At 59.5% G+C, this 57,671-nt stretch carries 45 protein-coding genes (2 of these 45 running past the window's edge); 25 read left to right on the forward strand and 20 right to left on the reverse strand.

The genetic code is table 11. The annotated features are described in order from the left end of the window. Positions 1–1,060: the 3' portion of a replicative DNA helicase gene (gene dnaB, locus AC5SEM_RS28835; protein ID WP_008078305.1), read on the forward strand. Its footprint begins 338 nt before the window's first position; only the last 1,060 of its 1,398 coding nucleotides appear in the window; its start codon lies beyond the left edge, outside the window; it ends in the stop codon at positions 1,058–1,060. A gap of 42 nt (positions 1,061–1,102) precedes the next feature. On the opposite strand, the gene AC5SEM_RS28840 is transcribed toward dnaB, so the two are convergent. The 3 genes from AC5SEM_RS28840 to AC5SEM_RS28850 all read right to left on the reverse strand — a co-directional run bounded on the left by AC5SEM_RS28840 (position 1,103) and on the right by AC5SEM_RS28850 (position 11,099). Further along, positions 1,103–5,497, reverse strand: coding sequence for an NEL-type E3 ubiquitin ligase domain-containing protein (locus AC5SEM_RS28840; RefSeq protein ID WP_495471805.1), 4,395 nt, complete (start codon positions 5,495–5,497; stop codon positions 1,103–1,105). A gap of 374 nt (positions 5,498–5,871) precedes the next feature. Then, positions 5,872–8,469 carry a hypothetical protein gene (locus AC5SEM_RS28845; protein ID WP_495471806.1) on the reverse strand — a complete coding sequence of 866 codons (2,598 nt, stop codon included), beginning with the start codon at positions 8,467–8,469 and terminating at the stop codon, positions 5,872–5,874. 53 nt (positions 8,470–8,522) lie between these two features. Further along, complete coding sequence (locus tag AC5SEM_RS28850) at positions 8,523–11,099, reverse strand: hypothetical protein (RefSeq protein WP_495471807.1); 2,577 nt, start codon at positions 11,097–11,099, stop codon at positions 8,523–8,525. Between the two features lie 208 nt (positions 11,100–11,307). On the opposite strand from AC5SEM_RS28850, the gene AC5SEM_RS28855 reads away from it, so the two are divergent. The 4 genes from AC5SEM_RS28855 to AC5SEM_RS28870 all read left to right on the forward strand — a co-directional run bounded on the left by AC5SEM_RS28855 (position 11,308) and on the right by AC5SEM_RS28870 (position 20,895). Beyond that, entirely contained in the window at positions 11,308–13,620 is a 2,313-nt protein-coding gene (locus AC5SEM_RS28855; protein WP_495471808.1) for a YgiQ family radical SAM protein, read from the forward strand. Positions 13,621–14,154: 534 nt separating this feature from the next. Continuing rightward, a complete protein-coding gene (locus AC5SEM_RS28860; RefSeq protein ID WP_495471809.1) occupies positions 14,155–17,430 on the forward strand; it encodes a transglutaminase family protein in 3,276 nt (1,091 codons plus the stop codon). 88 nt (positions 17,431–17,518) lie between these two features. Then, on the forward strand, positions 17,519–20,005 hold the full coding sequence (locus AC5SEM_RS28865; protein WP_495471810.1) for a circularly permuted type 2 ATP-grasp protein: 2,487 nt from the start codon (positions 17,519–17,521) through the stop codon (positions 20,003–20,005). Then, positions 20,005–20,895 (forward strand): transglutaminase family protein, encoded by an 891-nt coding sequence (locus AC5SEM_RS28870; protein WP_077570656.1) that lies wholly within the window; start codon positions 20,005–20,007, stop codon positions 20,893–20,895. The genes AC5SEM_RS28865 and AC5SEM_RS28870 overlap by 1 nt, the downstream gene beginning before the upstream one ends. Before the next feature lie 205 nt (positions 20,896–21,100). Here the strand turns inward: AC5SEM_RS28870 and AC5SEM_RS28875 are convergent, their stop codons facing one another. Together AC5SEM_RS28875 and AC5SEM_RS28880 are read right to left on the reverse strand one after the other, a co-directional pair. Continuing rightward, on the reverse strand, positions 21,101–21,289 hold the full coding sequence (locus AC5SEM_RS28875) for a hypothetical protein (protein WP_095121840.1): 189 nt from the start codon (positions 21,287–21,289) through the stop codon (positions 21,101–21,103). A gap of 67 nt (positions 21,290–21,356) precedes the next feature. After that, positions 21,357–21,944 carry a cytokinin riboside 5'-monophosphate phosphoribohydrolase gene (locus tag AC5SEM_RS28880; protein WP_495471811.1) on the reverse strand — a complete coding sequence of 196 codons (588 nt, stop codon included), beginning with the start codon at positions 21,942–21,944 and terminating at the stop codon, positions 21,357–21,359. Between the two features lie 340 nt (positions 21,945–22,284). Between AC5SEM_RS28880 and azu the strand changes: the two genes are divergently transcribed. Together azu and AC5SEM_RS28890 are read left to right on the forward strand one after the other, a co-directional pair. After that, positions 22,285–22,731, forward strand: coding sequence for an azurin (gene azu, locus AC5SEM_RS28885; protein WP_077570662.1), 447 nt, complete (start codon positions 22,285–22,287; stop codon positions 22,729–22,731). 185 nt (positions 22,732–22,916) lie between these two features. After that, positions 22,917–24,368 (forward strand): hypothetical protein, encoded by a 1,452-nt coding sequence (locus AC5SEM_RS28890; protein WP_495471812.1) that lies wholly within the window; start codon positions 22,917–22,919, stop codon positions 24,366–24,368. 109 nt (positions 24,369–24,477) lie between these two features. On the opposite strand, the gene nadE is transcribed toward AC5SEM_RS28890, so the two are convergent. The 3 genes from nadE to AC5SEM_RS28905 all read right to left on the reverse strand — a co-directional run bounded on the left by nadE (position 24,478) and on the right by AC5SEM_RS28905 (position 27,646). Beyond that, positions 24,478–25,305, reverse strand: a complete 828-nt coding sequence (gene nadE / locus AC5SEM_RS28895) for an NAD(+) synthase (protein ID WP_212620505.1) — start codon at positions 25,303–25,305, stop codon at positions 24,478–24,480. A 4-nt stretch (positions 25,306–25,309) separates the two neighbouring features. Next, the gene (gene pncB / locus AC5SEM_RS28900; RefSeq protein WP_077570668.1) at positions 25,310–26,530 is read right to left on the reverse strand and encodes a nicotinate phosphoribosyltransferase; all 1,221 of its coding nucleotides are present in this window, start codon (positions 26,528–26,530) and stop codon (positions 25,310–25,312) included. A gap of 213 nt (positions 26,531–26,743) precedes the next feature. After that, positions 26,744–27,646, reverse strand: a complete 903-nt coding sequence (locus tag AC5SEM_RS28905; RefSeq protein ID WP_495471813.1) for a LysR family transcriptional regulator — start codon at positions 27,644–27,646, stop codon at positions 26,744–26,746. A 163-nt stretch (positions 27,647–27,809) separates the two neighbouring features. Here AC5SEM_RS28905 and amaB point away from each other — a divergent pair, with 163 nt between their 5' ends. The 9 genes from amaB to AC5SEM_RS28950 all read left to right on the forward strand — a co-directional run bounded on the left by amaB (position 27,810) and on the right by AC5SEM_RS28950 (position 38,959). After that, complete coding sequence (gene amaB, locus AC5SEM_RS28910) at positions 27,810–29,300, forward strand: L-piperidine-6-carboxylate dehydrogenase (protein WP_495471814.1); 1,491 nt, start codon at positions 27,810–27,812, stop codon at positions 29,298–29,300. Positions 29,301–29,447: 147 nt separating this feature from the next. Further along, positions 29,448–30,731: an L-pipecolate oxidase gene (gene amaA, locus AC5SEM_RS28915; protein WP_495471815.1), complete on the forward strand. Its 1,284-nt coding sequence runs from the start codon at positions 29,448–29,450 to the stop codon at positions 30,729–30,731. A 368-nt stretch (positions 30,732–31,099) separates the two neighbouring features. After that, the gene (locus AC5SEM_RS28920; protein ID WP_064117213.1) at positions 31,100–32,233 is read left to right on the forward strand and encodes an ABC transporter substrate-binding protein; all 1,134 of its coding nucleotides are present in this window, start codon (positions 31,100–31,102) and stop codon (positions 32,231–32,233) included. 240 nt (positions 32,234–32,473) lie between these two features. Then, positions 32,474–33,388, forward strand: a complete 915-nt coding sequence (locus AC5SEM_RS28925) for an ABC transporter permease subunit (RefSeq protein ID WP_008078282.1) — start codon at positions 32,474–32,476, stop codon at positions 33,386–33,388. 3 nt (positions 33,389–33,391) lie between these two features. Continuing rightward, entirely contained in the window at positions 33,392–34,693 is a 1,302-nt protein-coding gene (gene livM, locus AC5SEM_RS28930; protein WP_495471816.1) for a high-affinity branched-chain amino acid ABC transporter permease LivM, read from the forward strand. Then, the gene (locus tag AC5SEM_RS28935; protein ID WP_034151617.1) at positions 34,690–35,562 is read left to right on the forward strand and encodes an ABC transporter ATP-binding protein; all 873 of its coding nucleotides are present in this window, start codon (positions 34,690–34,692) and stop codon (positions 35,560–35,562) included. Before livM ends, AC5SEM_RS28935 begins: the two co-directional genes overlap by 4 nt. Next, positions 35,559–36,275, forward strand: coding sequence for an ABC transporter ATP-binding protein (locus tag AC5SEM_RS28940; RefSeq protein WP_007950655.1), 717 nt, complete (start codon positions 35,559–35,561; stop codon positions 36,273–36,275). The genes AC5SEM_RS28935 and AC5SEM_RS28940 overlap by 4 nt, the downstream gene beginning before the upstream one ends. A gap of 839 nt (positions 36,276–37,114) precedes the next feature. Next, positions 37,115–37,879 carry an SDR family oxidoreductase gene (locus AC5SEM_RS28945; protein WP_007915905.1) on the forward strand — a complete coding sequence of 255 codons (765 nt, stop codon included), beginning with the start codon at positions 37,115–37,117 and terminating at the stop codon, positions 37,877–37,879. Positions 37,880–38,053: 174 nt separating this feature from the next. After that, the gene (locus AC5SEM_RS28950) at positions 38,054–38,959 is read left to right on the forward strand and encodes a cation diffusion facilitator family transporter (RefSeq protein WP_495471817.1); all 906 of its coding nucleotides are present in this window, start codon (positions 38,054–38,056) and stop codon (positions 38,957–38,959) included. 123 nt (positions 38,960–39,082) lie between these two features. Here AC5SEM_RS28950 and AC5SEM_RS28955 read toward each other — a convergent pair whose 3' ends face one another. From AC5SEM_RS28955 to AC5SEM_RS28985, 7 genes are all read right to left on the reverse strand, one after another. Next, complete coding sequence (locus AC5SEM_RS28955; protein ID WP_495471818.1) at positions 39,083–40,216, reverse strand: AGE family epimerase/isomerase; 1,134 nt, start codon at positions 40,214–40,216, stop codon at positions 39,083–39,085. 182 nt (positions 40,217–40,398) lie between these two features. Further along, on the reverse strand, positions 40,399–40,971 hold the full coding sequence (locus AC5SEM_RS28960) for a HupE/UreJ family protein (RefSeq protein WP_077570689.1): 573 nt from the start codon (positions 40,969–40,971) through the stop codon (positions 40,399–40,401). Positions 40,972–40,998: 27 nt separating this feature from the next. Continuing rightward, positions 40,999–41,613: an urease accessory protein UreG gene (gene ureG, locus AC5SEM_RS28965; protein WP_007915910.1), complete on the reverse strand. Its 615-nt coding sequence runs from the start codon at positions 41,611–41,613 to the stop codon at positions 40,999–41,001. 11 nt (positions 41,614–41,624) lie between these two features. Further along, complete coding sequence (locus AC5SEM_RS28970; RefSeq protein WP_495471819.1) at positions 41,625–42,299, reverse strand: urease accessory protein UreF; 675 nt, start codon at positions 42,297–42,299, stop codon at positions 41,625–41,627. Beyond that, positions 42,296–42,796: an urease accessory protein UreE gene (gene ureE / locus AC5SEM_RS28975; protein ID WP_008087160.1), complete on the reverse strand. Its 501-nt coding sequence runs from the start codon at positions 42,794–42,796 to the stop codon at positions 42,296–42,298. Before ureE ends, AC5SEM_RS28970 begins: the two co-directional genes overlap by 4 nt. A 301-nt stretch (positions 42,797–43,097) precedes the next feature. Continuing rightward, positions 43,098–43,730 carry a TetR family transcriptional regulator gene (locus AC5SEM_RS28980; RefSeq protein WP_077570695.1) on the reverse strand — a complete coding sequence of 211 codons (633 nt, stop codon included), beginning with the start codon at positions 43,728–43,730 and terminating at the stop codon, positions 43,098–43,100. A 156-nt stretch (positions 43,731–43,886) separates the two neighbouring features. Continuing rightward, positions 43,887–44,396, reverse strand: a complete 510-nt coding sequence (locus AC5SEM_RS28985) for a hypothetical protein (RefSeq protein WP_495471820.1) — start codon at positions 44,394–44,396, stop codon at positions 43,887–43,889. A 385-nt stretch (positions 44,397–44,781) separates the two neighbouring features. Between AC5SEM_RS28985 and AC5SEM_RS28990 the strand changes: the two genes are divergently transcribed. After that, complete coding sequence (locus AC5SEM_RS28990) at positions 44,782–46,857, forward strand: AsmA family protein (protein WP_495471821.1); 2,076 nt, start codon at positions 44,782–44,784, stop codon at positions 46,855–46,857. Positions 46,858–46,950: 93 nt separating this feature from the next. On the opposite strand, the gene AC5SEM_RS28995 is transcribed toward AC5SEM_RS28990, so the two are convergent. Both AC5SEM_RS28995 and AC5SEM_RS29000 read right to left on the reverse strand, forming a co-directional pair. Continuing rightward, a complete protein-coding gene (locus AC5SEM_RS28995; protein WP_495471822.1) occupies positions 46,951–47,484 on the reverse strand; it encodes a ferritin-like domain-containing protein in 534 nt (177 codons plus the stop codon). Between the two features lie 90 nt (positions 47,485–47,574). Then, the gene (locus AC5SEM_RS29000; RefSeq protein ID WP_495471823.1) at positions 47,575–48,504 is read right to left on the reverse strand and encodes a LysR substrate-binding domain-containing protein; all 930 of its coding nucleotides are present in this window, start codon (positions 48,502–48,504) and stop codon (positions 47,575–47,577) included. 108 nt (positions 48,505–48,612) lie between these two features. On the opposite strand from AC5SEM_RS29000, the gene AC5SEM_RS29005 reads away from it, so the two are divergent. The 3 genes from AC5SEM_RS29005 (at position 48,613) to AC5SEM_RS29015 (ending at position 50,527) form a co-directional block, all read left to right on the forward strand. Beyond that, a complete protein-coding gene (locus AC5SEM_RS29005) occupies positions 48,613–49,251 on the forward strand; it encodes an FMN-dependent NADH-azoreductase (RefSeq protein ID WP_495471824.1) in 639 nt (212 codons plus the stop codon). Beyond that, complete coding sequence (locus AC5SEM_RS29010) at positions 49,252–49,557, forward strand: DMT family transporter (RefSeq protein ID WP_123593072.1); 306 nt, start codon at positions 49,252–49,254, stop codon at positions 49,555–49,557. A 91-nt stretch (positions 49,558–49,648) separates the two neighbouring features. Next, complete coding sequence (locus AC5SEM_RS29015) at positions 49,649–50,527, forward strand: alpha/beta fold hydrolase (protein WP_495471825.1); 879 nt, start codon at positions 49,649–49,651, stop codon at positions 50,525–50,527. A gap of 114 nt (positions 50,528–50,641) precedes the next feature. Here the strand turns inward: AC5SEM_RS29015 and AC5SEM_RS29020 are convergent, their stop codons facing one another. Then, positions 50,642–51,529 (reverse strand): DMT family transporter, encoded by an 888-nt coding sequence (locus tag AC5SEM_RS29020; protein WP_495471826.1) that lies wholly within the window; start codon positions 51,527–51,529, stop codon positions 50,642–50,644. A gap of 96 nt (positions 51,530–51,625) precedes the next feature. Here AC5SEM_RS29020 and AC5SEM_RS29025 point away from each other — a divergent pair, with 96 nt between their 5' ends. From AC5SEM_RS29025 to AC5SEM_RS29035, 3 genes are all read left to right on the forward strand, one after another. After that, positions 51,626–52,420, forward strand: coding sequence for an AraC family transcriptional regulator (locus AC5SEM_RS29025; RefSeq protein WP_495471827.1), 795 nt, complete (start codon positions 51,626–51,628; stop codon positions 52,418–52,420). 63 nt (positions 52,421–52,483) lie between these two features. Then, complete coding sequence (locus AC5SEM_RS29030) at positions 52,484–52,789, forward strand: PsiF family protein (protein ID WP_077570711.1); 306 nt, start codon at positions 52,484–52,486, stop codon at positions 52,787–52,789. Positions 52,790–53,225: 436 nt separating this feature from the next. After that, positions 53,226–54,239: an AI-2E family transporter gene (locus tag AC5SEM_RS29035; RefSeq protein WP_077570713.1), complete on the forward strand. Its 1,014-nt coding sequence runs from the start codon at positions 53,226–53,228 to the stop codon at positions 54,237–54,239. A 135-nt stretch (positions 54,240–54,374) separates the two neighbouring features. Here AC5SEM_RS29035 and AC5SEM_RS29040 read toward each other — a convergent pair whose 3' ends face one another. Beyond that, positions 54,375–55,649, reverse strand: coding sequence for an Hsp70 family protein (locus AC5SEM_RS29040; RefSeq protein WP_495471828.1), 1,275 nt, complete (start codon positions 55,647–55,649; stop codon positions 54,375–54,377). 290 nt (positions 55,650–55,939) lie between these two features. Here AC5SEM_RS29040 and AC5SEM_RS29045 point away from each other — a divergent pair, with 290 nt between their 5' ends. After that, on the forward strand, positions 55,940–56,890 hold the full coding sequence (locus tag AC5SEM_RS29045) for a DnaJ C-terminal domain-containing protein (protein ID WP_116031808.1): 951 nt from the start codon (positions 55,940–55,942) through the stop codon (positions 56,888–56,890). A 23-nt stretch (positions 56,891–56,913) separates the two neighbouring features. Further along, positions 56,914–57,219, forward strand: a complete 306-nt coding sequence (locus tag AC5SEM_RS29050) for a chaperone modulator CbpM (protein ID WP_116031804.1) — start codon at positions 56,914–56,916, stop codon at positions 57,217–57,219. A 169-nt stretch (positions 57,220–57,388) separates the two neighbouring features. Here AC5SEM_RS29050 and ureC read toward each other — a convergent pair whose 3' ends face one another. Then, positions 57,389–57,671 carry the 3' portion of an urease subunit alpha gene (ureC, locus tag AC5SEM_RS29055; protein ID WP_212620495.1) on the reverse strand. It continues 1,418 nt past the right edge of the window, so only the last 283 of its 1,701 coding nucleotides appear in the window; the start codon falls outside the window, past its right edge — the gene reads right to left on this strand; its stop codon occupies positions 57,389–57,391.

Here is a 57,671-nt window from a genome sequence, read left to right on the forward strand (position 1 = left end):
GGCCTATGCGCAGATCGTCCGCCAGCGCGCGACGTTGCGCCAACTGATCGGCATCAGCACCGAGATCGCCGACAGCGCCTTCAACCCGGAAGGCCGCACCGCCGAGGAAATTCTCGACGAAGCCGAGCGGCAGATCTTCGCGATTGCCGAGGCCCGCCCGAAAACCGGTGGCCCGGTGGGCGTGAATGACTTGCTGACCAAGGCCATCGACCGCATCGACACCTTGTTCAACACCGACAACGCCATCACCGGCCTGTCTACCGGTTACACCGACCTCGACGAGAAAACCAGCGGCCTGCAACCGGCCGACCTGATCATCGTCGCCGGTCGTCCGTCGATGGGTAAAACCACCTTCGCGATGAACCTGGTGGAAAACGCCGTACTGCGCAGCGACAAGGCCGTTCTGGTGTATTCCCTCGAGATGCCAGGTGAATCGCTGGTCATGCGTATGCTTTCCTCGCTCGGCCGCATCGACCAGACCAAGGTGCGTTCCGGCCAACTGGAAGACGATGACTGGCCGCGCCTGACCTCGGCGGTCAACCTGCTCAATGACCGCAAGCTGTTCATCGACGACACCGCCGGTATCAGCCCTTCGGAAATGCGTGCGCGTACCCGGCGTCTGGCGCGTGAACACGGTGAGATCGGCCTGATCATGATCGACTACCTGCAACTGATGCAGATTCCGGGTTCCGGCGGCGACAACCGAACCAACGAGATTTCTGAAATCTCGCGTTCCTTGAAAGCTCTGGCCAAGGAATTCAACTGCCCGGTGGTGGCGCTGTCTCAGCTCAACCGTTCCCTCGAGCAACGGCCGAACAAACGTCCAATCAACTCCGACCTCCGGGAATCCGGAGCGATCGAGCAGGACGCCGACGTGATCATGTTCGTGTACCGCGACGAGGTGTATCACCCGGAAACCGAACACAAGGGCATCGCCGAAATCATCATCGGCAAGCAGCGTAACGGCCCGATCGGTTTTATCCGTCTGGCGTTTATCGGCAAGTACACCCGCTTCGAAAACCTTGCGCCGGGCAGTTACAACTTCGACGACGACGAGTGACAGCAGGCCGAAATCATTCGGCCTGCTGTCACGCTGTATCGATTACACCGTTGCGCCGCTCGGTCGCGGAGTTTCATCTGCAGGCGTGACGTTGGCAGAAGACGCCTCGATGGTTGTTCGAGGCTGCAGTTCCTGACGCGTCAGCGTCTGAATCAAAGTCGCTTCGACAATCGCCAGTTGCGCGGTCACATCATCGGTTTGTGAGTTGTATTGAGCCTCGCTCAGCAGGCGTTGCGCCGACTGACCGTCCAGAACCGCTTGACGGTCTTGAAACGGCTGACGACCCGCATCGAATTGCGCCTGGTACTTGTGAATGATGAAGTCTTGCCAGAAATCCATCGATACCAGCGCCTGAAACTCTTCGGGTGAACCATTCAATGCGATGACTTTTCGATAGGCCACATCCAGCATGGCTGGAGTCACGCCGGCCATACCGATAAACGAGAGTGTCTGCGGCTGAAACGGCAGTTGCAGCCGATCCTTGAGGCCAAAGCGGTAGGCCATGGTCATTTCATGGGGATCGCGTATGCGCAGGCCAAGGCTGTTTCGCAGCTCCCGAGATGTCGCCGGATCGTCGATGATTGCCCTGCTCAAGGCGATCTCTGCCGCCGCAAAATCGTCAACGTGCTTCAGACGAAACAAGCCTTTGGACAATTCCACCAATGGCGCGCCATTCATATCCTGACCGGCCTGCACGCGAGCCTTGTGAGTCATGGCCAGTACTTGCAGGTCGGTGAAAGTCGCTGCGGCGAGATCAGTGCAGCCGGCTTCGCACGCACGATCGAACAGCTCCCTGCGCAAGGTGCGCGTCTGTGCAGTGTCCCCGGTGATGACATCGATTACGTCCCAGGCCTGGCGCCGGAAATCGGCATGGTGAACGCGGCTCGCCAGAATGTTGAAGAAACCGTCCGAACCTTCCTGCTCGCGCAACGCGCGCCATTGAGCTTTTCTGGCGGTTACCTGATCGACGGTTAATCCCGCCGTCCATCGCGGATCCGGCTCCATGGCGTCTCTTGCAATGGGGAGTCGTGCAACGGTGGCAGACGTCGAGATCAGGTTGGGTGTTCGGTTCAGTGGCGTGCCGACTAACCTCAGTCGCTCGCCATAGGTTCGCAACTGCAGGCGGCTGGCGTCCGACAACGGATTGTTGCTCACCAGCGTGCCACTGTTGACCTGAACCGAATGCGCCAGGCGCTCCAGGGTCAGTGGAATGACAAAGTCAGGAATCGTGGTGATCTGATTGTGACTCAGATCGATTCCGGTCAGTAATGGCTGATCAAACAGACCGGTCGGCCATTGGCTGATACCCGTTCTCGCCAGATTGACTTCGCGCATATCGGTGATCTGGCTGAAATCCGGTATCACGCCGAGTTGCGGGTTGTTGTCTATCCAGAGTGCCCTGAGCGTTGTACGCCCGGCCAGTATCCGCGCTGTTTCTGCATTGAGCTCCAGTTGATTGTGTTGCAAAAACAGGCGCGTCATCCCATGCATTTCGCCCACGGCCGGGGGCAAGTCCCTGAGCCGGTTGTTCGACATGTCCAGCCAGCGCACATGGCGAAAACGGGTGAGAAAACCTTCCGGAGATGCGGTCAGGTTCATGCCGCTCAACCGCAGTGAGCCAACATGGCTGAAGTCGATGCTCAGATCCGGCAGGGTCGGCAGCGTCAGGCCGCTCAGGTCCAGTTCCAGACCGATGGGGGAGCCATCGAAGGCGTGCTTTTGCTCCGTTTCACGCCGCCAGCAACTGATGATTCGCTCGCGTGCTGTGGTGCGGTCATTACGGGTCGTGGCATTGATCTGCAGTTGATTGGCACGAACGTAACGCAGCCGGTTGCCACCCCCGGAAAAGACCCAATCGTCGAGCTGGGTTTTCAGCAGTTCGAACTCTTGTTCCAGCGCGAGCAAGCGCGGTGCAATGGTGCCTTTGTCATGGTTCCAGATGAACTCCCGGCACTCTTTGATGCTCTTGGTCGGGTACAGCTTTTGATAACGCTGCGCCCTGGAGTTATCGCTATCGAAAGCGCCGGGATTGGCCGGCTCCATCAGCTCAGGGTGAGACTCTTTCAGGCGTCGCCAGTAGAGGTCGAATTTTCTCCAGTAAGCGGAGGGAAAGTCGTTCCCCTCAAGTCGCGTGACGTTGTTGATCCGCGCGACGACTGAAAGTGTCTCGGGTGCCGGGTTGAGGTTCGCCTGGGGGACTTCCTTCAAGCGATTGTCGCGCAGGTCCAGGCTGGTCAGGCCGGCTTTGTCCTGCAGCCCGACAGGCCACTGACTGATCCCCGTGTTTTTCAGGTTCAAGACTTGTAACCCGGACATGGCGCTGAAGTCGGGCACTGTGCGCAGTTGGTTGTTGGACAGATCGATCTGTTTCAAATGGCGTAATCCGCTCAGCGCCATAGCGCTTTGCTCATCCAGTTTTATCAGGTTCGAACTCAGGTTCAGATGGGTGAGTTTGTCCATCTCGGCGATTTTGTTCGGCAACTTCTCAATGCCGGAATGGACAATGGTCAGGCTTTCCAGGTTTGGGCAGTTGGACAGAAGCGTATTGGCGGTGTCGGACCAGCCAACCGAATCGAGAGTGAGCGATTTGACGTGACTGAAATCCACGGTCAGCAAGGGCAGTGGTCCGTACAACGGTGGCAGTTTCAGTATGCCCTCCGACTCGCCGAGCCAGCAGCCTCTGATGATTCTTGCCAGACGGGTTGCGTTGATTCTGTCCGGTCCCGTGACGTCGGCTGGGCCGGATTGACTGTCAGCTATGTAGGCTTGCAGTTGCGTTTCGAGTAGATCAAAACCGGCAATGCGTCGGGCTATCTGATTCTCGACATCATCACCCAGGCCAATCAGATACTCCCTGGCAGCTTGCAGATCTTTGTCCGGGTACATGCGCCGCACCATCGCAACTTCAGGAATGTCTCCATCCAGTCTGAATGCGTCGGCCCGAGAGCCGGTGCGCATTGCCGGATAATCGGCCACCACACGCCGCCAATACACTTCGAGCGATCGCCAATAACCGTTAGGGAAGGGGTTGCCTTCAATCAGCGTGACCGCGTTGATACGGGCGATGGCCAAAAGCTGATCGCTTGACGGGTTGAGGATCGTCTGCGGAATTTCGCGCAGTTGGTTGTTACGCAAGTCGACCAGCTCCAGCGCCAACTGCTCGTGTAAGCCGCTGGGCCACTGATCCAGTCGGGTGTTGTTCAGGTTCAATGAGCGCAGTTGCGACATGCCGCTGAAGTCCGGCGTTCTTCCAAGCGGATTACCCGCCAGATCGAGGTGTTCGAGCTGGTTGAGCGTGCCCGTTTTTAACGCCGTTTGCTCATCCAGCTCAATGCGATTCGAGTTCAGATCCAGAGTCTTGAGAGCGGACATCTGTGCGATACCCGGCGGCAGCTTGTCCAGGGTGGAGTGGGTCACCGCCAGTTTTTCCAGGTTGGGAAAGCTGCCAAGGAAGGTGTCGGCGGTGTCCGACCAGGCGACCGCGGTCAGCTCCAGCGTGCGTACATGACTGAAATCAGCCGTCAGGGGCGCAAGGATCGCATCCCCCAGATCCAGTTTCAGCGTCGTCCCGGTCTGCCGTTTCCAGCAGCGTTTTATTTCTTCGACGGCACGCTCCACTGAGGGATGTGCAGGTTCGGTGGGCGACTCTGAGGAAGTCTTCTTGATCCAGGCAGCAAGGTCAGCCTTGAGCGACTTGTACTTGGCTTCTCGTTGGTCCAGATAGTTGCGGACGTCATCCCCCTGTGAGCGCAGAAGCTGAGTGATGTCCTCTTTCTTGAGGTCCGGAAACAGTCTTCCCGCGCGGGATTCAGGTGTGCGCAATTGATTGACTGCGGTGGCAAGCCGTTGCAGCAGGCTCGGGTGAGCGGGGCTGCCTGACTCGCTACGGAACATCCCGCCGGCGCCACCGACCGCAGTTCCCAGCCAGCCTTCGAGGGTATCGAAGATAATCGGTTCCGATCTTCCCGGACGCGTTGCGATGTAGGTATTGGAGCTATCGCCGGCAACCGGATCCTGCGCGCGGACAATGCGCATCACCGGAGTCGATGGGGTCGAAGCATCGATGTCGTGCAGCACCTGATAGCTGTGGTTGTCGATTACCGCATAGAGCTTGCCGTTGAAGCGGTGGAGTCCATCGTTGCCGCTTTGCACACCGCTGAAATCCAGCGGCGTGCGGAACGCTTCCAGGCGGGAGGCTGACAACGGCACGCCGATCGGCTCGAACTGCTCCAGTTCATGCCAGACCCCTGAGCTGGAGTCGCGCAGCAGCACCGGCCCCGTGGGCCTGGACTCGCTGGGCAGTCTGGCTCGATACAGTCCCGTTTCCGCATCCTTGGCGACCAGCACGATGCCTCCGGGCACGTCGGCGTATTGGCGGCCCTTGTGCGTTCTCAAACCGTCAGCGTTGCGATCCGACAAGCCGGTTGCCGCAGGCACCCAGTATTGCTCCAGCGATTGATTCAGCGACCGCGAACTTTCAATCGACACCGTGGGTTGATGAACCGTGATGGTCGGTGCCGGCCCGATCGGCTCGAGGTCAGCTTGTGTCCCCGATCTGCCGGGTCGTGGCGAATGGCCTCCCGGCGTCGGGATCTCGACATCTGTGCGCAGTGGCAGGTCGAGGCGCGGAGCGTCGATGTCTGGCAAAGGGGTTTGTCGAACGGAGGTATTTGCGGAACTACTGCCTTTGGGAGGCGATTTAACGGGCATGTCTTTCTATCCTTGTAGAGTTTGCACATCGGCTCGCATAGACAGGAACTGATGGCAGGGGCGGCGTCATTGCCTGGTTGATCGTGTAAGCCCAATACCCTTCACTCGGGTTTGGGGGGCACGGCAGCGGGGCTGGCCAGTGCAAATATTTTTGTCGCGGTCTTGCCGTCGAAGGTCTGACGCCAGATGGCCACATGCGGTAGGCCGGCCTGTTCATCGCGGCGCTGAGACTCGATGCCGCGTCTGCTCTGTGCGAGCGTTTTGAGATGCCCACCCCTTGTCTTGAAACTCAGGGGCACGGTGTCGTGCTGGTCATAGTGAAAATGGGCTTCCCACAAGGGGGTGTCGTCGGCACGGTCACGGAGCGAGTAAACGTCGAGAAACGACTTGCTTTCGCCTTTGCCCAACTGCTTGCGGTCAACGGTCTTGATCACATTGAGCTCGTCGGCATCGATCAAATAGTTCACGCGCATGATGTCGAGCTCGTGCTTGTTTTTGTACATGCGCACCAAAACGCTTTGGCCTTGAGTGGTCAGTAAATCAGCCGCGGTTCGCAGGCGTGCAGTCAGGTCGAGGATTTCGCCATCATCGGGGGCGCCGTCGAGGTTTTGCAGGCGTCTTGCCTGCTCGGCCAGGCCTTCCGACGCTTTATCCAGGTCGTCCAGTATCTCGCTCGGATTGGTGTGTTTTGCCTCATCCATCCTGGCCTTGGCAACGTGTTGTTCGACTTCTGCCAGCAACTGTCTGGCCTCGGCGATAAGTTGTGGCCGGGGTGTGCGAGTAATGGGCGAGCGCACACGCAACCATTCGCCTTGTCTTTTTTCGTAGCGCGCAGAGGGCGAATCGGGGCGCAGTGGATCGGGTACCTTGACGATGACGTTGCCGTCCTGAGTCGTTTCCATGTCCCCGACCAGTACCCGGTAAGTGCCATGCTGACGGACACGGAAAACTTTCCTCGGCGGTACCGGGCGAGCATTTTCGGAAGGGTCGGGCTGCGGTGGAACAAAATCGAAATCGATGTCGTGGTTGACGCTTGGCAGCGCGGTGTTGCGATCAAACGAGTCAAGAATTTCGCTTAGCCTGTTTTCGATGCGCTTCTCGAATGGACCGATCAGGTTGAGAATTTCCCTGATGTAGTCGGTCCTGGAAGCATCGGTGGCCGCCAGTTGCATTTCAAAGCGGGACTTGTCTGTCCTTATCTGATCAAGGGTTAACAACAACGCCATCGGGTGATCGCGCTGCGGAACGTTTTTCAAATCGCCGGTGATCAAATCAATGGACGCAAGCGAGGGCATGGTTGTATTGGGCGCATGGTCGGGCGTACCCGCAAACAAGTGAACGAAGAGCGTCAACTTGTTGAAGTTGATGCGCTCGGCCGATGGCACTTGCTGCCTGATTTCTTCGAGTGTCGGGACCGCTCCGGGATCGGCTTTTCTGATTTCAGCCATGACCACTTCCCGCTCCTCGATAAACCGGAGTTTCTTGTTCAAGTGGGGGATGATCTTCTTGCAACTGTCGGCGTCGAGTCTTGAAATCGTAGGTTTGACCCTCAAGTCCATGGCCGCCATGAGCCGGTTCAGAAATTCCGCACGTTCTATCCGGAAGGTGTGCAGTTCCTGCTTGAACAGCCCGCTTGCTTTCGCGTGGATCAGCCAGTTCTTGTTGAGAAGAAGCGACTCCACGAAGTCCGCTTGCTTGTGAATGTGCTTGAGCAGATTCACTTCGACGTTGAGCAGCTTTGCGTTTCTCTGCGCACTGCCCTCAGGCAATTCTCTGGCCCCAGCCCACAGGTAGTTATGACGGTCAGACGAACTTTTCAACTCCGCATGGGCCTTCTGAAACGGCTCATACATCTGCAACAGGACCTCTTTGCTTAACCGGGCAATCTCCGCGTCCTGGATGTCACCCTTCAGGGGGGGCAAATGATAGACCCAACGGTTTGTCTCATCGCGGCGGACAGTTCGCGTTTCGCCGATGCGGCTGGCCCGGTAGATGTTCGCGCTGTCGATTGCCACGGGGTCTTTCGGGTTGACGATACGCCACACTTTTTGTGTCGAGGTGGAGGCGCTCACGTCGTGCATGACCTGATAAACATGATTGTCGATGGTCAGGTACAACCGGCCTTCGTGGCGAAATACGCCTTCGCCGTCGGCCCTGGTGCCTGTGAAGTCCGGATTTGTGCGAAGCGTCTGCAGGTGAGTATCGAACCCGGCAACGGCGTCACCGTCATTGAGCGAATGCCAGAGACCGCTGTCGGCGTCGCGCAGCAATAGCGGCCCTGACGCAATCCGTTCGACGGCGAGTCGGGCGCGGTAGAGACCCGTCTGCGGGTCTACGCCGACCATAGCGATGCCGTCGTAGGCCACGTCGACATATGCGCGTCCCTTGAGCATCCTCAAGCCTTCAGGATTGGCCGGCGGCATACGGTCAGGTACCGCGAGCCAGTAATGCTCCAGCGGTTGAGGCCCTGGTGTACCGGTTTTGTCTGGTGTCGAGTGCGCGATGACGACGGTTGACGGTCTGATCGCGTCGAGGTTGGCAATGCTGTGGGGGGGGACCGGTCGCGTCTGGGAACCAAGAGCAAACGACGATTCCAGTGTCGTATGCGGTGCTTGCCCCGTGTGACCTTGCAGCGGTGCATCCGGGCGAGAATGACCGTGGGCCTTGGTGGTGACCCTGACGGTTTTTTTGGGAGCCATGTTTTTCATCCTTGAAAAAAGTCCCTCAGCCCCTGGTTCGGGGAGAGGCTGCTTTATGAGGCCAACTGGAATATTTGCTGCGCTGTCGACAGGTCGATGTCTTCACGCCAGATCCGCACGTGTGCTCGACCGGCCTGTTCATCCCGGCGCTGGGATGACGTGCCGAGCCTGCTTTGCTGCAGGGTCTTGAGGTGGCCACCCTTGGCAGTGAAGTTCAGCGCCGGGCTGTCTTTGTCTGCGTAGTGAAAATGGGCGTGCCACAACGGCGTATTGCTTTGCCTGTCGTTCAGGGTGTAAACATCGAGAAAGTCTTTTTTGTTGCCTTTCCCCAACTGCACTCGGACGTGGGTTCTGGTAGCGCTGAGATGCCCGTGGTTGATCAGGTACGCCACTCGATCAATGCTCAGATAGGCCGGGTCTTTGTACAGCCGCAGGCGAATCTCTTCGCTTTCATTGAGCAGGCGCTGGCTGTCGTATTCCAGACGCTGGAGCAACGTGGCCGTATCAACGGCACCGGGATTCGGGGCTTGTTCTATTTGCCGGGTGACTTCAGTGAGATCGTCGGCCCGGTCACTGAGGAATTCAACGATGCTGGTGGCGTTGCGTTTCGCGCGCTCATCGCGCCAGGCCGCGTTCAAGTGAGAATCGGTTTTTTCCAGAAGTTGTTCGGCCTGGGTAGTCAATGTCGCCAGATTTCTTTCTTGCCGGGCAATCTGGCGGCGCCATTCGCCTTCCCTGCGTTCGTAGGTCTGCAAGACTTCTGCCGGATCATGGGGGTTGATGACATCTATCAACTCTTCGCCGGCAGCCGTACGGCGTGGCCGACCGACACGAATCCTGTAGACGCCGTGGTGTTTGCTGCGAAACATCTTGCGCGGTGCGGCGCTCGGCTGGTTCCGGTTTTGCGCAGGGATAAAGTCGAAATCAATCGGTTGCTCGTGGGGCGGCAGCGCTGACGTCGTGTCCTGCTCTTGGTGGAAACGGTTCAGGTGCTCTTCCAGCGTGCCCTCGAAGGTGCGGATGGCCGCGACGATTTCTTCTCGTGAACGGCTATGGTGCGCGCCGCTCGGCAGTTGCAGTTCCTCGTAAGAAACTCTGATTGCCGACGTCTGATCCAGCAGATCGCTGAGCAATGCAATGCGCGCTTGCTCAGGGATGCTGCCGAACGCACGGAAGGCAAACGTGACTTCGCCAAAACAGAAGCCGAGGTATCGGGCGTGGGCGTTGTTGACGTCGACTGTAGCCTCCGTATCGACGAACATCCGGCTTTTGGCGTAAACCCAGAAGGCCACGGTATCGTGCAGATCCATCGGCTCGAACGCTGCATCATTCAACTCGCTTTGCGACAAGCGCCACTTGTTCAGCAGTTCATCGGCAATGGCCTGACGTTGTTTGAGAATCAGCACTTTGCTCGACAAGTGGGCTGCGACCTTGGGGTAGTCTGAAACCGGACCGCCGAAGATCGGTCCGTCGAGGAGTTGGCGCGAATCATTGGCGATCATCAGTTGGTTGAGCGTCAATAATCGGCCTTTTTGCAGCATGATGACTTTGTCGCGGTAGGCCGTGCCGCCTCTGGCCGCGACGATCCGCTCCCTTTGTTCAGTGTGCACGCCGAGGGTTTTTTCGAGTATCGACAGTTCCCGTTGATGGTGTTCTTCGAGTTGCTCCAGTACGTTGCGCTCGCCATCGGTACCTTTCAGGGCCTGCCAACGGTTTTGTAACTGCTCGCCCTTGGCCATCGCCTGGTCGAACTCCAGATCCAGTGCCTGCAGTTCGAATATCAGGTCGGCCACGCGCGCGGCTTCCGTTGGCCTTGCACTGCGACGCATGCCCCCCGCACTGCCCACCAGTGTTCCCAGCCAACCATCGCGAACATCAAAGGCAATCGGCTCCGATCTTCCCGGACGGGTAGCGACGTAAACATTTCCGGGATCGGCAGCCACGGGATCGGCAGGGCGGACGATCCGCATTACGGTCAATGCCGGCGAAGACGCATCGAGATCGTGCAGGACTTGATAGGCGCGGTTTTCGATGACGACATAGAGCTTGTTGGCGTATCGATGCACGTGGTCCTGGCCGGCTCGCGCAGTGCTGAAATCCAGCTCGGTGGCGAACGCTTGCAGGCGCGTCGCGGACAAGGCGAAGGTGACAGGCTTGGACACCTCCAGTGGATGCCAGAGCAAGTCCTGGGGATCACGCAGAAGCGTCGGCCCGGAAGGCATTCGCTCACTGGGGAGTCTGGCCCTGTACAAACCGGTTTGCGGATCTGCCACGACAGGCACGACGCCGCCGGGCACATCAACGTAGCGGCGGCCCTTGAATATCCGCAAGCCCTCTGCGTCGGGAGCGGGCAGTTGGGCTTGTTCATCGATCCGGTAGTGCTCCAGCGGCAGGCTCCGCGCAGATGCCTGGCTGACTGCCTGTGGCGCATGGCTGATCATGACCGAGGGTGCCGGGGTAATTGTGTCCAGGTCCGCTCCCGCCAGGGTTCTTTGGTGCGAGTGCACGGCGCGGGTGGGCGTTGCGTTGGGTGGCACAAACCGGTGCGGCAAAGGCACGCCTGGCGGTTCGCTGGGACGTGGATGAACATCGACGGTGATGATGCCCCTGATGGGCGATTTCGGTGACATTTCTTCATCCTTGAAGGGTTGTCACATCAGCCAGCTTCAGCACTGGCCGATGAATATGTGATTTGAATGGTGAATTTTCGTGTCCGGTTGTCGGGTAAGTCACGTACCGCGAAGGCTGTGAGAGAAACCGACCATTGCCGTCGGAATTGGTCAAAATTTGTGCTATATTCCGCGCCCGCGATTTTTCACTTCAACACCGGTCGTCGACATGCAAGCAGCCAAGCCGTTATTTGACTATCCAAAATATTGGGCCGAATGTTTCGGGCCAGCGCCATTCCTGCCGATGAGCAGGGAGGAGATGGATCAGCTTGGCTGGGATTCCTGCGACATCATCATTGTTACCGGTGATGCCTACGTCGATCACCCGTCGTTCGGCATGGCGATCATTGGCCGGCTGCTGGAGTCTCAGGGCTTCCGCGTCGGGATCATTGCGCAGCCGAACTGGCAGTCCAAAGACGACTTCATGAAGCTCGGCGAGCCGAACCTGTTCTTCGGGGTTGCGGCGGGCAACATGGACTCGATGATCAACCGCTACACCGCGGACAAGAAAATCCGTTCCGATGACGCTTACACGCCAGGCGGTATGGCCGGCAAGCGTCCGGACCGCGCGAGCCTGGTTTACAGCCAGCGCTGCAAGGAAGCCTACAAGCACGTGCCGATCGTCCTTGGCGGCATCGAAGCCTCGCTGCGCCGCATCGCCCACTACGATTACTGGCAGGATCGCGTGCGTAACTCGATCCTGATCGACGCCAGCGCCGACATTCTGCTGTACGGCAACGCCGAGCGTGCGATTGTCGAAGTTGCTCAGCGTCTGTCCTACGGGCACAAGATCGAAGACATCACCGACGTGCGCGGCACCGCGTTCATTCGTCGTGATACGCCGAAAGACTGGTACGAAGTCGACTCGACGCGTATCGACCGTCCGGGCAAGGTCGACAAGATCATCAACCCGTACGTGAACACTCAGGACACCCAGGCCTGCGCCATCGAGCAGGAAAAGGGTCCGGTCGAAGATCCGCAGGAAGCCAAGGTCGTACAGATTCTGGCCAGCCCGCGCATGACCCGTGACAAGACCGTGATTCGCCTGCCGTCGGTTGAAAAGGTCCGTGGCGATGCGGTTCTGTATGCCCACGCCAACCGCGTGCTGCACCTCGAGACCAACCCGGGCAACGCCCGTGCGCTGGTGCAGAAGCATGGCGAAGTCGACGTCTGGTTCAACCCGCCGCCGATTCCGATGACCACCGAAGAAATGGACTACGTGTTCGGCATGCCTTACGCGCGTGTTCCGCACCCGGCGTACGGCAAGGAGAAGATCCCGGCCTATGACATGATCCGTTTCTCGGTGAACATCATGCGTGGCTGCTTCGGCGGCTGCACCTTCTGCTCGATCACCGAGCACGAAGGCCGGATCATCCAGAACCGTTCCGAAGAGTCGATCATTCGCGAAATCGAAGAGATCCGCGACAAGGTTCCTGGCTTCACCGGTGTCATTTCCGACCTCGGCGGCCCGACCGCGAACATGTACCGCATCGCCTGCAAAACCCCGGAAATCGAATCCGCGTGCCGCAAGCCGTCCTGCGTGTTCCCGGGCATCTGCCCGAACCTGAATACCGACCATTCGTCGCTGATTCAGCTGTACCGCAGCGCCCGTGCGTTGCCGGGTGTGAAGAAGATTCTGATCGCTTCCGGCCTGCGCTACGACCTCGCGGTCGAGTCGCCGGAGTACGTCAAAGAGCTGGTGACCCACCACGTCGGTGGTTACTTGAAGATCGCCCCGGAACACACCGAGGAAGGTCCGCTCAACCAGATGATGAAACCGGGCATTGGCAGCTATGACAAGTTCAAGCGCATGTTCGAGAAGTACACCAAGGAAGCGGGCAAAGAGCAGTACCTGATTCCGTACTTCATCGCCGCCCACCCGGGCACCACCGACGAAGACATGATGAACCTCGCGCTGTGGCTCAAGGGCAACGGCTTCCGCGCCGACCAGGTGCAGGCGTTCTACCCGTCGCCGATGGCCACCGCCACCGCGATGTACCACTCGGGCAAGAACCCGCTGCGCAAGGTCACTTACAAGAGCGACGGCGTGACCATCGTCAAGAGCGAGGAGCAGCGTCGTCTGCACAAGGCGTTCTTGCGTTATCACGACCCGAAAGGTTGGCCGATGCTGCGTGAAGCGCTGATCCGCATGGGCCGCGGCGACTTGATCGGTTCGGGCAAGGATCAGTTGATCCCGACCCATCAACCGGCGACCGACAGCTATCAGAGCGCCCGTCGCAAGAACTCGACGCCAGCCGGCAGCCATAAAGTGGCGAAGGAAGGCAAAGAGAAGACCACCAAGACTCTCACTCAGCACACCGGTCTGCCGCCGCGTGCCAGTGATGGTGGTAATCCTTGGGACAAGCGTGAACAGGCCAAGGCAGCGGCGTTTGCCCGCAACCAGCAGGCGGCCAAGGAGCGCAAGGACGCCGCGAAAGGCAAAGGGCCGAAGCCGACACGCAAGCCGGTCGTGCCGCGCTAAACATCGCTTGAGCTGAACAGAACGCCAACCTTCGGGTTGGCGTTTTGCTGATCGTTCCCACGCTCCTGCGTGGGAATGCCTCCAGGGACGCTCCGCGTTCCAGCCTTCCCCCGGAGTCATGTCGAGCATGGGTGTGACGCAGAGCGTCACGGGCTGCGTTCCCACGCAGAGCGTGGGAACGATCAAAATTTATGCAGGCCGCAAGATCCATCCCCCTCACCCCAGCCCTCTCCCCCATGGGGGGCGAGGGGAAAGGGAGCAGATCTCCATGCTTTTCAAACCTGAGTTCGACTCAATACTTTTAAGTCGGCGTATCTCTAACATCCACCTCGATCAGTCCCCTCTCCCCCCCGGGTGAGGGCTAGGGTGAGGGGGGGCTTCGCAACATTTACGTGCAATCAGCCCAAACCATTTCCCCGCATCGCCCGATTTTGGTGCTGTACTGCCCTAAGCATTCCGGGAAAGCGCCCAAGCCTCTGCATGGCATAAGTCTTGCGCGCTTTCGAATACGCTTAGGCTCGCAGGAGGCACGCCGTGTCGATTCATGTCGCATTGCATCACGTCACGCATTACCGCTACGACCGCGCTGTCGAACTCGGCCCGCAGATCGTTCGCCTGCGCCCGGCTGCCCACAGCCGCACGCGGATTCTGTCGTATGCGCTGAAAGTCTCGCCCGAGCAGCATTTCATCAACTGGCAGCAAGACCCGCAGGGCAACTACCTCGCCCGATTGGTGTTCCCCGAGAAAACCAAAGAATTGCGCATCGAAGTCGATCTGCTCGCCGAGATGGCGGTGTTCAATCCGTTCGACTTCTTCCTCGAACCCTATGCCGAGAAAATCCCTTTCTCCTACGCCGCCGATGAGCGCAAGGAGCTGGCGCCGTACCTCGAAACCCTGCCACTGACGCCGAAATTCAAAGCCTATCTGGACGGAATTGACCGCACGCCGCTGCCGGCGGTGGACTTCCTCGTGGCGCTCAACCAGCGCTTGAGCGAAGACATCGGTTACCTGATCCGCATGGAGCCGGGCGTGCAGACGCCGGAACACACCCTTGAGCATGCCTCGGGTTCCTGCCGCGACTCGGCGTGGCTACTGGTGCAGTTGCTGCGTAACCTCGGCTTGGCTGCACGATTTGTCTCCGGCTACCTGATTCAACTCACGGCAGACGTGAAGAGCCTCGACGGCCCGTCCGGCACTGAAGTCGATTTCACCGACCTGCACGCCTGGTGCGAGGTGTATCTGCCGGGCGCGGGCTGGATCGGCCTCGATGCGACTTCCGGGCTGTTTGCCGGTGAAGGGCATATCCCGTTGGCCTGTAGTCCCGATCCGTCCTCGGCGGCGCCGATCAGTGGCTTGGTCGAGCCCTGCGAATGTGAGTTCAGCCACGAAATGTCGGTGGAACGGATCTGGGAGGCGCCGCGCGTCACCAAGCCCTACACCGATGAGCAGTGGCTGGCGATTCAGGCGCTCGGCCGGCAGATCGATGCCGACCTGCTGGCGGATGACGTACGCCTGACCATGGGCGGCGAGCCGACCTTCGTCTCCATCGATGATCCGGACGGTGCCGAGTGGAACACCGCCGCGTTGGGCGCGGATAAACGTAGGCTTTCCGCCGAACTGTTCCAGCGCATGCGCAAGCATTACGCGCCGAAAGGTCTGGTGCATTTCGGTCAGGGCAAGTGGTATCCCGGCGAGCAATTGCCGCGCTGGTCGCTCAATTGCTACTGGCGCCGCGACGGCGTGCCGATCTGGCACAACGACGCTTTGATCGCCGACGAGCAACAGGATTACGGCGCCAATGGCGAATTGGCCGGGCGCTTCCTCGCCAGTGTCGCCGAGCGTCTGAAGTTGCCTACACGTTTTGTGTTCCCGGCCTACGAGGACAATTTCTATTACCTCTGGCGCGAGGGCACATTGCCGAGCAACGTCAGCGCCGAAGATTCGCGTCTTGAAGAGCCGCTTGAGCGCGCACGCCTGCGCAAAGTCTTCAGCCAGGGCCTGAATAAAGTCATTGGTCAGGTGCTGCCGCTGGCGCGCACGGCCAAGGGCGATCAGTGGCAGAGCGGGCGCTGGTATCTGCGTGATGAGCACTGCCGGCTGGTGCCTGGGGATTCGCCGCTGGGCTATCGCTTGCCGCTGGGTGCGCAGCCTTGGGTGAAAGCCGCCGAATATCCGTTTATTCATCCACAGGATCCGAATCAGGATTTTCCCGAGTTGCCGCAAACTGCGCAGCTCAACAGTCCAGGCGAAGCTGCGACGGCCGACGAGCGTGTGCCGAAAATCGACGAATCTGCCGACTGGCTGACCCGCACCGCATTCTGCGCCGAGGCGCGGGAGGGGCGTTTGTACCTGTTCATGCCGCCGTTGGAGCGGGTCGAGGATTATCTGGAGCTGGTGGCCGCCATCGAGGCCACCGCCGAAGAACTGCATTGTCCGGTGTTGCTGGAAGGCTACGAGCCACCGAGCGATCCGCGTCTGAGCAATTTCCGTATCACCCCGGATCCGGGCGTGATCGAAGTCAACGTGCAGCCGTCGGCAACATGGGACGAGTTGGTCGAGCGCACCGAATTTCTATATGAACAGGCGCGCCAGACGCGGCTGACCACCGAGAAATTCATGATCGATGGTCGCCACACGGGTACCGGTGGCGGTAACCACTTTGTTCTCGGCGGTGCGACGCCGGCCGACTCACCGTTTCTGCGTCGCCCCGATCTGCTGCGCAGCCTGATCAGTTACTGGCATAACCACCCGTCACTGTCGTATCTGTTCTCTGGATTGTTCATCGGTCCGACATCGCAGGCGCCGCGTGTCGACGAGGCGCGCAATGACGCTCTGTACGAACTGGAAATCGCTTTCGCGCAGATGCCCGAGTCGGGCGAGGAATGCGCACCGTGGCTGGTCGATCGACTGCTGCGCAATTTGCTGATCGACGTCACCGGCAATACGCACCGTGCCGAGTTCTGCATCGACAAACTGTACTCGCCGGACGGCGCCACCGGACGTCTTGGCTTGCTGGAATTGCGCGCGTTTGAAATGCCGCCCCATGCGCGGATGAGTCTGGCCCAGCAGTTATTGCTGCGGGCGCTGGTCGCACGTTTCTGGCGTGAGCCTTATGCACCGCCGAAACTGGCGCGCTGGGGCACCGAGCTGCACGACCGTTTCTTGCTGCCACACTTTATCGAACAGGACTTTGCCGACGTCATCGTCGAACTCAACAGCGCTGGCTATCCACTGCGCGCGGAATGGTTTGCCGCGCATCAGGAATTTCGTTTTCCCAAGGTCGGCGATTACGCCGTTAACGGCATCGAACTGGAACTGCGGCAGGCGCTGGAGCCGTGGCACGTGTTGGGCGAGGAGGGCGCGGCAGGTGGCACGGTGCGTTACGTCGACTCATCGCTGGAGCGCCTGCAGGTCAAGCTCAAAGGCTTGCCGCCGCAGCGTTATCTGCTGACCTGTAATGGAATCGCCGTGCCATTGCATCCGACCGGACGCGTGGGAGAGTTCGTTGCTGGGGTGCGTTATCGCGCGTGGCAACCGGCTAATTGCTTGCAGCCGACCATCCCGGTGCACGCGCCGCTGGTGTTCGACCTGCTCGACACCTGGATGGGCCGCTCGCTGGGCGGTTGTCAGTACCATGTCGCCCATCCGGGCGGGCGCAATTACGAGACGTTGCCGGTCAACGCCAACGAAGCGGAGAGCCGGCGGATGGCGCGATTCTTCCGCATCGGACACACGCCGGGGAAACTTCCTATACCGAATGTAGAAATCAGTGACGAGCTACCGATGACAATCGATTTACGACGTTTCTAAGGCCTACGCGACACGCGGATTTTTCGTATATCCGCGCGTCATCTGCCTGCGTTAGTCTGACCGTTCCTTGCTGTCTGCCGAGCTTTCCATGCCTGACCTGCTAGACCGCTACCCGCTTACGGCGGGCACTTATCACGAACTGCTCGACGGCAGTGGCGCGGTGCGCCCGCACTGGCGGCGGCTGTTCGATCAGTTACAGCGCAGCACCCCGGCGCAACTGGTGCAGCGTCAGGCATTGCTGGCACGGCAGATTCAGGAAAACGGTGTCACGTATAACGTCTATGCCGATCCCAAAGGCGCGGATCGGCCTTGGGAACTGGATCTGCTGCCGCATGTGATAGCCGCCGATGAATGGCAGCAATTGTCGGCAGGCATCGCTCAGCGTGCGCGCCTGCTTAATGCTGTGTTGGCGGACTTGTACGGCCCGCAACGGCTGATCAGCGAAGGTTTGTTGCCGGCAGAACTGGTGTTTGGTCACAATAACTTTCTCTGGCCGTGTCAGCATATCGCGCCGCCGGAAGAGATATTTCTGCACCTGTACGCCGTGGATCTGGCACGTACGCCGGACGGGCGCTGGTGGGTGACTGCCGATCGCACACAAGCGCCATCGGGCGCCGGGTATGCCCTGGAAAACCGCACCATCGTGTCCCGTGCCTTTCCCGAGTTGTACCGCGATCTGAAGGTGCAGCATCTGGCGGGTTTCTTCCGCGCATTGCAGGAAACCCTCGCGCGTCAGGCGCCAAGTGACGATGAGGCGCCGCTGGTGGTGCTGCTCACACCGGGGCGCTTCAACGAAAGTTATTTCGAACATTTGTATCTGGCTCGTCAGCTTGGTTACCCGCTGGTCGAGGGCGGTGATCTGACGGTGCGCGACGCCACGGTCTATCTGAAAACCCTTAGTGGCCTGCGTCGGGTGCACGCGATCATGCGCCGCCTCGATGACGATTTCTGCGATCCGCTGGAGTTGCGCACGGACTCGGCACTTGGCGTACCCGGGTTGCTTGAGGCGGTGCGTCAGGGCCGCGTGCTGGTGGCCAACGCGTTGGGCAGTGGCGTGCTGGAGTCGCCGGGATTGCTTGGGTTTCTGCCCAGGATCAATCAATACCTGTTTGGCGAAGAACTGATCCTGCCGTCGATTGCGACGTGGTGGTGCGGTGAGGCGCCGGTATTGGCGCAAGCCCTGGAAAAACTGCCCGAACTGCTGATCAAACCGGCGTTCCCCTCGCAAAGCTTCGCACCTGTGTTCGGCCGTGATCTGAGTGAAAAACAGCGTCAGGTGCTTGCCGAGCGCATGCAGGCACGCCCTTATGCTTATGTGGCGCAAGAATTGGCTCAGTTGTCCCACGCGCCGATCTGGCAGGCAGAAAACGGACAACTGCAACCACGGGCGATCGGCATGCGTATGTACGCCGTGGCCAGTGGTGAAGGTTATCGCGTGCTTCCCGGTGGTTTGACCCGGGTGGCCGCCGAGGCCGATGCCGAAGTGGTATCAATGCAGCGCGGCGGCGCCAGCAAGGACACTTGGGTGCTCGGTGATCGCCCGCCCAGTGGCGAGCAATGGAAGAGTCAGCGAAGCGTCGGCGTGCACGATCTGGTGCGACGCGACCCTTATCTCCCGTCGCGAGTCGTTGAGAACCTGTTCTGGTTCGGCCGTTACTGTGAGCGCTGTGACGACAGTGCGCGGCTGCTGCGCATCATGCTTGCGCGGTATGTCGATGGTGATGACCCGCAAGCGTTGCAGGCGGCGGTCGACCTCGGTGAGCGGCTGACGTTGCTGCCGGACGAAGGTGAACTTCCTGAGCGCCTGTTGGCAGCGCTGCTGGGTGAGGACTGGTCGTTCAGTCTGCGTTCCAACCTGCAGCGTTTGCAGTGGGCGGCCTCGCAGGTGCGTGGCAAGCTCTCGCGCGAGAACTGGCAGGCGTTGGTGGAGTTGCAGCGCGAAGCGATGGACCTGGACACCGACGAACCCGACTTCGGCGAGCTGCTGGATTTCCTGAATCGGCTGGTGATGTCGCTGGCGGCGTTGTCCGGGTTTGCCCTCGACGACATGACTCGCGACGAAGGCTGGCGGTTTCTGATGATTGGCCGGCGCATCGAGCGACTGCAGTTTCTCAGCAGTAGCCTCGCAGCGTTTCTGCGTGGTGCAGGTGCGTTCGATCAAGCGGGGCTGGAATGGCTGCTGGAACTGGGCAACAGCAGTATCACTTATCGATCCCGCTATCTGGCCGTGGCTCAATTGATTCCAGTGCTCGACCTGTTGCTGCTCGATGAACAAAACCCACATGCGGTGTTGTTCCAGTTGAAACTGGTGACCCGCACGTTAAAGCGCTTGAATGATGATTTCGGTGTTCCACGGGAAGCGGGATTGCCGCAGTTGGTCGAGCGTCTTGCGCGTTTTGATCTGGGTTGCCTGGAGAACCCATTGTTCGGGGAGTCCAGCGTCCGCGCCGCGCTGAATGGCCTTGCCGATCTGCTGCAAGAAATTGCCGATGCCAGCGGTCAGGTTTCGGATCGTCTGGCCCTGCGCCATTTCGCCCATGTCGATGACGTCAGCCAACGTACGGTGTCTGTCTGATGAATGCTCGATACCAGATTTTCCACGACACCTGTTACCACTACGACAGCCCGGTGTCCCTGGCGCAGCAACTGGCGCACTTGTGGCCGCGAAAATGCGAATGGCAGCGCTGCACCGATCAGCAATTGCTGATCAGTCCGGACCCGACAGCACGCCGTGATGAGCTGGATGTGTTTGGTAATCCGTTGACCCGATTGGCCTTTGAGCGGCCGCATGACGAATTGCAAGTCAATGCACAACTGACGGTGGAAGTGCTGGCGCGGCCGGCGCTGGACTTCAAGCAGTCACCCGCCTGGGAGCTGACCCGCGATGCGCTGAGTTACAGCAGTCAGCCGTTGTCCGCTGAGTTGCTCGAAGCCTGTCGCTACCGGTTCCAGTCACCGTACGTGCATCTGAAACGCAGTTTCGTCGAATTCTCGCAAAGTTGTTTTCCGCCGGGCACGCCGTTGCTGCTGGGCGTGCAGGACTTGATGCAGAAGATCTTCAGCGAATTCACTTTCGATGCCGAGGCGACTCAGGTGGCGACACCGCTGGTGGAGGTGCTGGAGCGACGACGCGGGGTTTGTCAGGACTTTGCGCATTTGATGCTGGCGTGCGTGCGCTCGCGAGGCTTGGCGGCGCGCTACATCAGTGGTTATTTGCTGACGCAGCCGCCGCCGGGGCAGCCACGCTTGATCGGCGCCGATGCGTCGCACGCCTGGGTGTCGGTGTTTTGTCCGGTGCTGGGCTGGGTGGATTTCGATCCGACCAACAATGTGCAGCCGGCGCTGGAGCACATCACGCTGGCGTGGGGGCGGGATTTTTCCGATGTATCGCCGTTGCGCGGGGTGATCCTTGGCGGCGGCAATCACGACCCGGAAGTGCGCGTCACCGTAATGCCCCTGGATTAACGCAGATCAAACTGTAGGAGTGAGCCTGCTCGCGACAGCGGTGTGTCAGCGGCAAATATTTCAACTGACACACCGCTATCGCGAGCAGGCTCACTCCTACAAGGAAATTGGGGTGTTTCTGAGAGGGCTGTGAGGGCCGGCAGTGAAACCGCCAGCCCCGTCACAAATCCGCAGGGCCTGATTCGATGATCAAACCCGGTGGGGTTCAGGCGTCGGGCGCCTGATCTTTCGGTGTTTCAGTTGCATCAACATCATCTTCTGTTGCCACTTCACCCTCAGGGTTCAGTGCTGCTTCTTCAGCTGTTTGTTTCTTGCGCTGAAGCTTTTCCTCTTTCTTCTGTTCCTTTGCCAGGTCTCGTTGACGTTTGGCGAAGGAGTAATTGGGTTTGGCCATGGGCGTTCCTCTTGGTCGAAGGTGAGGTTGAGCGGCGCGTATTCTGCCCTGTATCGGTGCCCGGTGGTTAGCCGGGTTTTTGCTCGACCCATTTGGGCGTGACGGTCGGCTTCCAGTTATCCAGGGAATCGAGCAGTGTTTGCGGCGATTCGCTCACTTGCAGCATGTCACGGTGTGGCGCGCGAACGAAGCCTTCGCCGACGATATGGTCAAGAAAAGCGGTGAGTTTGCTGTAGAAACCGTTTACTTCCAGCAGGCCCAAAGGTTTGCCGTGGTAGCCGAGCTGGCCCCAGGTCCATACTTCGAACAATTCTTCCAGCGTACCGAGGCCGCCGGGCAGGGCGATGAAGGCGTCGCTCAGTTCAGCCATGCGCGCCTTGCGCGCGTGCATGCCATCGACCACTTCCAGGCGCGTCAGGCTCTTGTGGCCGATCTCCTTGTCCATCAGGCTTTGCGGGATGATGCCGATCACTTCACCGCCAGCGGCCAGCGCGGCATCGGCGACAACGCCCATCAAGCCCACAGCACCACCGCCGTAGACCAGGGTCAGTTTACGTTCAGCCAAGGCCCGGCCAAGGGCAATGGCGGCTTCGGTGTAAGCCGGATCAGTGCCCGCATTGGCACCGCAAAATACACATACGGATTTCAGAGACATGCCTTCCTCCTGGGTCAATCCGTCACAGGGTAATGGCTGGCACGCCGTGATCCAAGGCCTAAACTTCGCGTTCCGGTGATTCAAAGGTACCGCTGGCGCCACAGGCGTAAGCGGCGAGCAAACTGCACAACAGACCGTTAAAGAACATGACAGGCACTCCGTCTCAGTAGATGCGCCGATCATAGGGCCGGCCGGAGAATCTGGCCGTTAGATTGTGTCGATGAGTGTCATAGCCTGAAAGTTGTATACAATTTTTGACTCAAGTCATAGGAACTTGCGAAGATTTCAGGCAGTCTTTCCACCATTCGTGTTTTTGTTAACCCTGCCTTGGAGATTCACCATGTTTTCCAAAGTTGTTGCGGTATCCCTGCTGGCGCTGGCCAGCAGCCAATTGATGGCTGCCGAGTGCAAAACCACCGTTGACTCCACCGATCAGATGTCCTTCAGCACCAAAGCCATCGAAATCGACAAGAGCTGCAAGACTTTCACTATCGAACTGACTCACTCCGGCAACCTGCCGAAGAACGTCATGGGCCATAACCTGGTGATCAGCAAAGAAGCTGACATGCAGCCAATCGCTACCGCTGGCCTGGCCGCCGGTATCGACAAGAACTATCTGCCCGAAGGTGACGCGCGCATCATCGCTCACACCAAGATCATCGGCGCCAAGGAAACCGATTCGGTGACCTTTGACGTATCGAAGTTGGATGCCGCTGAAAAATACGGCTTCTTCTGCTCGTTCCCTGGCCACATCTCGATGATGAAAGGCACTGTCACCCTCAAGTAAATCCGGGTTCAAGTATTGCAGGAAACGCCGCTGCGCGATGATCGCCAGCGGCGTTTTTGCGTCCGGCGCTAAACTACCGTTCGTCCGAATTAGGCGCCTACCTGTTATTTCTGACAGTAGACCACTGCTTCAAAGTCGGGCTTACATGAGTCTTCTTTCCAGACGATTGCAAAGAGGATTTCCACATGAATGCCAAGAGCAAAAACTCGACCTTAGCCGACCTGAAAATCGTTAACGTGTTTTCAGGTGGGCAGGACGTTCCCGACGGCGGCGCGATTTTTTCCGCAAGAGCCAACTTCACCGTCACCGGGCCTGGCGACGCCATTCTGCAGCTCCTTATCGATGATGTGCCGAAATACCGCGGCCAGACAAACAATGCGGGCGACCTGTCTTTTTTGCTAGATGATCTTCCGGATGGACCGCACGAATATCGGCTGGCCCATGAGGAGGAGCGCACCGATCCATTTACCTTGAATGCGGTTGCGACCAAACCCTTTATCGAAACGTTGAAAGATTCCACAGGGAATGTTGAGAACGGCGGCTCGACCGAAGAAACCGTTCTGACGATCAATGGCTTGTGGAAGGAAGGTCAGATATGGATCTTGAACGGTGCTGCTGCTGAACCGATTGCCATGTTTCGCGTGGGCAGTGATCGCACTTGGAGCGGCGATCTCGATCTTGCAGCGGGAAAAATCCACACGCTGAAAGCCAGAGCGGATGATCGATCGGAGTCCGATCTCTATACCGTGACCGTCGGCGAGGTCTCCGAAGGTGAGGTGAAGATCACTTCGCTGAAGGATTCGAAAGGTGAAGTAGAAAGCGGTGGGACGACCACCGACACTCAACTGACGATCGGCGGCTCGGCGAAGGACGGCGAGGTCAAATTGCTGGATGGAGATAACACGACGCCGATTGAAACGTTTACGGCAGCGGATGGAACTTGGGGTGGCGAAATCGAGCTCACGGCGGGTAAAACCTATGTGCTGAAAGCCGAGGACGTAGACGGCGAAAAATCCGATACCCACACCGTGACTGTCAGCGAGGCGTCCGAAGGCGAGGTAAAGATTACTTCGCTGAAGGATTCGGAGGGGGGCGACATCGAAGACGGTGAGACTACCGCAGACACCACACTGACGATCACCGGCTCGGCGAAGGACGGCGAGGTCAAATTGCTGGATGGAGATAACCCGACTCCGATTAAAACGTTTACGGCAGCGGATGGACCTTGGGGTGGCGAAATCGAGCTCACGGCGGGTAAAACCTATGTGTTGCAAGCCGAGGACGTAGACGGCGAAAAATCCGAGACCCACACAGTGATTGTCAGCGATGAACCCGAAGTCGAGTTAGAGATCACTTCGCTGCAGGATTCGAAAGGCGACGTAGCAGACGGTGGGGCTACCGACGACACCACTCTGACGATCGGCGGCACGGCAAAAGACGGCGAGATCGAGTTGCTGGAGGGTGATAACACGACGCCGATTGAAACGTTTACGGCGACGAATGGCATCTGGAGTGGCGAGTTCGTCCTCGCAGCTGACGCAACCTATGTGCTGAAAGCCAAGGATGCAACTGCAGAGTCTGAGACCTACACCGTGACTGTCAACGCGGCGCCCGCTGAAACTCGCGTGAAGCACTGATTGCAAGTCTGCGGATACCGCGGCGAAGCTGGCGCAGGCAGCGATCTTCGATTGTCATCATCGAAACCGGGATCGCCGTCTGCGACAGTTTTTGCCGTTTTGTACCCGCTCAGGGTGCGAACGGCATCACGCGTTTGTGATGGGTCTTGTTGTAGGTCGCGACGATGATGTCGAACGCTTCCTGACGCACCGGCTCACCGTGCAGGAACGCATCGATTTCGGCATAGGTCACACCATGGGACGCTTCGTCCGGTTTACCCGGCGACAGATCCTCAAGGTCCGCCGTTGGCACTTTCTCGACCAGCGACTCCGGCGCACCAAAGCTGCGCGCAATCGCCCGCACCTGATTCTTCACCAGACCACTGAGCGGTGCCAGATCACAAGCGCCGTCGCCGAACTTGGTGAAGAAACCCATCACCGCTTCCGCCGCATGATCGGTACCGATCACCAGACCGTGCGCCGCGCCGGCGATGGTGTATTGGGCGACCATGCGCATCCGCGCCTTGGTATTGCCGAGCACAAAGTCCACCGACACCGCGTGCTTGCCTTCAAACGCCGCGACTTCACTGGCCAGCGATTTCACCGCCGGGCCGATGTTGACGGTGTGGCGCTCGTCTGGAGCGATGAAATCCACCGAAGCCTGAGCGTCGTGTTCATCGAACTGGGTTTCGTACGGCAGGCGCACGGCGATGAATTTGTAGCTGTTGTCGCCGGTCTGGTCGCGCAGCTCACGCATCGCGCGCTGGGCCAGCAGGCCGGCGGTCAGCGAGTCGACACCGCCGCTGATGCCCAGCACCAGCGTCTTGAGCCCGGAATTGACCAGGCAATCCTGAATAAAGGTAATGCGCCGGGCGACTTCGGCCTGCAGAGCCTTGTAGTCGGCGAACGGCGGTTGCACCTTGAGCTGTTCAGCAATCTCACGCTGTACGGCTTGCATGAATTCACTCCTTGCTAGATAGAGGATCGGCAGGAACCTGGAACACGTGTCGCAAGTAGGCGACGAAATTCGGGTCTTTGCAGTGGGACTTGCCTGGCTCGTCGGAGATCTTCGCCACCGGTTGGCCGTTGCAGGCGGTCATTTTAAGCACGATGCTCATCGGTTCGACACCCGGAATGTCACAGGTGAGGTTGGTGCCGATGCCGAAGCTGACATTGATCCGACCGTGCAGCGCGCGGAAGATCTCCAGCGACTTGGGCAGGGTCAGGCTGTCGGAGAACACCAGGGTCTTGCTCATCGGGTCGATGCCCAGCCTGTGATAGTGGGCGATGCATTTTTCGCCCCACACCACAGGATCGCCGGAGTCGTGGCGCAGGCCGTCGAACAGCTTGGCGAAGAACAGATCGAAATCGCCGAGGAAGGCATCGGTGGTAATGCAGTCGGTGAGGGCAATCCCCAGCAGGCCACGGTATTCGCGGACCCAGCAATCGAGCGCGGCGATCTGGCTGTCGATCAGCCGTGGGCCGAGTTGCTGGTGGGCCATGATCCACTCGTGAGCCATGGTGCCCAGCGGTTTCATGTCCAGTTCGCGGGACAGGTGCACGTTGCTGGTGCCGACGAAGCGTCCGGGGAAGTCGTGCTTGAGCACATTCACCACTTCTGCCTGCACGCCGTACGAAAAACGGCGGCGGGTGCCGAAATCGGCGACCTGCAGCTGCGACAACTCATCGGCCGAGGCATTGGCGGTCAGCCAGTCGAACTTGCGATAGAGCTGTTCGCGCGCCTGTTCGAGCACGGTTTCACGGTAGCGATAGCGGTTACGCACTTCGCTGACGATCGCCAGCAACGGCACTTCATAGAGAATCACATGCAGCCACGGCCCGCGCAGACGGATGAACAGCTCGCCGTTCTCGATGCCGGTGTGCACGTAGCGCAGGTTGAAGCGGAACAGGCCGAGAAAGCGCAGGAAATCCGGTTTGAGGAAGCTGATGCGTTCAAGAAAACTCAGTTGATCGGCGCTCAGGCTCAGTTCCGCCAGACGCTCGATCTGAAAGCGGATCTCGGCCAGATACGGGCGCAGATCCTCGCTATTACGGCAACGAAACTCCCATTCGACTTCGACGTTGGGGTAGTTGTGCAGCACCGCCTGCATCATCGTCAGTTTGTAGAAGTCGGTGTCGAGCAGGTTCTGCACGATGCGATCGGCAAACACGCTCTCGCTCATAACGGGGTCTCCAGGTGCGCCGCGCCTGTGCGCGGTCTCAAACAATGGCGCTAGTGGCGCATATCAACGGTGCGGATTGCCAGCATTTTTTGACAACGCATCAGATCCATTGTGGGAGCGAGCCTGCTCGCGAAGGCGTCATTTCAGTCGAAATGGGTATTGAATGTGCCGGCCTCTTCGCGAGCAGGCTCGCTCCCACAATTTTCAATCGAGTCAAATCTCCGGGCTGTCGATCTGTTCGAGCATCCACTTCACAAAATCCCGCACCTTCGGCACTTCCGCCGCATGCTCCGGGTACGCCAGGTAATAGGCGTCGGTGCTGGGCATCGCATGCTGCCAGGGAATGACCAGTTTGCCGTCGGCCAATTCCTCTTCCACCAGAAACCTCGGCAACAACGCCACACCGCAGCCAACCTGCGCGGCACGGATGCACATATAAAAGGTTTCGAAACGCGGGCCGTGGTAGCTGTGTTCGGTCTGATAACCCTGACTGTCGAACCAGTCGTGCCATGCCTGTGGGCGCGAGGCATTTTGCAGGAGCACCAGATCGGTGAGTTGCGTCGGATCAGTGAACGGCGTGTCCGGCAGGCTGCCCGGCGCGCAGACCGGTACCAGCTCTTCGCCGAACAACTTCAGGCATTCGGTGCCGGGCCGTGAACCCTGGCCGAAGTAGAACGCCAGATCGCTGCGCCCTTGCAGCAGATCATCGGCTTCCTGCTCGTTGCACAAGTCCAAATGAATGGAAGGATGGCGCAGCCGCCAGCCTTTCAGGCGCGGCACCAGCCAGCGCGCGCCGAAGGTCGAAGGCGTAGAGACGCGCAGGACTTCGGTTTCGCCGCCGTAGGAACGCAGGTAATGCGTCGACATCTCCACTTGCGAGAGAATTTTTCGTACTTCGACCAAGTACAAATCCCCGGCTGGGGTCATCTGCAAGCGCCGACGCACGCGGCGGAACAACAAGTGCTGCAACAGCTCTTCCAGCTGCGCGACCTGTTTGCTCACCGCGCTCTGGGTCAGGTTCAGTTCCTCGGCGGCGCGGGTGAAGCTCAGGTGCCGGGTCACGGCCTCGAAGCACTGCAACGCGGTGATCGAGGGCAAGTGGCGTTTGTTCAGCATGGCCGATCCTTTTCTTGTCTTTCTGTGCGCAGCATGAATAAACGGAATGATATCTCGCGTAAAGGTCGTTTGTTGCCTTGCCATTGTGACGCTACAACTAAAGGCCTGCCCGGTCGCGAAACAGTGGCCGCACACATTCAGTTTTTTGCTTGAGGAGTGACCCATGGTTGCCGCATTGCTTGATCGTCTTGGTGTGAAGCCGGCCCTTTATCAGAACGGCAAAGTGCCGGTGCATTCGCCGATCGACGGCAGCCGCATCGCCGCCGTCAACTGGGAAGGCCCGGCGGAAGTCGAGCAGCACATCAGTCGCGCAGATCATGCGTTCGAGCAGTGGCGCAAGGTGCCGGCCCCGCGTCGCGGCGAACTGGTGCGTCAATTCGGCGAAGTGCTGCGTGAATACAAAGCCGATCTCGGCGAACTGGTTTCCTGGGAGGCTGGCAAGATTACTCAGGAAGGCCTGGGTGAAGTGCAGGAGATGATCGACATCTGCGATTTCGCCGTCGGCCTGTCTCGCCAACTGTACGGTTTGACCATTGCCTCCGAGCGTCCGGGCCATCACATGCGTGAAACCTGGCATCCGCTGGGCGTGGTCGGGGTGATCAGCGCGTTCAACTTCCCGGTGGCGGTGTGGGCGTGGAACACCACGCTGGCGCTGGTCTGCGGCAACCCGGTGGTGTGGAAACCGTCGGAGAAAACCCCGCTGACCGCGTTGGCCTGCCAGGCGCTGTTTGATCGTGTGGTGAAGAATTTTACCGATGCGCCGGCGAATCTTTGCCAAGTGATCATCGGTGGCCGCGACGCGGGCGAAGCGCTGGTCGATGACCCGCGTGTCGCGCTGATCAGCGCCACTGGCAGCACGCGCATGGGGCGCGAAGTGGCGCCGAAAGTTGCCGCACGTTTTGCTCGCAGCATTCTGGAGCTGGGCGGCAACAACGCGATGATCCTCGGCCCAAGCGCCGATCTCGACATGGCGGTGCGCGCGATTCTGTTCAGTGCCGTCGGCACGGCTGGTCAGCGCTGCACCACTCTGCGTCGTCTGATTGCCCATGAGTCAGTGAAGGAAGAAATCGTCACTCGCCTCAAGGCTGCCTACTCGAAAGTGCGCATCGGCAATCCGCTGGAAGGCAATCTGGTCGGTCCGCTGATCGACAAGCACAGCTTCGAAAACATGCAGGACGCACTGGAGCAGGCATTGAGCGAGGGTGGTCGGGTGTTCGGCGGCAAGCGTCAGCTCGAAGACCAATTCCCCAACGCCTATTACGTCTCGCCGGCCATCGTTGAAATGCCGGAGCAAAGTGATGTGGTCTGCAGCGAAACCTTCGCACCGATTCTGTACGTGGTCGGTTACAGCGACTTCCAGGAAGCGCTGCGCCTGAACAACGCTGTACCTCAAGGCCTGTCGTCGTGCATTTTCACCACGGATGTGCGTGAAGCCGAGCAGTTCATGTCGGCGGTTGGCAGCGACTGCGGCATCGCCAACGTCAACATCGGTCCGAGCGGTGCAGAAATTGGTGGCGCGTTTGGTGGCGAGAAAGAAACCGGTGGTGGTCGTGAGTCGGGCTCCGATGCGTGGCGTGCGTACATGCGCCGGCAGACCAACACCGTGAACTACTCGCTGGAGTTGCCGCTGGCGCAGGGCATTACCTTCGACTGACAGGTGGATATCCCCCTTGTGGGAGCGAGCCTGCTCGCGAATACGGTGGGTCAGTCGACATAGATGTTGGCTGATATACCGCTTTCGCGAGCAGGCTCGCTCCCACAGGGTATGCAGTGTTTGTTAGGTTTCTGTTGGAGTCTGGCAATGCCGTTACGCGAAGAATGTCTGTGGGAAAAACTCACGCCGCAAAGGCCGGATAACACCGCGCTCAAGGGCGAAGTCAACGTCGATGTCTGCGTGATCGGCGCCGGGTTCACCGGTTTGTCGGCGGCGCTGCATCTGTTGGAAAAAGGCAAAAGCGTCTGTGTGCTGGAGGCTCATCGCGCCGGTCACGGCGGTTCGGGGCGCAACGTCGGGCTGGTCAATGCCGGCATGTGGATCCCGCCGGACGAGATCGAGGCCGGTTTCGGCGAGGCGGTTGGCAGCCAGCTCAACCGCATGCTCGGGGCCGCACCGGCGCTGGTCTTCAGCCTTGTGGATAAATACAACATCGATTGCCAGCTACGCCGCGAAGGCACCCTGCACATGGCGCACAACGCCAAGGGCGAGGCGGATTTGCGCAGTCGCGAGCAACAATGGAAACGCCGAGGTGCGCCGGTCGAATTGCTGACCGGCAAGGCCTGCGAGCAAGCCACCGGCACGCAAAAAATTGCCGCGGCATTGCTCGATCGCCGCGCCGGCACGCTCAATCCGATGGCTTACGTCACCGGGCTGGCCAACGCGGTGAGCAGTCTCGGTGGGCAAATGTTCGATCATTCGCCGGTCACTCGCCTTGAGCGTCAGGGCGCGAAGTGGTCGGTGCAGACTGAGCGTGGTTCTGTACTGGCCGAGCAAGTGGTCATTGCCTCCAACGCCTACACCGAAGGCGACTGGACCGAACTCAAACGCAACTTCTTCCCCGGTTATTACTACCAGGTCGCTTCGGTGCCGCTGAGCGAAGATGCCGCGCAGGAAATCCTCCCGGGCGGGCAGGGCTCGTGGGATACCCGCCAAGTCTTGAGCAGCATCCGCCGTGACAAAGAAGGGCGGTTATTGCTCGGCAGCCTCGGCAATGGCAACCAGAAACCGACCTGGTTTCTCAAGGCCTGGGCCGACCGCGTGCAGCAGCATTACTTCCCCAATCTGAAACCGGTCGAGTGGGAATGCACCTGGACCGGGCGCATCGCGTTCACGCCTGATCACCTCATGCGTCTGTTCGAACCAGCGCCGGGACTGGTGGCCGTCACCGGTTACAACGGTCGCGGCGTGACTACTGGCACCGTGGTCGGCAAAGCCTTCGCCGACTATCTGTGTAACGGCGATCCTCAAGCTTTGCCGATTCCCTTTGCACCGATGCAGCCCTTGGCGGGTGTGGGCTTGCGCAGTTGCCTGTACGAGGCCGGGTTCTCGCTGTATCACGCGGGCCAGTGCCTGCGCATCGTCATTTGAGTGTTGAAATATGTTGCCGGAAGCGGCGCTTTTCGATGCAGCGACTAGCCTGTAATGGTGCGGGTTGTAGCAGTCCCGCACCAGCAGTGTGCAGTTCGGTGACGCGGGCTGTTACAGGCTGGTTGCACGTCGTTTGGCGCCGCGGTTGCAATGATGGCGCGTGCGGGTTGCGCCTGAAAAAATAAATGGTTTCACCTTCCGCGGTTTAGACGGTTGCACGCCCAATGAAAATGGGAACGAAACAGTCGAAATAACAAGAAAGCAGCGACTTTTTGAAGAATAAAAAACCGATGGCACGGCCCTTGCTCAGAGCATTCAGTGAAGTGAAGTCGCAGTGCCAACTAAAAAAAACCTTGGAGCACCACCTCATGTCCCAGACGTTTTACAAGAAAGGCTTTCTGGCCCTCGCAGTGGCTACTGCGTTGGGTGTTTCTGCGTTTGCTCAAGCTGATGTGAAAATCGGTGTAGCGGGTCCAATGACGGGCGCCAACGCGGCATTTGGCGAGCAGTACATGAAGGGTGCACAGGCAGCGGCTGACGCGGTCAACGCGGCAGGTGGCGTCAACGGGGAGAAAATCGTTCTGGTCAAGGGCGATGACGCCTGCGAGCCGAAACAAGCCGTGACGGTCGCCAAGGACCTGGTCAACCAGAAAGTCGCTGGCGTGGTCGGTCACTTCTGCTCTTCTTCGACCATTCCAGCCTCGGAAATCTACGACGAAGCCGGTGTGATCGCGATCACTCCGGGTTCCACCAACCCGCAAGTAACCGAGCGCGGCCTCAGCGCCATGTTCCGTATGTGCGGGCGTGACGACCAGCAAGGCATCGTCGCCGGCGACTACATTGTCGACGTGCTCAAGGGCAAAAAGGTTGCCGTGCTGCACGACAAGGACACCTACGGCCAAGGCCTGGCAGATGCCACCAAGGCACAGCTTGAGAAGCGTGGTGTGAAACCGGTGCTGTACGAAGGCCTGACCCGTGGCGAGAAAGACTTCAGCGCCGTGGTCACCAAGATCCGCGCGGCTGGCGCCGATGTCGTCTACTTCGGCGGTCTGCACCCGGAAGCCGGTCCACTGGTCAAACAACTGCGTACCGAAGGCCTGAAAGACGTGAAGTTCATGTCCGACGACGGCATTGTCACCGACGAACTGGTGACCACCGCTGGCGGCCCGCAATACGTCGACGGCGTGCTGATGACCTTCGGCGCCGACCCGCGTCTGCTGCCGGAAAGTAAAACCGTCGTCGATGCCTTCCGCAAGGCCGGCACCGAACCAGAAGGCTACACCCTGTACGCCTACGCCTCGGTTCAGACCCTGGCAGCTGCCTTCAATGGCGCCAAGTCCAACAGTGGCGAGAAAGCCGCCGAGTGGCTGAAAGCCAATCCGGTGAAAACCGTCATGGGCGAGAAAGCCTGGGACAAGAAGGGCGACCTGAAAGTCTCCGACTACGTGGTGTACCAGTGGGACGCGACTGGCAAATATCACCAGCTGGAAAAACAGAAGTAAGGGCTGACACGATCAGCTGATCCCCACCGATCCAATGTGGGAGCGAGCCTGCTCGCGAAGACGGAATGACGGCCAACACATGTGTTGAATGTTCCACCGCTATCGCGAGCAGGCTCACTCCTACAGGGACGATGTGGGATGTGCTGATCGTGGCTGACATTGCTCCGACGTAAATCTGTATTTTTCCTAGAAGAACCGCACATCACCGGTGTGCAGGTTCTCACTGCGTGAGATTGCGTTATGGATGGTATTTTCCTGCAGCAACTGGTCAACGGCCTGACCCTCGGGTCGGTCTATGGCCTGATCGCCATCGGCTACACAATGGTCTACGGCATCATCGGCATGATCAACTTCGCCCACGGCGAGGTTTACATGATTTCCGCTTACCTGGCGGCAATCAGTCTGGCTCTGCTGGCTTACTTCGGTATCGAATCCTTCCCGCTGCTGATGCTCGGCACTCTGATCTTCACCATCGTCGTCACGGCGGTGTATGGCTGGGTCATTGAACGAGTCGCTTACAAACCCCTGCGCAACTCCACCCGACTGGCACCGCTGATCAGCGCCATCGGTATTTCCCTGATCCTGCAAAACTATGCCCAGATCAGCCAGGGCGCCCGCCAACAGGGTGTTCCGACGCTGCTCACCGGCGCCTGGCGCGTCGATATCGGCACTGGCTTCGTTCAGCTCACCTACACCAAGATCTTCATCCTGGTGGCCGCGTTCGTCGGCATGGGGCTGCTGACCTACGTCATCAAGTACACCAAGCTCGGCCGCATGTGCCGTGCCACCCAGCAAGACCGCAAAATGGCCTCGATTCTGGGGATCAACACCGACCGCGTTATCTCCTACGTGTTCATCATCGGTGCAGCCATGGCGGCATTGGCCGGCGTGCTGATCACCATGAACTACGGCACGTTCGATTTCTATGCCGGCTTCGTCATCGGCATCAAAGCCTTTACTGCTGCGGTACTCGGCGGGATTGGTTCGCTGCCGGGCGCGATGCTGGGCGGGATCATCCTCGGCATCTCCGAGTCGCTGTTCTCCGGTCTGGTCAACTCCGACTACAAAGACGTGTTCAGCTTCTCGCTGCTCGTACTTGTTCTGGTCTTCCGGCCGCAGGGCCTGTTGGGCCGTCCTCTTGTGTCGAAGGTGTAAGCGATGTCTTCAACCACCAAAAAAAGCATTGATGTCAAAAAAAGCCTGGTTGAGGCGACTCTGGCCGGCCTGATTGCCCTGATTGTTTTCGGGCCGATTGTCGGCGTTGTGCTCGAGGGTTACAGCTTCAACCTCGAACCGACCCGCGTGGCCTGGATCATCGGCGTTGTCATGATCGGCCGTTTTGCCCTCAGCCTGTTCCTGCAAACGCCCAAGGGCCTGAAGATTCTCGACGGATTCGAGAGCACCGGTTCCGGTGTGCATGTGCTGCCGGCCGATCACAAATCACGCCTGCGCTGGATCATCCCGCTGCTGATTGTGCTGGCCGTTATCGTGCCGTTTGTCTCCAACTCTTACCTGCTGGGCGTGGTCATCCTCGGGTTGATCTATGTGCTGCTGGGGCTTGGACTGAATATCGTGGTCGGTCTGGCCGGTCTGCTCGATCTGGGTTACGTGGCGTTTTACGCCATCGGCGCCTACGGTCTGGCGCTCGGTTATCAGTACCTCGGCCTGGGTTTCTGGACGGTATTGCCGCTTGCGGCGATCACTGCCGGGCTGGCCGGGTGCATCCTCGGTTTTCCGGTGCTGCGCCTGCATGGCGACTATCTGGCGATCGTGACGCTGGGCTTCGGTGAAATCATTCGCCTGATCCTCAACAACTGGTTGTCGCTGACGGGCGGCCCGAACGGTATGCCGGCACCGCTGCCGACGTTCTTCGGTCTGGAGTTCGGCAAACGGGCGAAGGATGGCGGGGTGCCGTTCCACGAGTTCTTCGGCATCGCCTACAACCCGGACGTGAAGTATTACTTCATCTACGCGGTGTTGTTCCTCGTGGTGCTGGCCGTGCTGTACATCAAGCATCGTCTGGTGAAGATGCCGGTCGGCCGCGCCTGGGAAGCTCTGCGTGAAGATGAAATCGCCTGCCGCTCGATGGGCCTCAACCACGTACTGGTGAAGCTCTCGGCGTTCACCATCGGTGCATCGACAGCCGGTCTCGCCGGGGTGTTCTTCGCCACCTACCAAGGCTTCGTCAACCCGACCTCGTTCACCTTTTTCGAATCGGCGCTGATCCTCGCCATCGTCGTCCTCGGCGGCATGGGCTCGACCATTGGCGTGGTGATCGCTGCATTCGTGCTCACCGTCGCCCCGGAATTGCTGCGCGGCTTCGCCGAATATCGCGTGCTGCTGTTCGGCATCCTGATGGTCTTGATGATGATCTGGCGACCACGCGGGCTGATTCGCATCAGCCGAACCGGGGTCACTCCACGCAAAGGTGCCATTCACTATGAGAGGACTGCGCCATGAGTGAAGTCGTACTCTCTGTTGAAAAACTGATGATGCATTTCGGTGGCATCAAGGCCTTGAGCGATGTCAGCCTGAAGGTCAAACGCAACTCGATCTTCGCCTTGATCGGCCCTAACGGTGCCGGCAAGACCACGGTGTTCAACTGCCTGACCGGGTTCTACAAGGCCTCGGGTGGCAAGATCGAACTCAACGTGCGCGGCCAGCAGACCAATGTCATCCAGTTGTTGGGCGAGTCGTTCAAACCGACTGACTTCGTCTCGCCGAAGTCATTCCTCAGTCGTCTGTACTACAAGATGTTCGGCGGTACGCACCTGGTGAACCGTGCAGGCCTGGCGCGGACATTCCAGAACATTCGCCTGTTCAAGGAAATGTCGGTGCTGGAAAATCTGCTGGTGGCCCAGCACATGTGGGTCAACCGCAACATGCTCGCCGGCATCCTCAACACCAAGGGCTACCGCAAGGCGGAGAGCGACGCGCTGGATGTCGCGTTCTACTGGCTGGAAGTGGTCGATCTGGTGGACTGCGCCAACCGTCTCGCCGGTGAGCTCTCGTACGGCCAACAACGCCGTCTGGAGATCGCCCGGGCCATGTGCACGCGGCCGCAGATCATCTGCCTCGACGAACCGGCCGCCGGCCTCAACCCTCAGGAAACCGAAGCGCTGAGCGCGATGATCCGGCTGCTGCGCGACGAGCACGATCTGACCGTGGTGCTGATCGAACACGACATGGGCATGGTAATGAGCATTTCCGACCACATCGTGGTGCTGGACCACGGCATCGTCATCGCTGAGGGCGGGCCTGAAGCGATCCGTAACGATCCGAAAGTTATCGCGGCCTATCTGGGCGCCGATGAAGAGGAGCTGGTATGACCCAACCGATCCTCGAACTCAAAGACCTCGACGTGTTCTACGGCCCGATCCAGGCGCTCAAAGGTGTTTCGCTGCAGATCAATGAAGGGGAAACCGTCAGCCTGATCGGCTCCAACGGCGCGGGCAAATCGACGTTGCTGATGTCGATCTTCGGTCAGCCACGGGCGGCGGGCGGGCAGATCCTCTATCAAGGCGTCGACATTACCCACAAGTCCTCGCATTACATCGCTTCCAACGGCATTGCGCAGTCGCCGGAAGGACGGCGGGTGTTCCCCGACATGACCGTCGAGGAAAACCTGCTGATGGGCACCATTCCGATTGGCGACAAGTACGCCAAAGAGGATATGCAGCGCATGTTCGAGCTGTTCCCACGGCTTGAAGAGCGGCGCACGCAGAGGGCAATGACCATGTCCGGTGGCGAGCAGCAAATGCTCGCCATTGCCCGGGCGTTGATGAGTCGGCCGAAGCTGTTGCTGCTTGATGAGCCGAGCTTGGGACTGGCGCCGATTGTGGTGAAGCAGATCTTTGCGACCCTGCGCGAGTTGGCGAAAACCGGGATGACCATTTTCCTCGTCGAGCAGAACGCCAACCATGCACTGAAACTGTCTGACCGCGCATATGTGATGGTCAACGGCGAGATCCGCCTGACGGGCACGGGTAAAGAGTTGTTGGTGAACGAGGAGGTGCGTAACGCCTATCTGGGCGGGCACTGATTCCGCGACGTTATGCACAGCCCCGGCGACGCGAGTCCCGGGGCTTTTTACATCTCAAACCCACCACAAATCCCTTGTAGGAGTGAGCCTGCTCGCGATGGCGGTTTCCCATTCGCCATCACCGGTGACTGATATACCGCTATCGCGAGCAGGCTCACTCCTACAGTTGATCTGCGCCGGATTTCAGAATTGTGGAAAACAAATTCCCATAGCTGCCAAAGCGCGACATATAGACGCTGCAAATGGCTGTTTTTCCACAGTTTTGACTTGTCCCCGTTTGCTGTGGAGCTGGCTGTGAATAACGTGGGTGTATCTGGCTGCGCGCCACGTAAACCGTGGCCTGCAAGTGTGTGGTTGTTTTTTGATCAGGCGTTTTTGCGGGGCTTGAAGTCGTTGTTGTCAACCTTTTTATAGCGTCGCGGATAGCAGCGATTGCGTGTGAACAAGCCTGTGGATAAGTCTGTGATTAAACTCTGGAAAGACTGCGCTGAGGGCCGTAATTACTGGCCTCGCGCAATCACTGCGTTGACGCGTCAGTCGTGCAAAATGCCATCTCCCGCACATCCGCGGCTTCAGGGTCAAGCAAAAAACTTTCTATTTCGCCCGCAAAGCCTTGTGTGGCGCGGCTTTGCGCGTTTGTACTTGCCCCCGGAAACTGTGGAAGGGACTGTGGATAACATGCGTGCACATGGCTACAGGCCACGGTGGCTATAGCGTTGGTGCGGTTGGTCGTTTTTTGTACAGCTTGTGGGTGTTGCCCGTGAATGCGCGGGCGGGCATGCTGCCTGCTGATTTTCTATTCCAAGGGCTGCCCCGGCGGCCGAAGCAAGGAGAACACGATGTCCAACACCCTGTTTATCACCGGCGCGACGTCCGGATTTGGTGAAGCCTGTGCCCGCCGTTTTGCCGAGGCTGGCTGGAAACTGGTGCTGACCGGCCGTCGTGAAGAACGCCTGAATGCGCTGTGTGCTGAATTGTCGAAGCAGACTGAAGTGCACGGTCTGGTCCTCGATGTGCGTGACCGCAAGGCGATGGAGGAGGCGATTGCCAATCTGCCGCCGTCGTTCGCAAAGCTTCGCGGGCTGATCAACAACGCAGGTTTAGCGCTGGGCGTGGACCCGGCGCCGAAATGCGATCTGGACGATTGGGACACCATGGTCGACACCAACGTCAAAGGCCTGATGTACGCCACGCGCCTGCTGCTGCCGCGCCTGATCGCCCATGGACGTGGCGCCGGCATCGTCAACCTTGGTTCCATCGCTGGCAACTATCCGTATCCGGGCAGTCATGTGTACGGCGCGACCAAGGCGTTCGTTAAACAGTTCTCGCTGAACCTGCGCTGCGACTTGCAGGGCACCGGCGTGCGGGTGAGCAACATCGAGCCTGGGCTGTGCGAAAGCGAGTTTTCGCTGGTGCGTTTTGCCGGTGATCAGGAGCGTTACAACGCGACTTACGCCGGTGCCGAGCCGATCCAGCCACAGGACATCGCCGAGACGATTTTCTGGGTGATGAATGCGCCGGCGCACATCAATATCAACAGCCTCGAGTTGATGCCGGTGAGCCAGACCTGGGCTGGTTTTGCCATTGAGCGGAACAAGGCTTAAGACCGCGCTGAAGCCATTCGCGAGCAGGCTCGCTCCCACATTGGAATGCATTTCAAAGTGGGAGCGAGCCTGCTCGCGAAGAGGCCAAAAAGGCCAAAACAGGGCGATAAGGTAAACTCCCCTCGCAACAACCCAACCGCACCCCGCGGTTTTCAAGGTTTTCGAGGAGTCAAAGTGAGTAACCGAGGTGAGCAGGCACTGCTCAAACAATCGACCATTCTGATGTTGGCGGTGGCGATTGCCGGGATCGTCACCGGTTTTGTTTCAGGTTCGCAATCCATCCTGTTCGATGGTTTTTTCTCGCTGATCGCAACGTTCATCAAAGTTCTGATGCTGATCACTGCCAAGCTGATCGCCAAGCAAAGCAATCACCGTTTCCAGTTCGGTTTCTGGCATCTGGAGCCGATGGTGCTGCTGATCGAAGGCAGCTTCCTGATGTTGATCGCGATCTACGCGTTCCTCAACGGCGTGTTCGGCATCATCAACGGTGGCCGCGAGATCGAGTTGGGGCTGGTGATCATTTATGCCGCGGTGTTTACCGTGGTCGAATTCGCCTACTTCTTCTACGTACGGCAGCGTAACCGCAAGCTCAAATCCAGCCTGATCCAGTTCGACAACATCAGCTGGCTGGTGGACGCGATGCTGTCCGTAGGCCTGTTGATAAGCTTCCTTGCGGCGCTGCTGCTCAAGTCTCAGGGCTATGGCCAGTGGGCGGTGTATGTCGACCCGTTGATCCTGATCGTGCTGGCCCTGACCATGTTGCCGCCGGCGTTCAAGATCCTTGGCCCGGCCTTACGCGATGTGCTGGGGATCGCCCCGGACACGCTGGATGATCAGGTCCGGCAGGTGATGGACGCGGCGAAAACCGAACACGGCTTCGACGATTACGTGTCGTACGTGCAGAAGCACGGGCGGGCACGGTTTATCGAAATTCATGTGGTGTTGCCGGCGGATTATGCGTTGAGCAATGTCGGACAACTGGATGCGTTGCGCGAGAATATTTCGGCGAAGCTGGGCAAGCCGGATGCGGCGCGCTGGTTGACCATCAGCTTTACCGGGGACAAGAAGTGGATCGCCTAGAGACCGCGTAACGGCCATTCGCGAGCAGGCTCGCTCCCACATTGAAATTGCGCCAAACACACTATTTGTGAACTGCACAAATCAACTGTGGGAGCGAGCCTGCTCGCGAAAGCGATCTATAAATCAGCGAAGATATTCAGCCAGACCGTGGTAACAAGTCGCCAAGTGATAAGGCGTAGTCGAAGGCATGTCCTTGCGACTCACCTCGCCCAATTCATCCCGACACTCATGCCAGCCACCCGCATGCAGAAACCGCTGCTGCAACGCCTGCAACTGGCGCAGCACCACCGCTTCACTGTTCGGCCGCAAGGTCAGCGCGCGCAGATATTCCGCCTGAGCCCAGATCCGCTGAGTCGAGTCGCGCGGGCGTCCATTCGTTTCCAGATCGAGCATCGCCCGCACCGCGCCGGATGACTGCACCACACCGTATTGCTCGGTGAACGCAAACGCCCGATCCAGCGCCGCATGCAGTTTCGAACCGCGCAACAACGCCGACGATTCCAGCAGGAAATACCATTCGAACTGGTGCCCCGGCTCATACCAGTTATCCACAGCCCCGAGCGGCTTCTCCATCAACACGCCGTATTGCGGATCGACGAACTGCTTGTGCATGGCTGTGCATAACTCCAGCAATGCCTTTTGCGTCTGGGCATCTTCGCGAACCGCCAGGGTGGCCAGAAACGCTTCAGCCAGATGCATCAACGGGTTTTGCAGCGGACCGGTTTGCAAGGTGATCCAGTCGCGTTCCAGGCAGGCTTCGTACAAACCATCGCCGGTGGCAAAGCGCCGGCCAATGATTTCCAGCGCCGCATTCAACGTCGACTCGACCAGCGAATCGCCGGACTTTGCCCAGTAATGCGCGCAGGCAAACAGGATAAAGGCGTGGGTGTAGAGATCCTTGCGCTGATCCAGCGGCTTGCCCTGCGCATCGATGCTGTAAAACCAGCCGCCATGCTCGGCATCATGAAAGTACCGTTGCAGCGAGCGGAACAGGGCCGCGGCGCGGACTTCAGCGTTATCCACAACCCCGATCAGACTGGAAAACAGATACAGCTGCCGCGCACAGGCCATCGCCCGATAGCGCTGCGGTGGTAGCGGCTGATGCGTGGCGTCCAGCGCCTCATAGGGCAACGCCATGTCGGCGTTCCAACCCGGGCCTTGCCAGAGGGGCACGATCACTTTGACGAAGTGCTGCTGCACAGCGCCGAACAGGGCGGTCAATTCGGGCAGGGAGGTGGAGCGGGAAGCGTGGGGCATGGGCGGACGTCGTCACGGGCTGGGGCGATTGCGCGACATGGTAGCAGAGAGACTGGCCTGAGCGATGTGGTGTCTGTCAGACCGCCTTCGCGAGCAGGCTCGCTCCCACAGTGGATTTGCAGCGTACACAAAACCTGTGGGAGCGAGCCTGCTCGCGAAGAGGCCAGTTCAGACAATAAAAACTAGCCTGCGAGCAACCAAACACCAGTCGCCGCCGAAGCCGCGCCCGCCAGACGCACCAACGGTGCCGCCGCCTGAGGCAGGAAACGCACCACCGCATAACCCGCGGCATGCAGTGCAGCCGTCGCGGCCACGAAACCCGCCGCATACGCCCACGGACTGCTCATGTCCGGCAGCTCCAGCCCATGCGCCACACCATGGAACAACGCAAACAGCGCCGTCGCCGCCACCGCCATGACCAACGGCGGACGCACCGCCAGCGCTACCGCCAGACCCAGCGCCAGCACCGACGCCGCAATCCCGCTTTCCAGCGCCGGCAATTGCAGCCCTTCAAACCCGAGCATGCCGCCTATCAACATGGTGCCGACAAATGTGCACGGCAGCGCCCAACGCGCAGCGCCTTGCTGCTGCGCCGCCCACAGCCCAACGGCAATCATCGCCAACAAATGGTCGAGGCCGCCGATCGGGTGGCTGATGCCGGCGATCAAGCCACTGTCGCCATGTCCCGGGTGTGCGAAGGCCAGCGCCGGCGTCAGCAGCAGCGCCACGGCGCCAAGAATACGTTTGAGTGTCATGGATAAGCTTCCTTGTTGATCAGTGAATCAGGCTGCGGTCAGCAGGCCCTGGCGTTCGATGAAGGCGATGATTTGCTCAAGGCCCTGACCGGTTTTCTGGTTGCTGAAAACGAACGGCTTGCCGTTGCGCATGCGTTTGGTGTCGCTGTCCATCATCTCCAGCGAAGCACCGACCAGCGGCGCGAGGTCGATCTTGTTGATCACCAGCAGATCGGATTTGCAGATGCCCGGCCCGCCCTTGCGCGGCAGCTTGTCGCCGGCCGAGACATCAATCACGTAGATGGTCAGGTCAGATAATTCCGGACTGAAGGTCGCCGAGAGGTTGTCACCACCGGATTCCACCAGGATCAGATCCAGCCCCGGAAAACGCCGGTTCAGTTGATCGACCGCTTCGAGGTTGATCGAGGCGTCTTCGCGGATCGCCGTGTGCGGGCAGCCACCGGTTTCCACGCCGATAATCCGCTCCGGCGCCAGGGCTTCGTTGCGCACGAGGAAATCGGCGTCTTCGCGGGTGTAGATATCGTTGGTGACCACGGCGAGGTTGTAGCGCTCGCGCAGGGCCAGGCACAGGGCCAGGGTCAACGCGGTTTTGCCGGAACCGACCGGGCCGCCGATGCCGACTCGCAGAGGTTGGGTGTTCATGATTGTTTCTCCTAAGAGCGAAAGAGGCGGCTGTACTGGCGCTCGTGGGCCATGCACGCCAGGGACAGACCAAATGCGGCGCTGCCCATGTGGTCGGGGTTGATTCGGCTCGCGTCCTGCTGCGCCTGTTGCAGCAGCGGCAGCAGTTCGCTGGTCAGGCGCTGCGCGGCTTGCTGGCCCAGCGGCAGGGTTTTCATCAACACGGCGAGCTGGTTTTCCAGCCAGCTCCACAGCCACGCGGCGAGAGCATCCTGCGGGCTGATGCCCCAGGCGCGCGCGGCCAGCGCCCAGCACAGGGCCAGGTGCGGTTCTAGGCATTGATCGAGAAAGTTGCGGGCGGGCGCGTCGAGTTCCGGCAAGCCGTTGAGCAATTGCTGCAACGAATAGCCCATCTGCCGGCTCTCCAGATGCAACTCGCGGGTCTCGCGGCTGGCGCGATGGCTTTCGCAGAGGATCAGCAACTCGCTCCAGTTTTCATCCGCCGCCGCCTGACAATGCGCGAGCAACAGCGGCGCTTCAAAACGCGACAGATTGAGCAGCAACTGATCGCTGATCCAGCGGCGGGCGTCGTCCGGGTTTTTCACCCGGCCGTTATCCACCGCCATTTCCAGGCCTTGCGAATAGCTGTAGCCGCCAATCGGCAATTGCGGACTGGCCAGGCGCAGCAGCGCCCAGGCCGGATTCACAGGCGTACGCCGAACTGATGGAGTTTCGGCGCGTAATTGAAGTCTTCGTCGCCGTGGCGTGAATGGTGATGGCCGCCACCATAGGCACCGTGCTCGGGCTGGAATGGCGCTTCGATCGCTTCGACCTGTGCGCCGAGTTGTTCAAGCATTGCTTTGAGCACGTAGTCGTCGAGCAGGCGCAGCCAGCCATCGCCGACTTGCAGGGCGACATGGCGATTGCCCAAGTGATAAGCGGCGCGGGTCAGTTCAAAGGCGTTGGCGCAGGTGACGTGCAGCAATTGCTCGGGGCGGGCGCAGACGCGGACGATGCGCCCGTCTTCAGCCTGCAGGCACTCGCCGTCATACAGCGGCGGCTGACCGCGCTCCAAAAACAACCCGACGTCTTCGCCCTCGGCACTGAAACAGCGCAAACGGCTTTTGCTCCGCGCTTCGAAGGTCAGGTGCAATTCGGCGGCCCAGACGGGTTGAGGGTCGATTCTGCGGTGAATCACCAGCATCGGAAAGCTTCCAGCTATGGACAATACTCTGGCTAGAGCAAGGGCCTTGCCAATCGGACGAGATGTAGGAAATCCCTGTCGGAGCGTAGTGGATGTTTCAAGATGTTGCGGGAATATGGAAGGTTTTGGTGCGTGAAGAATTTTTTATGCACCAAATGGAGGCTGATGCGCCGAGCCAAATGTGGGAGCGAGCCTGCTCGCGAATGCGGTGGGTCAGTGATGTAGATGTTGGCTGACACGACGCCTTCGCGAGCAGGCTCGCTCCCACAGGGGGAATTTGTTGTGTCAGTAATAAGGGGGATTACTCGGTGCTGCCCAGCCCTTGCCAGTGCTTGAGGCCAATAAAGATAAAACGCAGTTGCTGGGTGATCTTCGCCTGTGGCGTCAGATGCTCCGGCAGGGCTTCGGCGGGCGGGTCGATGATGTCGGGGAGGGTGGCGAATACCGATTTGACGATCAGATCGGCCATCACGCTCAGGCCCTCGGCGTCCAGATGCTGAAGCTTGGGCATCATCGTCAGGTCGGCAGCCAGGTCGGAACTGATGTTCTCGCGCAACCGGCCGATTGCCTGACGCACCGGCAGCGAGCCGCCGTACTGCTCACGGGCGAGAAACAGGAATTGCGAGCGATTGGCGCTGACCACGTCGAGGAAGATTCGCACCGAGGCATCAATAATGCCGCCCATGACGAATTCGTTGTGCCGCACCAAGCGGATGGTTTCGCGGAAGGTCTGGCCGACTTCACTGACCAGCACCAGGCCCAGCTCATCCATATCGGCAAAATGCCGGTAGAAACCGGTGGGCACGATCCCGGCGGTTTTGGTCACTTCGCGCAGGCTCAGGCTGCCGAATCCTCGGCCGCTTTCCATAAGGTGGCGGGCAGCGTCCATCAAGGCGTTGCGGGTCTGTTGTTTCTGTTCGGCGCGGGGCAGCATCGCAGGAGGTGTTCTTTGGCAGGACAAGCGCCGCACTCTAGCAAATCGGCTTTGTCGGCGTCGAACGGGGAGGGCGTGGAGCGGAAGATTTTATCGGGCCGGAAAAGTCAAAAGCCCAATCCGGTGATTGGGCTTTTTTTCGAGGCCGCCATGGGCTTAGCTCAAGGCACTGTTGCGTTCGATCACACGGTCACCACCACCTTCGGCAAGGGTTTGACCTTGTGGAGTGCGGTCGCTGCCATCAGAAGCCAGGGTTTGGCCTTGTGGAGTACGGTCGCTACCATCGGACGCCAGGGTTTGGCCTTGTGGAGTACGGTCGCTACCATCGGACGCCAGGGTTTGACCTTGTGGAGTGCGGTCGCCGCCATCGGAAGCCAAGGTCTGGCCTTGTGGAGTGCGATCGCTACCGTCGGACGCCAGGGTCTGACCTTGTGGAGTCTTGTCGTAGCCGTCTTGCACCAGACCTTTCTCTTCCAGACGATCACGGCCGCCTTCAGCCAGAGTCTGACCTTGTGGAGTGCGGTCGCCACCGTCAGCCGCTACGGTCTGGCTGAATACCGAATGGCTGGATTTCACTTGCGGGGTAGCTTGGTCGGCAGCGGGCAGGGCGAAAGCAGTGCTGGCTAGCATCGACAGGGTAAGGCTGAGCAGTAATTGGCGTTTCATGATGGGTTGCTCCTTGGGAGGGCGATAAAGTGGGTACGAGGGCAATGCTACTCTCGATAAGTCGATATAAAAGTTCATAAACGCAATGGTAATAATCAACAGAATTGATTGTTCTGCCGGGAGGCTCTAGATCGCGGCTTTCCGGGCGACGGTTTTGCACCGGGGTGGGTATTTCCGACTCACTCGCGCCTCGCAAAAGTGCGGGTCGCGGTAACACTGTTCGACTGATCGGTCAGATTTCGCGCGGCTTTTTGCGCCTTAATCGGCCTTTCGATTAAACCTGCGGCTGGTTTGCCAGTCGTAGATTTCATGAGGGCCGCTTTGGCCCGCCGTTTCAGCCGTGCGCCGCAGTTTTTGCGTGCGGTCGTGATCAGGAGCTTTGTGCATGACGCGCACTGGAAAAATCTTCAGCTGGACCTTCTCCATCCTCGTGCTGCTACTGGCCGTGCTGGTGTTGATCATCGTGTTCTTCGACTGGAACCGGATCAAACCACCGCTCAACGCCAAAGTCTCGGAAGAACTGCATCGACCGTTTGCCATCAATGGCAACCTCGCGGTGATCTGGCAGCGCGAGCCGGACGAGGGCGGCTGGCGTGCGTGGGTGCCGTGGCCGCACGTGGTCGCTGAGGATCTGAGCCTGGGCAACCCGGACTGGTCGAAGAAGCCGCAGATGGTCACGCTCAAGCGCGTTGAGCTGCGTATCTCGCCATTGGCGCTGTTGGCGCAACGGGTGGTGATTCCGCGCATCGACCTGACCGAACCCAATGCCGAGTTGCAGCGCCTGGCCGATGGCCGCGCCAACTGGACGTTCAAGTTCGACCCGAAAGATCCGAACGCCGAGCCGTCGAATTGGGTGGTCGACATCGGCGCCATCGGTTTCGACAAGGGCCACGTCACCCTTGACGATCAGACGCTCAAAACCAATCTCGATGTGCTGATCGATCCGCTGGGCAAGCCGATTCCGTACAGCGATATCGTCGGTGCCAAAGTAGCGAAAACTGCCCAGGACAAGGGCGGCGCACCGCAGGATTATGCGTTTGCCTTGAAGGTCAAAGGCCAATACCACGGCCAGAACCTTACCGGCCAGGGCAAGATTGGCGGTCTGCTCGCCTTGCAGGACGCAAGCAAACCCTTCCCGTTGCAGGCTCAGGCGAAGATCGGCGACACCCGCATCGAACTGGCCGGCACGCTGACTGATCCGCTGAATCTCGGCGCCCTCGATCTGCGCCTGAAACTCGCCGGTGCCAGCCTCGGCAATCTTTATCCACTGACCGGCGTGACCCTGCCGGATACGCCGCCGTACTCAACCGACGGCCATTTGATTGCCAAGCTGCACGACGAGGCCGGGGCGAAATTCACCTACGAGCAGTTCAACGGCAAGATCGGCAGCAGTGACATCCATGGCGACCTGACCTATGTCGCCAGCCAGCCACGACCAAAACTCAGCGGCGCGTTGCTCTCCAATCAACTTTTGTTCGCTGACCTCGCACCGCTGATCGGCGCCGACTCCAATGACAAGCAAAAGGCTCGTGGCGGCGAAAGCAAACAGCCGGCCGATAAAGTGCTGCCGGTAGAGGAGTTCAAGACCGACCGCTGGCGCGCAATGGACGCCGACGTCGAGTTCACCGGCAAGCGCATCGTCCACAGCGAGAAACTGCCGTTCAACGACCTCTATACCCACCTGAAACTCAACGATGGTGAACTCAGCCTGGAGCCGCTGCGCTTCGGCGTCGCTGGCGGCAATCTTGATGCGCAAATCCGCCTCAATGGTCGCACCGAGCCGCTTGAGGGGCGCGCCAAACTGACCGCTCGCAGGTTCAAGCTCAAGGAACTGTTCCCTACCTTCGAACCGATGAAAACCAGCTTCGGTGAGCTCAATGGCGACGCCGATATCACTGGGCGCGGCAACTCGGTGGCCAAGCTGCTGGGTGGGGCCAATGGCAAATTGAAGATGCTGATCAACGACGGCGCGATCAGTCGTGAGCTGATGGAACTGGCCGGGCTCAACGTCGGTAACTATGTGGTCGGCAAGATCTTTGGTGACAAGGAAGTGAAGATCAACTGCGCAGCAGCGGACTTCGACATCAAAAGCGGTCTGGCGACCACCCAGCTGTTTGTCTTCGATACCGAGAACGCGATCATCTATATCGACGGCACGGCGAACATGGCCACCGAGCAACTGGATCTGACGGTGACGCCGGAATCCAAGGGCTGGCGTTTGATTTCCCTGCGTTCGCCGCTGTACGTGCGCGGCAAGTTCATCAAGCCGGACGCGGGTGTGAAGGCTGTGCCGCTGATGCTGCGTGGGGCGGGGATGGTTGCATTAGGTGTGATTGCGGCGCCGGCGGCGGGGTTGCTGGCATTGGTGGCGCCGAGTGGTGGTGAGCCGAATCAGTGTGCGCCGTTGCTGGAGCAGATGAAGGCGGGCAAGGCGCCGGTTACCGTCAAACCTACCAAGTAATCTTCAGCGTTAATAAGGACGCCATCGCGAGCAGGCTCACTCCTACATGGGAACGCATTCCAAATGTAGGAGTGAGCCTGCTCGCGATAGGGGTTACAGGTCGTTCAGGATGTCAGCCATGTCATCGGCATGCTCTTCTTCCTGCGCCAGAATATCTTCGAAGATACGCCGCGTAGTCGGGTCTTTCTCACCGATGTACTGAATGATCTCGCGGTAGCTGTCGATGGCGATCCGCTCGGCAACGAGGTCCTCGTAGACCATTTCTTTGAGGGTGTTACCGGCCACGTATTGCGCGTGGGACATCTTCGACAGCATGTCAGGGTTGAACTCAGGCTCGCCGCCCAACTGCACGATGCGCTCGGCCAATCGGTCGGCGTGCTCGGCTTCCTGGGTGGCGTGCTCGAGAAACTCTTCGGCGGCCACATGGGCTTTCACGCCATTGGCCATGAAGTAGTGGCGCTTGTAGCGCAACACGCAGACCAGTTCAGTGGCCAGCGATTCATTGAGCAAGCGCAGCACCTCTTCACGGTCGGCGCTGTAGCCCTCGGTGACGGCGCCGTTTTCGACGTGTTGGCGCGCACGATCGCGCAAGGTTTGAACATCTGACAGATGCAGGTCGTCGCTCATTTCGATCTCCTGGAGGCTAATCCGATGGGCGCCACGTTCTGCGGACGCGGTCGCTACCTAAGCTGTGAGTCATGAGCGTTGCAAAAAGTTTTACCCGATTTGCGGCGACCTTGGCACCAGTCCCGAACTCTGCGCTTCCTCGCGCAACCAGGCAAAAAACGCCCGCACCGGCGGATGCCGCTCGCGCCCCGGCACGCACAACGCGCTGTACCCGGCGCCATCGACTTGAACCTGACCCATGAACGGCACCAGCAAACCGCTGGCGACACTCTCCGACACCAGAATATTGCTCGCCAGCACCAGCCCTTGTCCGGCGATTGCTGCTTGCAGGGCGTAGTGCTCTTCATCGTATTCGCGGATCGCCGGCTGCGGGTTCAACCAGTTTTCGCCAGCCTTGGCGCACCACGCTTCCCAGCCATGGGCATACAGTTTCGAGTTATGCCAACGCACGCTGATCAACGTCGGTGTGCGCCGCGCGGCCAGCGCCACTTGCTCGGGCGAGCCGTAAACACCGAATGATTCATCGAACAGGCACAGACCATAAAGGTTCGGGTAATCGTCGAGGCTATAACGCAAAACCAGATCGACACTGGCGTCCTGATGCAAATCGATGACTTCACAGTGAGTATCGAGGCGCACGTTGATGTTCGGATGCTGTGCATAAAACCGCCCGAGGCGCGGCACCAGCCACAGCGCGGCGAAGGCGGCGGTGGTCGATAGCGTCAGCGTGCTGGCGTTGCGCTGCGGGCGCAGGGTGTCGACGCTTTGCGCCACTTCCAACAATGCGCCGTGCAGGCTGCGAAACAAGCGCTCGCCGCCTTCGGTCAGGCGCACCTGACGCGGCAGGCGCTCGAACAGCGCGACGCCGAGCCAGTCTTCCAGCGAGCGAATCTGGTGCGAAATCGCCGTGGGCGTGACTGACAGTTCTTCGGCGGCAGCCTTGAAACTGAGCAGGCGTGATGCCGATTCAAAAGCGCGCAGAGCGGTGAGAGGCAACGAGGCAAACATTGAAAGCTCCACGGATGAAACCAATTCATCCAGACTGACTTTTGCTCATTTGAGGCTTAGGCGTGACGCCTGCAATCTGCAGCGACACAGCAATCAAAGTCTAGCCTCAAGGAGTTTCAGATGAGCAAAATTCTTGCGATTCATGCCAGCCCCCGTGGTGACCGTTCCCACTCGCGGCGTCTGGCGGAACATTTTCTCAGTGCCTGGCAGGTGCGTCATCCGCAGGCGCAAGTGACTCGCCGCGAGGTCGGACGGGCGCTTATTCCGGCGGTCAACGAAGCCTTTGTCGCTGCCGCGTTTCATCCACAGCCTGAAGCACGTCCACTGTCGATGCAGGCCGATCTGGCCCTGAGTGATCAACTGGTCGGTGAATTGTTCGATCACGACCTGCTGCTGATTTCCACGCCGATGTACAACTTCAGTGTGCCCAGCGGCCTCAAGGCCTGGGTCGATCAGATCGTGCGCCTGGGCCTGACCTTCGATCACACGCTGGACAATGGCGTCGCCCAATACACGCCGCTGTTGCAGGGCAAGAAGGCGCTGATCGTCACCAGTCGCGGCGGTTTCGGCTTCGGTCCGGGAGGCGAACTGGAAGCCTTGAACCACGCTGATCCATGGTTGCGCGCGGCGCTGGGTTTCGTCGGTATCAACGACGTCAGCGTGGTCGCGGCCGAGGGCGAAGAGTCCGCCGAACGCACCTTTGCGGTGTCGGTGGCCGAAGCCGAGCAGCGTCTGCTCGACCTCGCCCGGGTGTTCTAAATGGCCTGGTTGTGTTTGCTGATCGCCGCCGGGTTTGAAGTGACCTTCGCCATGGGCATGAAGTACGCCGAAGGTTTCACCCAGCTCTGGCCCTCACTGATCACCGTGGTCGCGGCAATCGGCGGGATCTACTTCCTGACACTGGCGATGCGCGAACTGCCGGTGAGCATCGCCTACCCGATCTGGACGGCGATTGGCTCACTGGGCACGGTGTTCCTCGGTTATGCCCTGCTCGGCGAGAGCCTGACCCTGGTCAAACTGGTTTCGGTCGGGCTGATTGTGGCGGGGGTGGTGGGCCTGAAGTAGGCTGGTGGTTGAGTTGTCATCATCAGGGAGGATGCTTGGCGGGCGTTTTGCACGCCTTGCATCCACTCACCGACCACAAGGATGTTTGCCCATGTCGACGCGTTATCCATTGGTGCTGGTGCCCGGCATGCTCGGGTTTATCCGGCTGGTTCTCTATCCGTATTGGTACGGCATCATCAAAGCATTGCGCCGTGGTGGTGCGACGGTGATCGCGGTGCAGGTGTCGCCGCTCAACTCTACAGAGGTGCGCGGCGAGCAATTGCTGGCGCAGATTGATGAGATCTTGCGCGAGACCGGGGCGCAAAAGGTCAACCTGTTCGGCCACAGTCAGGGCTCGCTGACGGCGCGCTATGCGGCGGCGAAACGACCGGATCTGGTGGCCTCGGTGACATCGGTGGCCGGACCGAATCATGGTTCCGAGCTGGCCGATTATCTGGAAAAAAATTATCCGGCGGACAGCGCCAAGGGCCGACTGCTTGAGGCGTTGCTACGGTTTGTCGGCTGGCTGATGGCGCTACTGGAAACCGGTTACCACGGGCCGAAATTGCCAGTGGATATCCACGCCTCGCATCAGTCGCTGACGACGGAGGGCGTGGCGCTGTTCAACCAGCGTTATCCACAGGGCTTGCCTGACACCTGGGGCGGGCACGGGCCGGAAGAGGTTAACGGCGTACGTTATTACTCATGGTCGGGGACGTTGCAGCCGGGCAAGACCGATCGCGGCGGGAATTTGTTTGACGGTACCAATCGCAGCTGTCGCTTGTTTGCGAAAACGTTTGTGCGTGAACCGGGGCAGTGCGATGGGATGGTCGGGCGGTATAGCTCGCATCTTGGGACGGTGATTGGCGATGACTATCCGTTGGATCACTTCGACATTGTTAACCAGTCGCTGGGGCTGGTCGGCAAGGGCGCGGATCCGGTGCGGCTGTTTGTCGAGCATGCGGCCCGGCTTGAGGCCGCCGGCGTTTAGCCCTGAGACCGCGTCATCGTTCTTCGCGAGCAGGCTCGCTCCCACAAATGACCGCATTCCTTCAGTTGAAATGCAATCCAATGTGGGAGCGAGCCTGCTCGCGAAGAGGCCGGATCAGGCGACGCTTAATTTGCGGCCCAACACGCTGGTCCAGCGCTCCGAAAGAATCACCCCGCCCAACGTCAACAACCCGCCCACCAGGTGATACATCGCCAACTGTTCCTTCAACACCACCGCCGCAATCAGCGCGGTAATCAACGGCAGCAAGTTAAAGAACAACGTCGTGCGGCTCGGACCGAGACGCTGCACCGCCTGCATCCACGCCAGCGGCGCGAGCATCGACGCCAACAGACACGCATACAACACCAGCGGAATGTTCTGCAGGGTCAAACCGGTCTTCGGCGAAGCGGCATACAGTGGAAACAATACGACAATCGCCACCAGCACTTGCAAATACAGCAGCACCAGCGGCGGCAGGCGCAGTTGCCATTTTTTCAGCAGCGTGCTGTAGATCGCATAGGCCAGGGTCGCGATCAGCATCATCGCATCACCCATGTTCACGCCGTGTTGCAGCAACGCGCCGAGGCTGCCGGACGACACCACGACCAATACGCCGGCAAACGACAGAACCGCACCGACCAGCGCACCGGCGGTCAGGCGTTGCCCGAGGCTGATGATCGCCATGGCCAGCGACATCAACGGCATCAGCGACAGGATGATGCCCATGTTGGTCGCCGTGGTCAGAGTCGCAGCGAAATAGGCGAGGCTTTGATACACCGCCATGCCGAGTACGCCGAGGATGAAAATCCTGCCCAGGTTCGGACGGATCTGCGGCCAGTGCGCGATCACCGCTTTGAGCATGAACGGGGTGAACAGCAAACCGGCGAGCAGCCAGCGGTAGAAACCGATCTCGGCGGGGAAAATCGCCCCGACCGCCAGTTTGTTGATCACGGTATTGCCGGCCCAGATAAAAATCGCCAGCAGCGGAAACGCGTATTGCATGAGTCGAAACCAGTACGTTGATGAAGGGCAATTATCCCTTGTCTGGATGCAGGCCTATACTGCGAACCGGACAACCTGCCTCTGAAACCGGACAGCATGAACAGTAAACACATTGATCTGCTGGATTTCAGCGAACTGCCATCGGCAGTGTACTTCCGCTATGCCGATTTCAACGCCCATGAATACGCCGCGCCGCACCGCCATGCATGGGGCACGCTGGAGTATGCCGCACATGGCGTGCTGCACATGGACGTCGATGGCAGCCGCTTTATGTCGCCGCCGCAGTACGCGGTGTGGGTGCCGCCGCAGGTCGAGCACAGCTTTTACAGTCATCAGCCGGTCAACTATCGCGCGGTGTGTCTTGATCCCAAGGTCTGCACCGAGCTGCCGACACGCGCCTGTACTCTGGCGATCAGCGACATTCTCAAGGCGATTCTCAAGGACTTCGCCGCCCGCGACGTGAAGATTCCCGAACTCGATGCCGACCAGCGTCTGGCGCAAGTGTTGGTCGATCAATTGCAGCAGGCACCGGTGCATGAGTGTTATCTGCCCTACGCGAGCAGCCCGGGTTTGCTGGCAATCCTCGAAACCTTGCAGGCCGAACCGGGCAACAATCAGCCGCTGGCGCATTGGGCGCTGCAAGTGCATGTCAGCGAACGCACGCTGGCCCGGCAATTCGTTCGGGAGTTGGGGATGAGTTTTGGCGAATGGCGCCAGCGTCTGCGCTATCTCGCGGCAATCGAGGCGCTGGAAACTTCGCGTAGCGTGCAGGAAATCGCCTTCGATCTCGGCTACAGCAGTGGCTCGGCATTCATTGCCATGTTCGCCCGGCAGGCCGGGTGTACGCCGGAGCAGTATCGCCGCAGCCATCTGGAAGGTAGGAAGATGTAACAGGATTTGGCTACACTCCAGCAGAGGCCGCCCCCCTCGGTGCGGCGCCAAGGAGAAAACTCCATGAAGATGTTGCGTGTGCCGTTGTTGATGATTGGTTTGCTCCTGTGTTCCCAGGGTTTCGCCGCCACGGCGCAACAGAACAAGATGACCACCTGCAATGCCGATGCGACCGCCAAGAGTCTGAAAGGCGATGAGCGCAAAACCTTCATGAGCACCTGCCTCAAGGCAGCGCCAGCGGCCAACGATGCCAAGGCCCTGACCCCGCAGCAGCAGAAAATGAAGACCTGCAACGCCGATGCCGCCACCAAAGCCCTGACCGGCGATGCGCGCAAGACGTTCATGAGTGATTGCCTGAAGAAAAAATAACTTGATTCGGTGGGGTACCTGGTCGACGCGTTCGCTTGAGATTTGCCCTCACCCTAACCCTCTCCCGGAGGGAGAGGGGACTGACCGCGTTGTCTGAAGACATTCGTCGACCTGAAAAACCGGTCGATTATGGATTCCACGGCGCTGTCTCAGGTCACTGGATATCCAGAGCATCCCCCAATCGGTTCCCTTTTCCGGAGGGAGAGGGGACTTACTGCGTCGTCTGAAGACATTCGTCGACCTGAAAAAACCGGTCGATTATGGATTCCACGGCGCTGTCTCAGGTCACTGGATATCCAGAGCATCCCCCAATCGGTTCCCTCTCCCTCTGGGAGAGGGCTAGGGTGAGGGGGGCTGAAGCACCGCATATACCTAGTGCTTACCCCGGAACGCTGGCAGACTGCCAATCCTTTTACGCCGTTCGTTTTGAGGCTGTATGCCAACGTTTTCTGAGCGTCATGTAGTGTTCTGGGTCAGTTGCATCATCATTTTCGGCGGTTTGCTGCTGGTGCTGCCGCTGCGCTTGTTGCCCAGTCTGTTGGCCGGTTTGCTGGTGTATGAACTGGTCAACATGCTCACTCCGCAACTGCAACGGCTGATCGAAGGCCGCCGCGCGCGCTGGCTGGCGGTGGCGTTGCTGGGGACGTTGGTCGTCAGCGTTCTGGCGCTGATCTTCGCCGGCGCGATCAGTTTTCTCCTGCACGAAGCAGAAAACCCCGGCGCTTCCCTGGACAAATTCATGGGCGTGGTCGATCGCGCACGCGGGCAATTGCCACCGTTCATCGACGCCTATCTGCCGGCCAGTGCTGCGGAATTTCGCGTGGCGATCGGCGAGTGGATGAGCAAGCACCTGTCTGACCTGCAACTGGTCGGCAAGGATGCGGCGCACATGTTCGTGACGTTGCTGATCGGCATGGTGCTCGGCGCGATCATCGCCTTGCAGCGCATCCCCGACGTCACCAAACGCAAACCGCTGGCCGCGGCGCTGTTTGACCGTTTGCACCTGTTGGTGCAGGCGTTCCGCAACATCGTCTTTGCGCAGATCAAGATTTCCCTGCTCAACACCGTCTTCACCGGGATTTTCCTCGCAGTCATCCTGCCGATGTTCGGCATCAAACTGCCGCTGACCAAAACCCTGATCGTGCTGACCTTCCTGCTCGGCCTGTTGCCGGTGATCGGCAATCTGATGTCGAACACCCTGATCACCATCGTCGGCCTGTCACTGTCGATCTGGGTAGCGGTGGCGGCGCTGGGTTATCTGATTTTTATCCACAAGCTCGAGTACTTCCTCAACGCGCGGATTGTCGGCGGGCAGATCAGTGCCAAGTCGTGGGAGTTGCTGCTGGCGATGCTGGTGTTCGAGGCCGCGTTCGGCCTGCCGGGAGTGGTGGCGGGGCCGATTTATTATGCGTATCTGAAGAGTGAGTTGAAGCTGGGCGGGATGGTTTGATCCAAGCCTAGTAGCGCTTGAGCGGGCCTCTTCGCGAGCAGGCTCGCTCCCACATTTTGAGCGCATTCCTTCAGTTGAAATGCGACCCACTGTGGGAGCGAGCCTGCTCGCGAATGGCGCGCCGCCGATTCTGGATCAGGCCATCGAACCGTAGCGTTTCATCGCTTCAATCGCCAAACCGCTGCCAATGCTGCCGAAGATATTGCCTTCGACATGTCGCGCATTTGGCAGCATCGCCGAGACGCTGTTGCGCAGCGCCGGAATCCCGCTCGAACCGCCGGTGAAGAACACCGTGTCGACCTGATCCACTGCGACACCGGCATCGTTCAACAGTTGTGTGACGCTGCCACGCACCCGCTCCAGCAGCGCATCGATCGCCGATTCAAACAGCGCGCGGCTCAGCTCCACACTCAACCCGGCTTCGATCCGATCCAACGGCACATGGCGGCTGTCGGTGTGGGTCAGTTGAATCTTGGTTTCTTCGACTTCCATCGCCAACCAGTGGCCGGCGCGTTGTTCGATCAATTTGAACAGGCGATCGATGCCACCGGTGTCTTCGATGTCGTAGCGCATGCTGCCCAGCGCCAGGCTGGATTTCTGCGAGTACACCGAGTTGATGGTGTGCCAGGTCGCCAGGTTCATGTGGTGGCTGGTCGGCATGTAGGCGCCGCTCTTCATGCGGCTGCCGTAGCCGAACAGCGGCATCAGGCCTTGCAGGCTCAGCTGTTTGTCGAAGTCAGTCCCGCCGATGTGCACGCCGCCGGTGGCGAGGATGTCGTCGTGACGGTTGTCGTAACCACGCCGCTCCGGCGACAGGCGCACCAGCGAGAAGTCGGAGGTACCACCGCCGATGTCGACGATCAGCACCAGCTCTTCTTTCTCGATGGTCGACTCGTAGTCGAAGGCGGCGGCAATCGGCTCGTACTGGAAGGAGACTTCCTTGAAACCGATCTTCTTGGCTACGTCGACCAAGGTGTCTTCAGCTTCCTGGTCCGCCAGCGGATCGTCATCGACGAAGAACACCGGACGACCGAGCACCACTTGCTCGAATTCCCGACCGGCGGCGGTTTCCGCACGGCTCTTCAATTGGCCGATGAACAGACCAAGCAAGTCCTTGAACGGCATCGCGGTGCCGAGCACGCTGGTGTCGTGCTTGATCAGCTTGGAACCGAGCAGGCTTTTCAGCGAGCGCATCAGCCGGCCTTCGTAGCCTTCCAGGTACTCGTGCAGCGCCAGACGACCATAAACCGGGCGGCGCTCCTCGATGTTGAAGAAAACCACCGACGGCAGGGTGATCTTGTCGTCTTCCAGCGCGATCATCGTTTCCATGCCGGGGCGCAGCCAGCCGACGGTGGAGTTGGACGTGCCGAAGTCGATGCCGCAGGCACGGGCTGGAGAGGCGTCTTTCATGTCTTTCGGTTCCGGTCAAAAAACGGCCGCGCAGTGTATGTCAGTGCGCGCCAGAATCGAAGGCCGGTCATCTGCTATTTCACGACTAAACTGCTTGAAACTCGCAGCTTTGCCCCAAACTTGCTGGCATGGGCCGGCAGAACCACCGGCGGTCGCAAGAACCGCCGTCCACTGCCGATAAACTTCTGCAGCGCCACCCGGTCACAACCTTGAGATCGGTCAACCTGGCATGCGCGAATCGGCGCATGCTGGCATCGGCGCGAAATCGATAACGGATGGTGATTCCTTCAATGGACTTCAAAGACTATTACAAGATACTCGGCGTGGAGCCGACAGCAGACGACAAGGCAATCAAGGCTGCCTATCGCAAGCTGGCGCGCAAATACCACCCTGATGTCAGCAAGGAAAAGGACGCCGAGGCCAAATTCAAAGACGCCTCGGAAGCCTATGAAGCGCTGAAAAGCGCCGACAAACGCGCCGAATACGACGAGCTGCGCCGTTATGGTCAGCACGGTCAGCCGTTCCAGGGGCCACCAGGCTGGCAGAGCCGTGGTGGCTTTGGCGGCGGCGGTGGCGACACCGGCGACTTCTCGGACTTCTTCAGTTCGATCTTCGGCAATCGCGGCCCCGGTTTCGGTGGCGGCGAAGGTCGGCAACAACGCAGTGCGGGGCGCCGAGGGCAAGACGTGGAAATGGAACTGCCGATCTTCCTCGAGGAGACGCTCGCTAACGAATCGAAGAAAGTCACCTTTCAGGTGCCGCAATACAACGCCAACGGCCAGCACGTCAGCAACACCAGCAAAAGCCTGAACGTGAAGATCCCGGCGGGCGTGACCGACGGCGAGCGCATCCGCCTCAAAGGCCAGGGCGCACCGGGCGTCGGTGGTGGGGCGAATGGCGACCTGTACCTGACCATTCGTTTTGCGCCGCACCCGAAATTCGATGTCGAAGGCGAAAATCTGATCATCACCCTGCCATTGGCTCCGTGGGAGCTGGCGCTGGGTGCCGAAGTGGCGGTGCCGACCCTGACCGGCAAGATCAACCTCAAGGTGCCCGCGGGTAGCCAGAACGGCCAGCGCATGCGTGCCAAGGGACATGGTCTGAAAAACAAGGCAGGCGAGCGCGGTTATCTGTTCGTGCAGCTCAAAGCGGTGATGCCGAAAGCGGCCGACGACGAGGTCAAGGCGCTGTGGCAGGAACTGGCGAAGAAAGCCGCCTTCAACCCACGCGAGAACTTCTGAATTCGACGACGGAGTAGCCCATCATGAGCAGCCCCCTGATCGTTCAACTGGACCTGGCAGAATTCTGTGAGGCGGCCGATTTGTCGGACGTCTACGTGATCGAAATCGTCGAACACGGCATCCTCGAACCTCAGGGCGCGCAGCCTCGGGAATGGCGTTTCACCGATTACGAATTGGCCTTGGCCAAGCGTGCGGCGAAGTTGCGCCGTGATCTGGAGCTGGAGTGGGAAGGGGTTGCGCTGGCGCTGGATCTGCTGGAAGAGGTGCGCGAATTGCGTGCCGAGAACCTTATGTTGCGGCAGCGGTTGGGGCGGCTGGTGGTGGAGTAGTCGGTCAGAGGTTTTCCGGTTGGCTGATCGGGCCTCTTCGCGAGCAGGCTCGCTCCCACATAGGGCCTGTGCATACCGATCAAATGTGGGAGCGAGCCTGCTCGCGATGAACGATAACGCGGAGTTTCTGACTCAACACTGAAAAGGCCCCGAAGGGCCTTTTTTGTGTTCAGAACAGGAAGTACCGCTGCGCCATCGGCAGTGTTTCCGCCGGCTCACACCACAGCAGCACACCATCAGCCTTGACCTGATACGTCTGCGGATCGACATCGATGTTCGGCAGATAGTCGTTGTGGATCAGGTCGGTTTTCTGCACATCACGGCACCCCTTCACCACGGCGATTTTCTTTTTCAGCCCCAACGCTTCCGGCAACCCCGCCTCCTGCGCAGCCTGGCTGATAAAGGTCAGGCTGGTCGCATGCAGCGAGCCACCGTAACTGGCGAACATCGGA

The sequence above is a fragment of the Pseudomonas sp. CH61 genome (genome assembly GCF_059429415.1).

Bases quoted from the DNA above. Each gene is read 5' to 3' on its own strand.
- AC5SEM_RS28845 (WP_495471806.1), bottom strand. From the start codon at position 8,469: ATGGCTCCCAAAAAAACCGTCAGGGTCACCACCAAGGCCCACGGTCAT.
- AC5SEM_RS29045 (WP_116031808.1), top strand. From the start codon at position 55,940: ATGGACTTCAAAGACTATTACAAGATACTCGGCGTGGAGCCGACAGCA.
- AC5SEM_RS28870 (WP_077570656.1), top strand. From the start codon at position 20,005: ATGAATGCTCGATACCAGATTTTCCACGACACCTGTTACCACTACGAC.
- AC5SEM_RS28990 (WP_495471821.1), top strand. From the start codon at position 44,782: ATGACGCGCACTGGAAAAATCTTCAGCTGGACCTTCTCCATCCTCGTG.
- AC5SEM_RS28955 (WP_495471818.1), bottom strand. From the start codon at position 40,216: ATGCCCCACGCTTCCCGCTCCACCTCCCTGCCCGAATTGACCGCCCTG.
- AC5SEM_RS28935 (WP_034151617.1), top strand. From the start codon at position 34,690: ATGAGTGAAGTCGTACTCTCTGTTGAAAAACTGATGATGCATTTCGGT.
- AC5SEM_RS29040 (WP_495471828.1), bottom strand. From the start codon at position 55,649: ATGAAAGACGCCTCTCCAGCCCGTGCCTGCGGCATCGACTTCGGCACG.
- AC5SEM_RS29035 (WP_077570713.1), top strand. From the start codon at position 53,226: ATGCCAACGTTTTCTGAGCGTCATGTAGTGTTCTGGGTCAGTTGCATC.
- azu (WP_077570662.1), top strand. From the start codon at position 22,285: ATGTTTTCCAAAGTTGTTGCGGTATCCCTGCTGGCGCTGGCCAGCAGC.
- AC5SEM_RS29010 (WP_123593072.1), top strand. From the start codon at position 49,252: ATGGCCTGGTTGTGTTTGCTGATCGCCGCCGGGTTTGAAGTGACCTTC.
- pncB (WP_077570668.1), bottom strand. From the start codon at position 26,530: ATGAGCGAGAGCGTGTTTGCCGATCGCATCGTGCAGAACCTGCTCGAC.
- nadE (WP_212620505.1), bottom strand. From the start codon at position 25,305: ATGCAAGCCGTACAGCGTGAGATTGCTGAACAGCTCAAGGTGCAACCG.
- AC5SEM_RS29020 (WP_495471826.1), bottom strand. From the start codon at position 51,529: ATGCAATACGCGTTTCCGCTGCTGGCGATTTTTATCTGGGCCGGCAAT.
- AC5SEM_RS28865 (WP_495471810.1), top strand. From the start codon at position 17,519: ATGCCTGACCTGCTAGACCGCTACCCGCTTACGGCGGGCACTTATCAC.
- ureG (WP_007915910.1), bottom strand. From the start codon at position 41,613: ATGAACACCCAACCTCTGCGAGTCGGCATCGGCGGCCCGGTCGGTTCC.
- AC5SEM_RS28980 (WP_077570695.1), bottom strand. From the start codon at position 43,730: ATGCTGCCCCGCGCCGAACAGAAACAACAGACCCGCAACGCCTTGATG.
- AC5SEM_RS28875 (WP_095121840.1), bottom strand. From the start codon at position 21,289: ATGGCCAAACCCAATTACTCCTTCGCCAAACGTCAACGAGACCTGGCA.
- AC5SEM_RS28985 (WP_495471820.1), bottom strand. From the start codon at position 44,396: ATGAAACGCCAATTACTGCTCAGCCTTACCCTGTCGATGCTAGCCAGC.
- AC5SEM_RS28905 (WP_495471813.1), bottom strand. From the start codon at position 27,646: ATGCTGAACAAACGCCACTTGCCCTCGATCACCGCGTTGCAGTGCTTC.
- AC5SEM_RS28960 (WP_077570689.1), bottom strand. From the start codon at position 40,971: ATGACACTCAAACGTATTCTTGGCGCCGTGGCGCTGCTGCTGACGCCG.
- AC5SEM_RS29005 (WP_495471824.1), top strand. From the start codon at position 48,613: ATGAGCAAAATTCTTGCGATTCATGCCAGCCCCCGTGGTGACCGTTCC.
- ureE (WP_008087160.1), bottom strand. From the start codon at position 42,796: ATGCTGGTGATTCACCGCAGAATCGACCCTCAACCCGTCTGGGCCGCC.
- AC5SEM_RS28890 (WP_495471812.1), top strand. From the start codon at position 22,917: ATGAATGCCAAGAGCAAAAACTCGACCTTAGCCGACCTGAAAATCGTT.
- AC5SEM_RS28855 (WP_495471808.1), top strand. From the start codon at position 11,308: ATGCAAGCAGCCAAGCCGTTATTTGACTATCCAAAATATTGGGCCGAA.
- AC5SEM_RS29050 (WP_116031804.1), top strand. From the start codon at position 56,914: ATGAGCAGCCCCCTGATCGTTCAACTGGACCTGGCAGAATTCTGTGAG.
- AC5SEM_RS29025 (WP_495471827.1), top strand. From the start codon at position 51,626: ATGAACAGTAAACACATTGATCTGCTGGATTTCAGCGAACTGCCATCG.
- AC5SEM_RS28925 (WP_008078282.1), top strand. From the start codon at position 32,474: ATGGATGGTATTTTCCTGCAGCAACTGGTCAACGGCCTGACCCTCGGG.
- AC5SEM_RS29015 (WP_495471825.1), top strand. From the start codon at position 49,649: ATGTCGACGCGTTATCCATTGGTGCTGGTGCCCGGCATGCTCGGGTTT.
- AC5SEM_RS28940 (WP_007950655.1), top strand. From the start codon at position 35,559: ATGACCCAACCGATCCTCGAACTCAAAGACCTCGACGTGTTCTACGGC.
- AC5SEM_RS28945 (WP_007915905.1), top strand. From the start codon at position 37,115: ATGTCCAACACCCTGTTTATCACCGGCGCGACGTCCGGATTTGGTGAA.
- AC5SEM_RS29030 (WP_077570711.1), top strand. From the start codon at position 52,484: ATGAAGATGTTGCGTGTGCCGTTGTTGATGATTGGTTTGCTCCTGTGT.
- AC5SEM_RS28850 (WP_495471807.1), bottom strand. From the start codon at position 11,099: ATGTCACCGAAATCGCCCATCAGGGGCATCATCACCGTCGATGTTCAT.
- amaA (WP_495471815.1), top strand. From the start codon at position 29,448: ATGCCGTTACGCGAAGAATGTCTGTGGGAAAAACTCACGCCGCAAAGG.
- livM (WP_495471816.1), top strand. From the start codon at position 33,392: ATGTCTTCAACCACCAAAAAAAGCATTGATGTCAAAAAAAGCCTGGTT.
- AC5SEM_RS28995 (WP_495471822.1), bottom strand. From the start codon at position 47,484: ATGAGCGACGACCTGCATCTGTCAGATGTTCAAACCTTGCGCGATCGT.
- amaB (WP_495471814.1), top strand. From the start codon at position 27,810: ATGGTTGCCGCATTGCTTGATCGTCTTGGTGTGAAGCCGGCCCTTTAT.
- AC5SEM_RS28880 (WP_495471811.1), bottom strand. From the start codon at position 21,944: ATGTCTCTGAAATCCGTATGTGTATTTTGCGGTGCCAATGCGGGCACT.
- AC5SEM_RS28920 (WP_064117213.1), top strand. From the start codon at position 31,100: ATGTCCCAGACGTTTTACAAGAAAGGCTTTCTGGCCCTCGCAGTGGCT.